Origin of the sequence: Azospira sp. I13, assembly GCF_003112695.1 — a bacterium.
Taxonomy (GTDB): domain Bacteria; phylum Pseudomonadota; class Gammaproteobacteria; order Burkholderiales; family Rhodocyclaceae; genus Azospira.
On record NZ_BFBP01000006.1, the window covers coordinates 54,828 to 101,573 of the forward strand.

A 46,746-nucleotide genomic window follows, 5' to 3' on the forward strand; every position below is an offset into this window, starting at 1 on the left:
ATTCGATGAGTTGCTGGCCCAGCAGCTTTCCCTGCGTCGCGCCTATCTGGCCCGGCGGGAACAGGGGGCGCCGCGCCTCAAAGCCTCCGGCGACCTGGCCCAACGCCTGCTGCAACAACTTTCCTTCCAGCTCACCGGCGCCCAGCAGCGGGTATGGCAGGAGATTGCCCGGGACCTGGGCGAGGCCCATCCCATGCAGCGCCTGTTGCAGGGGGACGTGGGCAGCGGCAAGACCATCGTCGCTGCCCTGGCCGCTTGTCAGGCCATCGAGTGCGGCTGGCAGGCGGCCTTCATGGCACCGACGGAAATCCTTGCCGAGCAGCACTACAAGAAGCTTTCGGCCTGGCTGGAGCCCTTGGGGGTTTCCGTGGCCTGGCTCTCCGGCAGCCTCAAGTCGGCGAAGAAGAAGGCCGCCCAGGCCGAAGCTGCCGCCGGGGCCCAGCTGGTGGTAGGGACCCATGCCCTGATCCAGGAAGATGTGGATTTTCTACGCCTGGGCCTGGCCATCGTGGACGAGCAGCACCGCTTCGGCGTGGCCCAGCGCCTGGAACTGCGCAAGAAGGGCAAAGCCGGCATCCCGCACCAGTTGATGATGTCTGCTACGCCCATTCCCCGCACCCTGGCCATGAGCTACTACGCCGACCTGGATGTCTCGGTGATCGATGAACTGCCGCCGGGGCGTACCCCCATCCGCACCAAGCTGGTCTCTGATGCACGCCGCGACGAGGTGGTCGGGGCAGTGCGCCACGCCGTGGAAAGCGGGCGCCAGGCTTACTGGGTCTGTCCCCTCATCGAGGAGAGTGAGAAGCTGGACCTGCAGGCCGCCATCGACACCCACGCCATCCTGGCCGAGGAGCTGGAAGGACTGTCGGTAGGCCTGGTGCATGGACGCCTCAAGCCCGACGAGAAGGCCGCCACCATGGCCGCCTTCGCCGCCGGGGAGATTCACGTGCTGGTGGCCACCACGGTGATCGAAGTGGGGGTGGATGTGCCCAACGCCAGCCTCATGGTCATCGAGCACGCCGAGCGCTTCGGCCTGGCCCAGCTGCACCAGCTGCGCGGCCGTGTCGGGCGGGGTGCCCACGAATCGGCCTGCGTCCTGCTCTATGCCACGCCCCTCTCCCAGACCGGGCGGGCCCGGCTGAAGATCATCTACGAGAACACCGACGGCTTTGAAATTGCCCGCCAGGACCTGCAACTGCGGGGCCCGGGGGAATTCGTTGGCGCCCGCCAGAGCGGAGTGCCCCTGCTGCGCTATGCCGATCTGGAAATGGACGGGGAACTGGTGGACCTGGCCCGGGACCAGGCCGAACGCCTACTGCGGGAGCGGCCAGCGGAGGCGGAACGACACCTGCAACGCTGGCTGGGCAGCAAGGAAGAACTGCTGAAAGCCTGAGACCGCCTGCGAGAAAGGGCCGACGGGGCTGGCAGAGGACAAAAAACAGGGATAGGCAAAACAACACGCGGCAACCGCGCCGAGATGGGCGGATGGGTGCACTACTGCAGGAAAAGCGGAGAAAAACAGGCCGCCGCCGGCGGGAAAGGCCGGCGGGGTGGAGTCAGTGCCTCAACAGCCGACCTTGCGCTTGGGCAGGTCGGGGGTGAACACGTTGGTCCAGGTGTCCTGCCAGAACTTGGCGGCATTCTGGGCGGCGGTCAGGCCGAACAGGGCCATGCGACCCTGGTGGCGCCACACCCAGCTGACCTGGGAGGTGCTATTGCTGTAGGGCTGGCGCACGGTGCTGCCGGCGCGGGCCTCCACCAGATCGAGAAAGCGCTCGATGCTGTGGCGGTGGAATTCAGCAGTCTTCGGGGAACCCTCGGTGTAGCCACAGGCGCTCTTCGCTTCTTCAACGGCACGTTCCCACAGCTTAAGGGCCATGGTGTCGGTAATGCCGGCCTTGCGGGCAATCCAGGGCAGAATCTTCGGGCTGTTCATACTGTTTCCTTTCATACTTGGCGGTAACCAATGTCAGTGCGCCTTTGGCCTTGTGGGCACGGCGACTCGTTTTTGCTGCATTGCAATATGGATTATATCCTGACTGCCGGAATGAACACCTAGGGGTTTCACGTACCGGCTTATAACTATGATGCTGCTACGCAACAAAAGTTCGCGGCTGGTAGCAGGGCTATAATCCGCCCCTGGCCTCTTATCGGCCGCCCCGCCCCAACCTTTACGGTCTTCCGCCCGCCCCTGCCATGTCCGACCTGCTCGCCAATCTCAATCCCGAACAACTCCAGGCCGTCACCCTGCCGGCCCAGCACGGCCTCATCCTGGCCGGCGCCGGTTCGGGCAAGACCCGGGTGCTGACCACCCGCATCGCCTGGCTCGTATCCACCGGCCAGGTAGGGCCCCACGGTATTCTGGCGGTGACCTTCACCAACAAGGCGGCCAAGGAAATGCTGGCCCGGCTCTCGGCCATGCTGCCCATCAACACCCGGGGCATGTGGATCGGCACCTTCCACGGCCTGTGCAACCGGCTACTGCGGGCCCACCACAAGGAAGCGGGCCTGCCCACCCTGTTCCAGATCCTGGATAGTGCCGACCAGCTCTCCGCCATCAAGCGCCTGCTGAAGAACCTCAATGTGGACGACGAGAAGTTCCCGCCCCGGGAGTTGATGCACTTCATCAACGCCCATAAGGATCAAGGCGTACGCCCCACCCAGGCCGAGGTCTGGGACGACTACACCCGCCGCCGCGTCGAGCTGTGGGCCGAATACGAAGCCCAGTGCCAGCGCGAAGGGGTGGTGGATTTTGCCGAGCTGCTGTTGCGCTCCTACGAGCTGCTTTGCCGTAACGAGCCCCTGCGCCGCCACTACCAGGAACGCTTCCGCCACATCCTGGTGGACGAGTTCCAGGACACCAACCGCCTGCAATACGCCTGGCTGAAGCTGCTGGCGGCCCACGACGGCACGCCCGGCGCCCCCCAGGGGGCTGCGGTCTTCGCCGTGGGCGACGATGACCAGTCGATCTACGCCTTCCGCGGCGCCGAGGTAGGCAACATGCGGGATTTCGAGCGGGAATTCCAGGTACAGAACGTCATCCGCCTGGAGCAGAACTACCGCTCCCACGGCAACATCCTCAATGCCGCCAACGCCCTCATCAAGAACAACCAGGGTCGCCTGGGCAAGAATCTGTGGACCGACCAGGGTGCCGGCGAGCCGATCCGCCTGTTCGAGGGCTTTTCCGATCTGGACGAAGCCCGCTGGATCGTGGACGAGGCCCGGGAGCTGATCCGGGACGGCATTTCCCGCAACCAGATCGCCTTCCTCTACCGCTCCAACGCCCAGTCCCGGGTGCTGGAGCACGAACTGTTCACCAAGGGCGTTCCCTACAAGGTGTACGGCGGCCTGCGCTTCTTCGAGCGGCAGGAAATCAAGCACGCCCTGGCCTACCTGCGCCTGCTGGCCAATCCGGACGACGACACCGCCTTCCTGCGGGTGGTGAACTTTCCCACCCGGGGCATCGGCGCCCGCAGCCTGGAAAACCTGCAAGAGGCGGCCCACCGTTCCAATTCCCCCCTCTACAACGCCGCCGCCAGCCTCACCGGCAAGGCCGGCACCAGCGTCGGCGCTTTTATCCGCCTGATCGAAGACCTGCGCCGGGAGACGGAAAACCTGCCCCTGCCCGAGGTGGTGGAGCACGTCATCGAAAAGAGCGGCCTGCGCCAGCATTACCTGGGCGAAAAGGAAGGCCAGGAGCGGCTGGAGAACCTGGACGAACTGATCAACGCCGCCGCCTCCTTCATCTCCGAGGACGGTGCCCTGCCTGCCCCTGATCCGGCAGCGCCGGACTTGCCGCCGCCTTCCCACCTGGCCTCCTTTCTCGCCCACGCCTCCCTGGAGGCCGGCGACCACCAGGCCGGTGAAGGCCAGGAGGCGGTGCAGCTGATGACGGTGCACGCCGCCAAGGGCCTGGAATTCGACGTGGTCTTCATCTCCGGCCTGGAGCAGGGTCTCTTCCCCCACGAAAACTCCGTCATGGAGAAATCCGGCGAAGAGGAAGAGCGGCGCCTGATGTATGTGGCCATCACCCGGGCCCGCCAGCGGCTCTATCTCTCCCACGCCCAGACCCGCATGCTGCACGGCCAGACCCGTTACTGCGTGGCCTCCGCCTTCCTCGACGAACTGCCCCAGGAGCTGCTGCTCAAGCTCAACGTCCGGGCCAAGAGTTACGACAGCGGCAGCAGCTACAGCGCCCCCCGAGCCGCCACACCGGCATCTGCCTACGAGGCTCCGTCCACCGGTGGCCTGCGCGTGGGGCAAAGCGTCAGCCACGCCAAGTTTGGCCAGGGGGTCATCGTCTCGGCCGAAGGCCGGGGTGCCGATGCCCGAGTACAGGTCAATTTCGGTGCCGCCGGAATGAAGTGGCTGTCCCTGGAATTCGCCAAGCTCACCCCGCTGTAACAAGGTGTTTCCGCCCTTCCTTCCGGGCGGAAAAACCGTTAGCCTGCTAGGCTTTTCCGCCGCCCTGCGCCGGGGCGGGGGCCCATCTGCCAGGGAGCACCTTTCGTGAAGTCCAAGCCCATCGCCATCGCCCTGGGAGCCGTCCTGCTGGGCGGCGCCCTGGTCTACAGCCTCCTGCCGCGCAAGGATGCCGGCGACGGCAAGGGCGCCAAGCCGGTGCCGGTGAAGGTGGCCCAGGCGGTCAGCGCCGACATGCCGGTGACCCTGTCGGTCATCGGCCGGGCCGAAGCCTATGAATCCGTAACCCTCAAGGCCCGGGTGGACGCCCAGGTGCTGGCCGTGCCGTTTGTCGAAGGCCAGCGGGTGAAGAAGGGTGAAGTGCTGGTGCGCCTGGACCCGGCCACCTTCGCCGCCCAGTTGCGCCAGGCGGAAGCCGCCCAGGCCCGGGATCAGGCCCAACTGGCCAAGGCCCGCCTGGATGTGCAGCGTTACCAGGAGCTGCGCACCAAGGGTTTCATTTCCGAAGAAAAGCTCAACGAGGTGAAGGCCAATGCCGACGCCCTCGCCGCCACCGTGCAGGCCGGCGGCGCGGCCGCCGAACTGGCCCGCCTGCAGCATTCCTTCACCACCGTCACCGCCCCCTTCGCCGGCGTAGTGGGGGCCAAGCAGGTGCACCCCGGCGCCCTGGTGAAAAACAACGACACGGTGCTGGCGGTGGTGAACCGGGTGCGTCCCCTGCACATCACCTTCACCGTCCCCGAAAAATACCTGCCGCGCCTCAAGGAATCCCTGGCCGGCGCCGGCCTCCAGGCCGAAATCACGGTACCCGGCAGCAACGCCCCGGCGATGCAGGGGCCGGTACGCTTTGTAGACAATGCGGTGGATGCTTCCACTGGCACCATCCAGCTCAAGGCTGTGCTGGAAAATGAACAGGAAGCCCTGACCCCGGGCCAATTCGTCAATGTCAGCCTGGTGCTGCAAACCCTGGCCGGCGCCGTGGTGGTGCCGGCGGAAGCCATTCAGCAGGGCCAGGAGGGCAGCTTCATCTACGTCGTCCAGGCGGACAAGAGCGTGCAGCCCAAGGCCGTCACGGTAGCGGCCAGCCAGGGCCGCCGAGTGGCGGTGAGCGGCGGCGTTGCCGCCGGCGACACGGTGGTCACCGACGGCCAGCTGCGCCTCACCCCCGGGACCAAGATCGAAGCCGCGGCCGAAGCAACGACGCCGGCCCCCGCAGCCGCCCCGACTGCCGCCAAGGGCTGACGCCATGCAACTGCCCGAGCTTTGTATCCGCCGGCCGGTGATGACCACCCTGCTGATGGTGGCCTTCCTGCTGTTCGGCATCATGGCCTACCGGGGCCTGCCGGTCTCCGAACTGCCCAATGTGGATTTCCCCACCATTTCCGTATCAGCCTCCCTCCCCGGGGCGGCGCCGGAAACCATGGCGGCCGCCGTGGCCACGCCCCTGGAGGGCCAGTTCTCGACCATCGCCGGTCTGGACTCGATGACCTCCACCAGCGCCCAGGGGGCCAGCACCATCACCCTGCAGTTCTCCCTGGATCGGGACATCGACGCCGCCGCCCAGGACGTGCAATCCGCCATTGCCGCCGCCCAGCGCAAGCTGCCGGCGGACATGCCGACGCCGCCCTCCTTCCGCAAGGTGAACCCGGCGGATTCCCCCATCTTCTACATCGCCCTGCATTCGCCGACCCTGCCCCTGTCCACGGTCAACGAATACGCCGAGACCCAGCTGGCCCAGCGTCTCTCCACCATCGCCGGAGTGGCCCAGGTGCAGGTCTATGGCTCCCAGAAGTACGCCGTGCGCATCCAGGCCGACCCGGACCAGCTGGCCTCCCGCGGCATCGGCCTGGACGAGTTGCAGGCAGCCATCAAGGGCGCCAACGTCAACCAGCCCACGGGCACCATGGATGGCCCGCGCCAAAGCTTCGCCATCAAGGCCAACGGCCAGCTGGAGAATGCCCTGGCCTACCGCCCCATCACCGTGGCCTACCGGGACGGCCGGCCGGTGCGCCTGGATGAAGTGGCCACCGCCATCGACTCGGTGGAAAACAACAAGATCGCCAGCTGGTATGTGGACAAGCGGGCCATGGTGCTGGCCATCCAGCGCCAGCCCGGAGCCAACACGGTGGCCACGGTGGATGCCATCAAGAAGGTGCTGCCGGCCTTCCAGGCCAAGCTGCCGGCGGCCATCCACATGGACATCATGTATGACCGCAGCGTCTCCATCCGGGAATCCATCGAGGACGTGCAATTCACCCTGATCCTCTCCGGCGTGCTGGTGATCCTGGTGATCCTGCTTTTCCTGCGCAACCTGTCGGCCACGGTGATTCCCAGCCTGGCCCTGCCCATTTCCGTGGTCGGCACCTTTGCCGTCATGTACGTGCTGGGCTACAGCCTGGACAACCTTTCCCTGCTGGCCCTGACCCTCTCCGTGGGCTTCGTCGTGGACGACGCCATCGTCATGCTGGAGAACATCGTGCGTCACGTGGAGGCCGGGGAGCCGCCCTTCCAGGCCGCCATCAAGGGGGCGCGGGAGATCGGCTTCACCATCATCTCCATGACCATCTCCCTGATCGCCGTGTTCATTCCGGTGCTCTTCATGGGGGGCATCGTCGGCCGCCTGCTGCATGAGTTCGCCGTTACCATCTGCGCCGCCATCCTGGTCTCCGGCATCGTCTCCCTGACCCTGACGCCGATGCTGTGCAGCCGCTACGTGCGCCACAGCGAACCCAACGAGCACAACCGCATCTATCAGGCCTTTGAGCGTTTCTTCGACAACCTGCTGGCAGGCTACCGGCGCTCCCTGGAATGGGCCATGGCCCGGCCCCGGGCCATCCTGGCCAGTTTCTTCGCCACCCTGGCCGCTACCGTGGGCCTGTTCATGGTGGTGCCCAAGGACTTCTTGCCCAGCTCCGACACCGGCCAGATCATCGCCTTCACCGAAGGCGCCCAGGACGCCTCCTTCGCCGCCATGGTGCAGCACCAGCGGCAGGTGGCGGAAATCGTGCAGGCCAATCCCAACATCAAGGGTTTCATGTCCTCCGTCGGCGCCGGCGGCGCCCGGCCCACGGCCAACACCGGCACCCTCTTCATCCACCTCAAGCCCCGGGAAGAGCGGGATGCCAGCCCCGACCAGATCATCCAGCAACTACGGCCCCAGCTGGCCAAGGTGCCGGGCATCAAGGTCTATCTGCAAAACCCGCCGGCCATCCGCATCGGCGGCCAGGTGACGGCGGCCCAGTACCAATACACTCTGCAGGATTCGGATCTCAACGAACTGTACGACTGGACCAACGTGCTGCTGGGCAAGATCCGCCAGCTGCCCGGCTTCGTGGATGTCACCAGCAACCTCAACAACCTCAGCCCGACCCTGACCCTGGAAGTGGACCGGGACAAACTGGGCACCCTGGGACTCACCTTCGGCCAGGTGGAGGATGCCCTGCAGAGCGCCTTCAGCTCCCGGCAGATTTCCACCATCTACGGCTCCACCGCCCAGTATCAGGTAATCCTTGAACTGCAACCCCAGTACCAGGCCGATCCAGGGGCCCTGGCCCGGGTCTACGTGCGGGCCACCGGCGGCAAGCTGGTACCCCTGGATACGGTGGTCAAGGTCGCCCGCAAGACCCAGGTGCTGACGGTGAACCACCAGGGTCAGCTGCCCTCGGTGACCATCTCCTTCAACCTGCAGCCCGGCGTTTCCCTCGGCGACGCGGTGGACCGGGTGAAGGCCCTGGAACGGGAAATGAACCTGCCCGTCTCCCTCACCACCAGCCTGCAGGGCACGGCCCAGGCCTTCCAGTCCTCGTTGCAGGGCCTCGGCATCCTGCTGCTGATCGCCGTGCTGGTGGTGTATCTGGTGCTGGGCATTCTCTACGAGAGCTTCATCCACCCCCTGACCATTCTCTCCGGCCTGCCTTCGGCGGGCCTGGGGGCGCTACTGACCCTGTGGCTGTTCAAGGTAGACCTGAGCCTCTATGCCTTCGTCGGCATCATCATGCTGGTGGGCATCGTCAAGAAAAACGCCATTATGATGATTGACTTTGCCCTGGAGAAGCAGCGGGGCGAGGGCGTGGCGGCCCGGGAGGCCATCTTCCAGGCCTGCCTGATCCGTTTCCGGCCCATCATGATGACTACCCTGGCCGCCCTGGTGGGCACCCTGCCCATCGCCCTGGGCATTGGCGCCGGCGCCGAGGTGCGGCGCCCCCTGGGCCTGGCGGTGGTGGGGGGGCTGATGCTGTCCCAGATCCTCACCCTCTACCTGACCCCGGTGGTCTATCTCTACCTCAACCGTTTCACCCGGGAAGAGCGCCTGCCCGACGAGGAAAGCGCCGTATCGGGCACCGGGCACTGATTCCGGGGGAGCGCCCTGGCGCGCCCTCGGACAACGCCGGCAACGCAGGCAACGCAGGCAGCGGGCCGGAATGGCTCAGGTCAGGGCTCAGGTCAGCGGCGGCTCAGCGATCCAGCAGACCGTTGAAAAAGTAATGCTCCACCCGGGCCGTCATCAGGGCCACGATGGCGCCTTCGTCCAGACGGTTGAAGCGTTCCAGCAGGGGCGGGGCCACGGTGGCAAAGGTGGCGGCGAGGGTCGGATCGAAATGGCTGCCGGCATCCTTGGCGATGATGGCCAGGGCCTTTTCCAGGGGCATGGGCTCCTTGTAGGGCCGCCGCGAGGTCAGGGCATCGAAGACGTCGGCCAGGGCGAAGATGCGGGCATTGAGGGGAATTGCCTCCCCCTTGAGGCCTTGCAGATAGCCGCTGCCGTCGTATTTCTCATGATGAAATTCCACCACCTCCCGGGCCGCCTGCAGCCAGCGTGACGGTGCAATGATCTCCACCCCCAGGGCGACGTGGGTGCGCATCACTGCGAACTCTTCCGCCGTCAGGCCGGCGGGCTTGAGCAGAATGGTGTCACTGATGCCGATCTTGCCCACGTCGTGGAGGAAGGCGCCGATGATCAGGGCCCGCATGGCGTCGCCCTTCACCCCCACCGCCTCGCCCAGGGCGCAGGCGTAGAGGGTGACCCGGTAGTTGTGGATGTTGGTATCCGAATCCCGCTGGGCGATGGCGGCACCGAGCACCGAGGCCATGTCCAGGTTACCCCGCAGGATGTCCCGGGAATGGCGCAGCACGTTGCGATGCAAGGAAAGGATCACCGGGTAGAGCACCACGGTGGTGATCAGCACCGCCGCCAGCACCACGCCCAGGATCAGGTAGAGGTCCTGCCGCAGCCGGGCCTCTTCTTCCGGCGACACGAGGAACACCCCCTCGAAGAAACCGGAGACACGCCGCTCCCGGTCCAGGATGGGTACCAGCACCTGCACGACCGTATTGCCCAGGACCCGGTATTTTTCGTAATGATGGCGGCCATCCCGGGGGAACACGTGGATGGAGCCCTGGAGACTGGCCTCAATATCCTCATGGGCCGGATTCACCGCCTCCACCACCTTGCGTTGCTGCCGGTCATACAGTTCGATGACCACGAAATGATCCCGCACGAAGCCGAGGGCCCGTTGCCGCAGATAATCGAGCTGCTGGGCCGACATTTCCGCCGCTTCCAGCTCGCCGGCCTGGAACTTCGCCGATTCGGCCTGGGCCAAAGCCACAACGGCATCATCGATGCGTTCCGTCGCCACGTACCAGGTCCCACCGCCCAGCAGCAGGGAAACCAGGGCCCAGGCCAGCAGCAGCCGGCGAATGACGATGCGATGAATGTTGTCCATCCGCATATTCTAATGCCGTTCGCGCCGTACGGTCGGAACGGTATAGTAATGCTCCCCCCCGCACCGAGAACAACAAGGAGACAAGCCGTGACTACTGCCACCCATGCCATCCGTTTCCACCAGACCGGCGGCCCCGACGTGCTGCAATGGGAAAGCGTGGAAGTCGGCGCCCCCGGCCCCGGCGAAGCCCGCATCAGCCATGCGGCCGTGGGCCTCAATTTCATCGACACCTACCATCGCACCGGCCTCTACCCGGTGCCCCTGCCTTCCGGCATCGGCCTGGAAGGCGCCGGCACGGTGGAAGCCGTCGGCCCCGGCGTCACCCATGTGGCCCCCGGCGACCGGGTCGCCTACGCCGGCGGCCCCCTCGGTGCCTATAGCCAGGAGCGCCTGATTCCGGCGGACCGGCTGATCCGCCTACCGGACAACATCGACTTCACCACCGGGGCCGCCATGATGCTGCAGGGACTCACCGCCGCCTACCTGCTGCGCCGCACCTTCCCGGTGAAGGCCGGCGACACGGTACTGATCCACGCCGCCGCCGGCGGGGTCGGCCTGATCGCCTGCCAGTGGGCCAAGGCCCTGGGGGCCACGGTGATCGGCACCGTCTCCACCGAGGCCAAGGCGGAACTGGCCCGGGCCCACGGCTGCGACCATCCCATCCTCTACACCCGGGAGAACTTTGCCCAGCGGGTACGGGAAATCACGGGCGGCGAAGGAGTGGCCGTGGCCTACGACGGCATCGGCAAGGACACCTTCGCCGGTTCCCTGGACAGCCTGCGCCCCCTGGGCATGATGGTGAGCTTCGGCAACGCCTCCGGCCCCGTGGGCCTGATCGACCCCCTGCAGCTGTCCCAAAAGGGCTCCCTCTTCTTCACCCGCCCCACCCTGGCGCATTACACCGCCCGGCGGGCCGACCTCGAGGCCCTGGCTGGCGAACTTCTGACCATGGTGGGGAGCGGCAAGGTGCGCATCAACGTCAACCAGACCTTCGCCCTGCAGGATGCGGCCGCTGCCCATCGGGCCCTGGAGAGCCGCAAGACCACCGGCTCCACGGTCCTGGTGCCCTGACGAGGAGTGCATATGGGAGAAAAAGTCCGCGCCAGCCTCGTTTCCCTGCGAGATCTGCTGGCCACCGCCTGGCCCATCGTGCTGGTGGTGACCATTGGTTTCATCATCGCCGTGCAGTTCATCAAGCCGGCACCGCCCCGTCATGTGGTCATGTCCACCGGCGCCGACAGCGGCGCCTACTACGCCTTCGGCAAGAAGTACGCGGAGATTCTGGCCCGCAGCGGCATCACCCTGGAGGTACGCACCTCCGCCGGCTCGGCCGAAAACCTGCAACGCTTGCTGGACAAGGACAGCGACGTGGAAATCGCCCTCGTCCAGGGGGGCGTGGAGCCTCCCCGCCCGGCAACGGCAGAAGGGGAGGCGGTACCGGAAGCCCTACCCCTGGAGGCCCTTGGCAGCATGTACTACGAGCCAGTCTGGGTCTTCTATCGTGGCAGCCAGGATCTGGAGCGCCTGCACCAGCTAGCCGGCAAGCGCATCGCCGTGGGGGCCGAAGGCAGCGGTATCCGCGGCCTGGCCCTGCAACTGCTGGCGGCCAATGAAATTGCCTTGGACAGCCCGCTGATCCACTCCCTGGGCGGCCTCAAGGCGGCCGAGGCGCTGCAGCAGGGGCGCATCGATGCGGCCTTCGTCATTGCCGCCCCGGAAGCGCCGGTGGTGCAGGTGCTGCTGCGCTCCCCCGGCATCAAGGTCATGAACTTCGCCCAGGCCGAGGCCTATACCCGGCGCTTCCCCTACCTGTCGAAGATCGTTCTGCCCGAAGGCGCAGTGGACCTGGTGCGCAACTTTCCGCCCCACGACACCACCCTGCTGGCGGCCACGGCCAATCTGGTGGTCCATGACAGCCTGCACCCGGCCATTCAGTCCCTGCTGCTGCAGGCCGCCGGGGAAGTGCATGGCAAGGCGGGCTTCTTCCAGCGGCGTGGCGATTTCCCGGCGGTGAAGGACCAGAGCTTCCCGGTGGCGGATACGGCGGAGCGGCATTACAAGTCGGGCCCGCCTTTCCTGCAACGCTACCTGCCGTTCTGGGCCGCCATTCTGGTGGACCGCCTGGTGGTGCTGCTGTTGCCAGTCTTCGCCCTGCTCCTGCCCCTGCTCAAGGTGGCGCCTTCCCTCTACAGCTGGCGGGTGCGCTCGAAGATTTTCCGCTGCTACGGCGATCTGAAATTTCTGGAAAACGAGATCAAGGAAGACTACGATCCCGGCCGCAAGCTGGAGTACCTGGACCGCCTGGATCGCATTGAGGAAGCCGCCTACCGGCGCAACATTCCCCTGGCCTACTCGGACCTGCTGTACACCCTGCGTGAACATATCGAGCTGGTGCGCCACACCCTGGACCGGCTCGGCCACCCGGATCGCAGCCCCACCGTAGAGGAAACGTCGTAGATGAAGGCTTACCTGATCGCCAACCCCAAGGGCGGGGCCGGCAAGAGCACCTTGGCCACCAACCTGGCCGGCTACCTGGCCCAGGCCGGCAAGCCGGTGATGCTGGGTGACCTGGACCGCCAGCAGTCGGCCCGGGAATGGCTGGCCTTGCGCCCGGGCTTCCTGCCCGCCATCCGTAGCTGGGAGCTGAAGCACGACGAGCCCGCCCGCCCCCCCAAGGGCACCACTCATGCGGTGCTGGATTCCCCAGCCGGCTTCCACGGCAAGGTGCTGGACCGCAGCCTGAAGCAGGTCAGCCACGTACTGGTGCCGGTGCAACCTTCCCTCTTCGACATCCTGGCCACCCGCCATTTCCTCGATACCCTGCTGGCGGAAAAAGCGATACGCAAGGGCGACCTGAAGCTGGCGGTGGTGGGCATGCGGGTGGATCCCCGCACCCGGGCGGCGGGGGAACTGGAACGCTTTTTCTCCGCCTACGACCTGCCGGTGCTGGCCTTCCTGCGCAACACCCAGCTTTACGTCCAGGCGGCCGCCCAGGGCGCCACCCTGTTCGACTTTCCCCCCGGCCGGGTGGAGAAGGACCGGGAGCAATGGCAGGGCATCATCGACTGGATTGACGCCTGACCCCTCCCGGCTTGGGCGTTGAGTGCAGCCTCTGCACCGACGCTCGCCAGAAAGAAAAAAGCCGCCAGATTCTGGCGGCTTTTTTTGGTGCCCGGCAGACCGGCTTACTTGTGGCTCTGCAGGAAGCGGTCCATGGTGGTGTCGGCCACGCTGAACCAGGCGTTCTGGGTCTTGCGGTACTTGTCGTATTCGACCCAGATTTTCTTGAAGGCCGGATTCTTCGCCGCCTCTTCCGCATACAGCTCCATGGAAGCCTTGTAGGCCGCCTCCATCACCGCATCCGGGTATTTCTGCAGCTTGACGCCTTGGGAGAGCAGACGGGAAAGGGCGGGCGGGTTCTTGTGGTCGTACTCGGCCAGCATGGTGATATTGGCCTCGTAGGCAGCGGCCTGGAAGGCTTCCTGGTATTCCTTCGGCAGCTTGTCCCATTCCTTCTTGTTCACGAAGAAATGGATGGTGGGACCCGGTTCCCACCAGCCCGGGTAGTAGTAATGCTTGGCCACCTTGAAGAAGCCCAGCTTCTCGTCGTCATAGGGGCCGACGAACTCGGCGGCATCGATGGTGCCCTTTTCCAGGGCCGGGTAGATGTCGCCGCCGGCGATCTGCTGGGGCACAGCCCCCAGGCGCTCGAAGACTGCACCGCCGAGGCCGGCGATACGCATCTTGAGACCCTTCACATCCTCCAGGGTCTTGATCTCCTTGCGGAACCAGCCACCCATCTGGGCCCCGGTGTTGCCGCCGGCGAAAGAAACGACGTTGTAGTTGGCGTAGAACTCGTCCAGCAGCTTCTGGCCTCCGCCGTAATAGAGCCAGGCATTCATCTGGCGCGGGTTCATGCCGAAGGGAATGGAGGTGCCGAAACCGAAGGTCTTGTCCTTGCCGACGTAGTAGTAGGAGCAGGTATGGCAGATTTCCACGGTGCCCTGCTGCACGGCATCCAGGGCCTGCAGGCCGGGAACGATCTCGCCGCCGGCGAAAACGCGGATGTCGAACTTGCCGCCGGTGATGGCACGCAGGCGGTTGGCCATGACTTCAGCGCCGCCGTAGATGGTGTCCAGGCTCTTCGGGAAGCTGGAGGTCAGGCGCCACTTGATGGTGGGCTGGGATTGGGCAATGGCAGGCGCTGCCACGGTGGTGGCCACACCGGCACCGGCAGCGAGGCCGGCATTTTTGAGGAATTTGCGACGGTCCATGTATTTGTCTCCTTGTTGTTACCGAACGGAACGGTGCCCGGGCAACCTTACGGCGCAGCAGCCGGGCTTATCGAGTGCAGCATGGGGTACCAAGAAAAAAGCCCCAACCGTCGTCAGAGGGCTGGGGCTTTTCGAATCTGAATCGCGAGAACCTTACTTGTGGCTCTGCAGGAAGCGGTCCATAGTGGTGTCGGCCACGCTGAACCAGGCATTCTGCGTCTTCCGGTACTTGTCGACTTCCGTGTAGATCTTCTTGAAAGCCGGGTTCTTGGCAGACTCTTCCGCGTACAGCTCCATGGAGGCCTTGTAGGCGGCGGCCATGATTTCGTCGGAGTACTTCTGCAGCTTGACGCCCTGGGAGAGCAGGCGGGAAAGGGCGGTCGGGTTCTTGTGGTCGTACTCGGCCAGCATGGTGACGTTGGCTTCGTAGGCAGCGGCCTGGAAGGCTTCCTGGTATTCCTTCGGCAGCTTGTCCCATTCCTTCTTGTTCACATAGAAGGAGAAGGCAGGACCCGGCTCCCACCAGCCCGGATAGTAGTAGTTCTTGGCGACCTTGAAGAAGCCCAGCTTCTCATCGTCGTAGGGACCGATCCATTCGGCGGCGTCGATGGTGCCCTTTTCCAGGGCCGGGTAGATGTCGCCACCAGCGATCTGCTGGGGCACGGCCCCCAGGCGCTCGAAGACGTTACCGCCGAGGCCGGCGATACGCATCTTGATGCCCTTGATGTCGGCCACGGTCTTCACTTCCTTGCGGAACCAGCCACCCATCTGGGTGCCGCTGTTGCCGCCCATGAAGGAGACGATGTTGTAGTTGGAATAGAACTCGTCCAGCAGCTTCTGGCCGCCGCCGTAGTACACCCAGGCGTTCATCTGGCGGGCGTTCATGCCGAAGGGAATGGCACAGCCCAGGGCAAAGGTCTTGTCCTTGCCGACGTAGTAGTAGGGGGCGGTGTGGCAGCACTCGACGGTGCCTTGCTGCACGGCGTCCATAGCCTGCAGGCCGGGGACGATTTCACCGCCGGCGAAAACGCGAATGTCGAACTTGCCGTTGGTGATGGCACGCACCCGGTTGGCCAGCACTTCGGCGCCACCGTAGATGGTGTCCAGGCTCTTCGGGAAGCTGGAGGTCAGGCGCCACTTGATGGTGGGCTGGGTCTGGGCGATCGCGGGGGCGGATACGGTGGTGGCAGCAGCGCCGGCGGCGATGCCGACACCTGCTTTTTTAAGAAAGGAACGACGTTCCATTTTGTCTCCTCCAGGGATTGTTCGGTGTGTTGCAGCCGAAGCATTATAGCGACGGCCCGAAGCCGTCCGGCAATAGGGATTACCCTAACCCGGACGGGCTGGAGGAGCTTGTGGGAAGCGGCTTTCGGCCGGGTACTCAGGCCCCAGCGACGGTCATGCGGCGGACCAGTACCGAGCCGGATTGCTTCGAACCGCGGACGGCCACGTCGTTGCCCACGGCCTCGATGCCGAGGAACATGTCCTTAAGGTTGCCGGCGATGGTAATTTCCTCCACCGGGTAGGCGATCTGGCCGTTCTCAATCCAGTAGCCGGCGGCCCCGCGGGAATAGTCGCCATTGACGTAATTGACGCCCTGGCCCAGCAGTTCAGTGACCAGCAGGCCCCGCTTGACCCCACGAATGAGCCCCGTCAGGTCTTCCCGACCCGGTTGCAGGATCAGGTTGTGGCTGCCGCCGGCATTCCCGGTAGTGGTCATGCCCAGCTTGCGGGCGGTGTAGACGCTGAGGAAGTAGCCGTTGAGCACGCCGTCGGTCACCACTTCCCGGGCCTTGGTGGCCACGCCGTCGTTGTCGAAGGGGCCGGAAGCCAGGCCCTTGGGCAGGTCGGGACGCTCGCTGATGCTGATGCCGGGGGCGAAAATGCGCTGGCCCAGGCTGTTTACGAGAAAGCTGGCCTTGCGGTAAAGCGCACCGCCGCTGGCGGCATAGACGAAGTGGCCGAGCAGGCCGCAGGCGATGGGGGCCTCAAAGATCACCGGCACTTCGCAGGTCTTCACCTTGCGGCCACCAAGACGGGCCAGGGCGCGGCGGGCGGCGTAGTCGCCGATGCTTTCGGGAGCGGGAAAATCGGCCGGATCGCGGTGGGTGGAATACCAGTCGTCCCGCTGCATCTCCGCATTACGCCCCTTCTTGCCGGTAATCACGGAACAGGCGATGTAGTGGCGGGAGCTGGGGTAGCCACCAGAGAAACCCAGGCTGTTGGCGGTGGCGAACTGGCCTTCCTGCAGGGAGACGGTGGCGCCTTCGGAGTTCTTCACCAGGGGGCTGACGGCAAAGGCCGCATCCTCGCAACGGCGGGCGATATCGATGGCGCCTTCCACATCCAGCTGCCAGGGGTAGTACAGCTGGGGGTCCTGCCATTTCTTGGCCAACAGGGATTTTTCCGGCAGGCCGGCACAGGGGTCTTCGGCGGTGTAGCGGGCGATGGCCAGGGCAGCATCCACCGTCTGCTTCAGGGCCTGACGGGAAAAGTCGCTGGTGGAGGCATAGCCCTTGCGCTGCCCCAGGTAGACGGTGACGCCAATGCCCTTGTCCCGGTTGTATTCGATGGTCTCCACCTCGCCCTGACGGACGCTCACCGACTGGCCGAAGCCCTCGGAGACATCCACTTCGGCGGCAGAAGCCCCGCCCTTGGTGGCCAGCGCCACGGTATCCCGGGCCAATTGCAGCAGGTCACCCTGGGGCAGGGAAAAGCGATCGGAGGAAGCCGCAACGGCGGCGGCGGAGGAGGAAGTTGCTTTCTTGGCCATGAACAGCGGGGGAGCAGGGTAAAATCGCTATGATAGCAGCCCGCTCCACCCCCACCCCGGAAACACAAGGAATCATGGAAGAACTGGAACCCCTCGACGACGATCAATACGTCAGCAAGACCAAGCGCAAGCAGGCCATGCAGGCCATGCAGGACCTGGGGCAGGAATTGGTGGAGCTGCCGCCGGACCGCCTGAAGCGCCTGCTGGAGAAAGTGGAACTCTCCGAGACCCTGGCCAATGCCCTGCGGGAATATCAGCGCCTGCCCAAGCGGGAGGCCCAGCGCCGCCAGCTGCAATACATCGGCAAGCTGATGCGGGATGTGGATCCCGAACCGATCCAGGCGGCACTGGACGTAGTGAATGGTGCCTCTGCCGCCGAGAATGCGAAGCTGCACCGCCGCGAACGTCTGCGCACCCTGCTGCTGGAAAACGAAGCCCTGGCCCTAGCCGACATCGCCGCCCAGTGGCCCCAGGCGGATCTGACCCACCTGCGCCAGCTGCGTCGCAGCGCCCTCAAGGAGCAGGAGCAGAACAAGCCGCCGAAGAGCTTCCGCGCCATTTTCCAGCTGCTCAAGGAACTCGAGGACGGCACCGCCGCCCCAGGGGAGGAAGCGTGAGCGCAGCGGACCAGCGCCAAGCGCCCCGCCTGCGAGTCGGCCTGGTCTCCATCAGTGACCGCGCCGCCACCGGAGTTTACGAAGACAAGGGCCTGCCGGCCCTGCGGGAATGGCTGAACAGCGCCCTGGTGGATGCCTGGGAAGAAGAAACCCGGCTGATCCCTGACGAACAGGCCACCATTGAAGCCACCCTCATGGAGCTGGTGGATGAGGAAGGTTGCCATCTGGTGCTGACCACCGGCGGCACCGGCCCGGCCCCCCGGGACGTAACGCCGGAGGCCACCCTGGCGGTGGCGGACAAGGTGATGCCCGGTTTCGGCGAGCAGATGCGCCAGATCGGCCTACAGTTCGTGCCCACCGCCATTCTCTCGCGCCAGGTGGGGGTCATCCGCAAGCAGGCCCTGATTCTCAACCTGCCGGGCCAGCCCAAGTCCATCAAGGAAACCCTCGAAGGGGTGAAAGATGGTGAAGGCAAGGTACTGGTGCCCGGCATCTTCGCTGCCGTGCCCTATTGCCTGGACCTCATCGGCGGGCCCTATGTGGAAACCCGGGAGGCGGTCGTCGCCGCATTCCGCCCCAAATCGGCCCGGCGACCAGCGGCCGCCTGAGCCACTCCCCAAGCGGAGCCAGGCCCCCGCATCAGGAAGCTTGCCCGCTTGCCGGGCAGGCTTTTCAGCCTTCGCTACGCAGTTCCCGGTAGCGGGCGATTTCGTAGTCGCTCCCGCTTTCCTGCAAGTCCATGGGCGTCAGCAGCAGATGCTGGCCATCCACCACACACTCCAGGTTTTCCTTGGGATCGAAGGTGGCGGGCGGCACCACCACCCGTACCTCCCCTTCCTCCATGCCGTCCCGCAGCAACATGCCACTGACTTTTTCGGCCAGGGAATAGGAAGAAGCGCCCCGGGGCCGCAGCTCTACCGCGATGGCCTGACGCGCCAGGGTCTGAATGCCGACAGCAGCCTCGGTGTCCGAATCCCGTCCGTAACGCCTTACCACGCCAAGCAGCCAGTTGTTACCGCCCTCCGGCTGCATGGCCAGCAGGGCGCCGATGCGCAGCCAGTCGCCGCGCAGATTCGGCACATGGGCACCAAAGCCGCCCAGGCTGACGTTTTCGGCAATCCAGCTCTCCGTAGCCCCCTCCGGCTCCTGGCCGCCGGTGAACACCCGGAAGGCATTGTCGAAGCCATTGACCACGGTCAGCAGGGATTTCACTCGGTGCCGCTGATGCTCCCGCAAAGGCGGATTGGGCGCCCAGTACATGGCCAGATGCTGCAACACCGGCAACAGCACCCGGGCCGAATACTGGCCGCCCAGGTTGAGGTCGGCCGGCAAGCTGCCCCGCTCAACGCTGCGGATCAGCTCGTCCAGCGTCTGCTGCGCCGCCCCCGGTGCGAAAAAGCGCAGATGGGGACTGGCCTGGGGCTCCCGGGCCAGGCGCACCGGCGGCGACGGCTGGGTGGGGTCGATCCAGTACACGCTCTGGGGCGTGGCCTGGGGTGTGAACAGGAACTGGGACAGGCAATAGACGATGACCCGTTCCGCTAGCTCGATCTCCAGGGGCAGCAGGCTGTCCATGGAGGAGGCGTGGAACATGAGAATCTTGGTGTATTCCTGGGTCGCGGTCGTGGGATTGGCATGGCCGGGATAGAGCAGCAGGGACTTGCCTGCCACACCTTCGGCCTCGGCCAGCAGATAGGCCGTGCCCAGGCGCTGCCAGAGGCCGCCATCCACCGGGCCGTAATGGTATTCCCGCCACTTCAGCTGGGTGCCGAAGGCCAGGATGAGACGGCAGAAGATCAGCGGCAGGTGGGGCTTGAGGGCATCCGCCCCCTTGTCCTTGCGGCGATAGGATTCGATGCAGAGGCCGTAGAGACGGGAAAGCAGGTCCCAGAAGCTGGCGTTCACCATCCACAGGCGCTTTTCTTCGGTCTTCGACAGACGGGGCGAGTGGAGGTAATCCCGGGCCAGGCGGCGCAGATGAGGCTGGGCAGCCTCCTCCAGCTGGCGCACGGTCTGAAAGAGATGCTCGGGCTTGAAGCCTTCCGGCACCTGCAGGGATTCCAGCCAGCCGAGCACCTCGTCCACCGCCTTGTAGGCGTTGTCCAGCGGCAGCTCGGCAATGGCCCGACGCAACTCCTTGGCGTCCGCCAGGGGGTGATCAGGTTTGGCAGAAAACAGATCGAGGATCACGGCGACATTCCTAGACAACGCTCCGGTCAGCCTCCCAGGCCCCGGGATGTTTTTTGAGTATAGAACCGGATTTCGCCGAATGCGCCGGAAAACCCGGGCTACAGCCGAAAAAACGGCAAACGGAACCAAGCATACGTCATTAGCCCCACTCTTCCCAAGGCCATTCGCGCCGTTCATGGCCGACCGACAAGCGGCTGCTTTACAATGCCACCGGTTATCGCCTTCGCTTTAGGGTCACCGCCATGCAGCAGTATCACGATCTCATGCGCCACGTGCTGGAACACGGCCACGTCAAAACCGACCGTACCGGTACCGGCACCCGCTCCGTCTTTGGCTGGCAGATGCGCTTCAATCTGGCCGACGGTTTTCCCGTCATGACGACCAAGAAGCTGCATCTGCGCTCCATCATTCACGAACTGCTATGGTTCCTGCAGGGCGACACCAATATCCGTTATCTCAAGGACAACGGCGTCTCCATCTGGGACGAGTGGGCCGATGCCAACGGCGACCTGGGGCCGGTCTACGGCAAGCAGTGGCGCCGCTGGCAAACGCCCGATGGCCGGGTGATCGACCAGGTGGGGCAGCTGGTGGAAAACCTGAAGAAAAATCCGGATTCCCGCCGCCATGTGGTTTCCGCCTGGAACCCCGGCGATGTGGATTCCATGGCGCTACCGCCCTGCCACTGCCTGTTCCAGTTCTACGTGGCCGACGGCAAATTATCCTGCCAGCTCTACCAGCGCAGTGCCGACATCTTCCTCGGCGTGCCTTTCAATATTGCCTCTTACGCCCTGCTCACCCACATGGTGGCCCAGGTCTGCGGCTACGGCGTCGGCGACTTCGTGCATACCCTGGGCGATGCCCACCTCTACAGCAACCATCTGGAGCAGGCCCGCCTGCAACTGACCCGGGATTTCCGGCCACTGCCGCGCCTGGAGCTCAATCCCGAGGTGAAGGACTTGTTCGCCTTCCGCTTCGAGGACATCGCCCTGGAAGGCTACGACCCCCACCCCTCCATCGCAGCCCCCATCGCCATCTGAACGACCGCATCCGCCTTCTATGACCCTGGACATTACCCACAGCGACGCCTGGCAGGCCCTGCTGGCCCACCGCCAGGCCATCGGCAGCAAGCACTTGCGGGAACTCTTCGCCCTCGAGCCCCAGCGCTTTGAGCACCTCTCCTGCCGTCTGGGGGATTTTCTCGCCGACTTTTCCAAGCAGCGCATTGCGACCGAGACCCTGCCCTTGCTGACGGCCCTGGCCCGGGCCGCTGATGTGGAAGGCTGGCGGGACCGCATGTTCGCCGGCGAAACGATCAATGTCAGCGAGAACCGGGCCGTGCTGCACCCGGCCCTGCGCTTCATGGGCACCGGCCCCTTCCCCGGGCCGGAACGGGATGTGATGCCCGATGTCCGCGCAGTACGGGCCCAGATGCGGCAGTTTTCGGAGCGGGTCCGCAGCGGCCTGTGGCGCGGCTACTCCGGCGAAGCCATTCGCCATGTGGTGAACCTGGGCATCGGCGGCTCCGACCTGGGGCCGAAGATGGCGGCCCGGGCCCTGTCGGCCTACGACCACCCGGCCCTGCATGTGCACTTCGTCTCCAACCTGGATGGCGCCCAGCTGGCGCCCCTGCTGGAGACGCTGGACCCGCGCAGCACCCTCTTCATCATCGCCAGCAAGACCTTCACCACCCAGGAAACCCTGCGCAACGCCCAGACCGCGCGGGACTGGCTGCTGGCCGCTGCAGGCCCGGAAAACGAAGCTGCCGCCCTGGCCCGCCATTTCGTCGCGGTCACCGCTGCCCCGGCAGAAGCCGGCCTGTTCGGGCTATCCCACGACAACATCTTCACCATGTGGGATTGGGTGGGCGGCCGCTATTCCCTGTGGTCTGCTGTGGGCCTGGCCCTGGCCCTGGCCATCGGCATGACCCAGTTCGAGCGGTTGCTCTCCGGCGCCCAGGCCCTCGACAAGCACTTCCAGGAAGCGCCCCTGGAGCGCAACCTACCGGTGCTGATGGCCCTCATCGGCATATGGAACACCAACTTCCTCGGCGCCTCCACCCTGGCCATCCTGCCCTACAACGAATCCCTGCGTTCCCTGCCCGGCTACCTGCAGCAGCTGGAAATGGAGAGCAACGGCAAGATGGTCAATCGCAATGGCCAGCCCCTCTCCTGCCAGCCCAATCCCATCGTCTGGGGCGAGATCGGCATCAACGGCCAGCACGCCTTCTTCCAGCTGCTGCACCAGGGCGGCTGGCTGATCCCCAGCGACTTCATCGTCGCCGCCACCAGCGACTACCCCCTGCCCGGCCACAACGGCCCCCTGCTGGCCAATTGCCTGGCCCAGAGCGCCGCCCTGGCCTTTGGCCGCACCGAAGCCGAGGCCCGGGCCGAGCTGGAGCTGGAAGGCCGCAGCGCCGCCGAAATTCAGGAGGTCCTGCCCTACAAGGTGTTCGCCGGCAACCAGCCCGCCACCACCCTGCTGCTGCCCCGCCTGGACCCTTACCACCTGGGCCTGCTCATCGCCCTCTACGAACACAAGGTTTTCGTTCAGGGCGTCATCTGGGGCATCAACTCCTTCGATCAGTGGGGGGTGGAGCTGGGCAAAAAGCTCGCCGGCCGCCTGCTGCCCGCCCTGGAAGGAACGCCCGACGACGGGCTGGACGATTCCACCCGGGGCCTCATCGCCTACTGCCGCCGCCATGGACAACTCTAAGACCGCTCCCACCGCTCAGATCGCAGGCCAGATCGTCGCCCTGATTGCCGCCGTCGGCCGCAACGGCGAAATCGGCCGGGACAACGCCCTGCTCTGGCGCCTGCCGGAAGACATGGCCTATTTCAAGCAAACCACTCTGGGCCGCCCGGTGATCATGGGTCGCAAGACCTGGGAATCCCTGCCGGAGCGCTTTCGCCCCCTGCCCGGCCGACTGAATGTCGTGGTCAGCCGCAATCGGGACTATGCCGCCCCCGGCGCCACCCTCTGCCACTCACTGGAAGAGGCTCTGGCGGCCGCTGGCAGCGGCGAAGTGTTCGTCATGGGCGGTGCAGAGCTTTACACCCTGGCCCTGCCCCAGGCCCACCGTCTCTACCTGACCCGGGTCGAGGACGCGCCGGCTGCCGATGCTTTTTTCCCCACCGTGCCCGCCGGGGAGTGGCAGGAAACCCGGCGCCAGGCGGGCACCGGCAGCGAACCGACCTATGCTTTCACGCTGCTGGAACGCCGTCCGTCCGCTACCGTCCGCTAAGTACTTCGCCTGGCATTGACTCCCGCCAGAATCGCGCGCCAGCGAGTAAGCGAATCAGTGCCAACCCCACCGGGGTTTCGGCAAAGGAAAAGGGGCCTGACGGCCCCTTTTTTACTGAATGGCGTCCGCCTCAGCGCACGCAATCCACGTAGTACCCCACCTTGCCATTTCGCTCTTCCTTCACCAGCCCGTGGATGTCGGTCTCGAAGCCGGGGAATTTCTCGTTGAAGTCCCGGGCGAATTGCAGGTACTGCATGATGGTCTTGTTGAAGCGCTCGCCGGGGATCAGCAGGGGGATGCCCGGGGGGTAAGGCGTCAGCAGCACGGAAGTAACCCGGCCTTCCAGTTCGTCGATGAGCACCCGGTCGATTTCCCGGTGGGCCATCTTGGCGAAGGCATCGGCGGGCTTCATAGCCGGGACCATGTCGGAGAGGTACATCTCGGTGGTGAGGCGGGCCACATCGTTGGCGCGGTAGACGGCGTGGATTTCCTTGCACAGGTCACGCAGGCCGACGCGCTCGTAGCGCGGGTGCTTGGCGACGAAGGCGGGCAGGACCTTCCACAGGGGCTGGTTCTTGTCGTAGTCGTCCTTGAACTGCTGCAGCTCGGTCACCATGCTGTTCCAGCGGCCCTTGGTGATGCCGATGGTGAACATGATGAAGAAGGAATAGAGACCGCACTTCTCCACGATCACGCCGTGTTCGGCCAGGTACTTGGTGACGATGGCGGCGGGAATGCCCCGCTCGGCGAACTCGCCGTCCACGTCCAGGCCCGGGGTGATGATGGTGGCCTTGATCGGGTCCAGCATGTTGAAGCCGTCGGCCAGGTTGCCGAAGCCGTGCCAGCGGTCGCCGGGCTTGAGCATCCAGGCGTCCCGCTCCTCGATGCCTTCCTCGGAGAGGTCGTCCGGGCCCCATACCTTGAACCACCAGCCGGAGCCCCACTCCTCGTCCACCTTGCGCATGGCGCGGCGGAAGTCCAGGGCCTCGGCGATGGATTCCTCCACCAGGGCGGTGCCGCCCGGCTCTTCCATCATGGCAGCGGCCACGTCGCAGGAGGCGATGATGGCGTACTGGGGGCTGGTGGAGGTGTGCATGAGGTAGGCCTCATTGAACACGTCCCGGTCCAGGTGGCTGTTCTCCGCATCCTGCACCAGGATCTGGGAGGCCTGGGAAAGGCCGGCCAGGAGCTTGTGGGTGGACTGGGTGGAGAAGACCATGGACTCCTTGCAGCGGGGCCGGTCGGCGCCGATGGCGTGGTAATCGCCGTAGAAGTCGTGGAAGGCGGCGTGGGGCAGCCAGGCTTCGTCGAAGTGCAGGGTGTCGATCTTGCCGTCCAGCTCTTCCTTGATGGCTTCCACGTTGTAGAGGATGCCGTCGTAGGTGGACTGGGTGATGGTCAGCACCCGGGGTTTGGCGTTCTTGTCCGTGGCGAAGGGGTTGGCGGCGATCTTCTTCTGGATGTTTTCCCAGGCGAACTCGCTCTTCGGAATGGGGCCGATGATGCCGAAGTTGTTGCGGGTCGGCATGAGGAAGACCGGGATGGCGCCGGTCATCATGATGGCGTGCAGGATGGACTTGTGGCAGTTGCGGTCCACCACCACGATGTCGCCGGGGGCCACGGTGGAGTGCCAGACGATCTTGTTGGAGGTGGAGGTGCCGTTGGTGACGAAGTACAGGTGGTCGCAGTTGAAAATGCGTGCCGCATTGCGCTCGGAGGCCGCCACCGGGCCGGTGTGGTCCAGCAGCTGGCCCAGTTCCTCCACGGCGTTGCAGACGTCGGCGCGCAGCATGTTCTCGCCGAAGAACTGGTGGAACATCTGGCCCACCGGGCTCTTCAGGAAGGCGACGCCGCCGGAGTGGCCGGGACAGTGCCAGGAATAGGAACCGTCCGAGGCGTAGTGGGTGAGGGCCCGGAAGAAGGGCGGCGGCAGGGATTCCAGGTAGGCCTTGGCTTCCCGCACCACGTTGCGGGCGATGAATTCCGGCGTGTCTTCATACATGTGGATGAAGCCATGCAGTTCCCGCAGCACGTCGTTGGGGATGTGGCGGGAAGTGCGGGTTTCGCCGTGCAGGAAGATGGGAATCTCGCTGTTGCGCAGGCGGATTTCACTGACGAAGGCGCGCAGGCCGGCGATGGCCTTGGCGGAAGCCTCGGGGGAGGAGAACTCCTCGTCGTCGATGGACAGAATGAAGGTGGACGCCCGGCTCTGCTGCTGGGCAAAGGAGGTCAAGTCGCCGTAGCTGGTCACCCCCAGCACTTCCAGGCCCTCGGCCTGGATGGCCTCCGCCAGCGCCCGGATGCCCAGGCCCGAGGCATTCTCGGAGCGGAAGTCTTCGTCGATGATGATGATGGGGAAGTGAAAGCGCATGGCAGAACCCTCAGGGAATAGCCGGGTGGTAAATGACATGACGGCCGGACGACAAAGGATGGAAAGACATCGATTGTGGTCCGGCCGGATGAAGAGCGGATGAAAGCGGTGGCGACCGACGCGGCAGCGTCAGATCTTGGGCAGGGTGACGCCCACCTGGCCCTGGTACTTGCCCCCCCGGTCCTTGTAGGAAGTCTCGCAGACCTCGTCAGACTCGAAGAACAGCACTTGGGCACAACCCTCGCCAGCGTAAATCTTGGCAGGCAAGGGCGTGGTGTTGGAAAACTCCAGGGTCACATAGCCTTCCCATTCGGGCTCGAAGGGAGTGACGTTCACGATGATGCCGCAACGGGCATAGGTACTCTTGCCCAGGCAGACGGTGAGTACGCTGCGGGGAATGCGGAAATACTCGACGGTGCGGGCCAGGGCGAAGGAATTGGGCGGAATGACACAATAGCCCTTGCCGGAGACTTCAACGAACGACTGGGGGTCGAAGTTCTTCGGATCGACGATGGTCGAGTTGATGTTGGTGAACACCCGAAACTCGTCGGCACAGCGGATATCGTAGCCGTAGCTGGAGGTGCCGTAGGAAACGATCTTCTGGCCATTCACTTCGCGCACGAGCTCCGGCGCGAACGGTTCGATCATGCCGTGCTGCTCCGCCATACGGCGGATCCACTTATCGGATTTGATGGCCATGTGTGCCTACCCAAGCGCCAGAAAAATTAAAGGGCCTCATTTTACTGGCACTTAGGCTGAGGGAATAGGAAAAATCGTCCTGTTACGCATTTTCCTTGTCTGCCGACAATGGCTGGGCTATGGAGGAGGGAGGCGGAACGGCATCCACCGCTGCCAGCCCCTCAGATGCCACCGCAGGAATCAGGCCGTTGATATCTCCTCCCTTCAGGCCGATTTCACCCAGTAAGGCATCCACAAGGGGTTGCTGGGCCCGGTAACGCAGCATGGCATTGGCCGCCTGGTCAGCCAGGTTGCCATTACCTCCGGGTTCGCCGGGAGCGCTGCGGGAACTACCGGTCAAGCCATCAACCTGGATAATCTTGATGCCCTCAATAGCCTCCATCGGTTTGACGGTCTCGGCAATGATTTCCGGCAAGCGTTCAATCAGCGCCAGCTTGATCTGCAGTTGAATCTGCGCATCCCGCAAAGTATTGACGGCCTCGTTGATCAGCTGCTTACCCTGGGCCTCCACTTGATAGGCCAAACGTTGGGCTTCTGCCTTGATACGAATGGCTTCGGCATGATTTTCCGCCGCGGCTTTCTCTGCTTCGGCAGCAACCGTTACGCCAATAGCCTGTTGCTCGGCATGACGCTGAGCTTCAACCAATGCCACCTGCTTTTCCCGTTCGGCGGTTGCCACTTCCCGCGCCGTTGTCACCAACTCTTCCGCGCGAGCCGCCTGGGCCCGGGCCTCATTGGCCAGACGCTCAGCTTCAGACTGAGCCCGGGATTTTTCGGCCACCGAAATCTGTTTGTCCTGCTCCGCCAAGGTCGTGGTCCGCTCCTGGGAAATCTTGGCTACCTGCAGCTCTCGTTCAGCCTCGATCTGGCGCTGACGCACCGCCCGGTCCTTTTCCACTTCGGATTCTTTCACCTGACGTTCAGCAGTGATCCTGGACTGGTCAACTTCCTGTTGCGAGATGATCTTCGCCTGCTCCGCCTCTCTCTGTTTGGCCGCCTGCTGCTGGGTCACCAGCGCTGATTGCTCGGCCCGCTGGGTTTCTATCTGTCGCTGCTGGTCGAGGCGGAGAAACTCTTGCTGTCGATCGATCTCCAGCTTGCCTTGTTCCGCCTCCAGATTTTTTTGCCGAACCTGGACTTCCGTGTCCTGCTCAATAGCGTTGCGCTCCTTGCGCCGCCGTTCGGTTTCTTCAGTCAGTTTGGTCAGACCCTCTGCGTCAAAGGCGTTGTTCGGGTTGAAAAACTCCTTGGATGTCTGGTCCAAGCTGGTCAGGGATACGGACTCCAGTTCCAAGCCGTTTTTCAGCAAGTCCTCCGATACAGCATTCTGCACACCCTGCACGAAAACCTGGCGGGCATCCTGCAACTGCTGCATGGTCATGGTAGCCGCTGTTGCGCGCAGGGCATCGACAAACTTGTCTTCCACCAGTTCTTTCAACAGAGCAGGCTCCAGTGTCCGGTTACCGAGGGTCTGGGCTGCATTGGCAATGGATTCAGCGCTCGGCTGAACCCGCACGTAGAAGGCTGCCATGACATCCACCCGCATACGGTCCTTGGCAATCAGGCTATCAACCTTGGCTCGGCTGACTTCCAGGCGCAAGGTATTCATGTTGACCCGGCAAATATCGTGCAAGACCGGCAGTACTAGCGCGCCACCGTCCATCACCACCTTCTGCCCCCCCATGCCGGTGCGGACAAAGGCCGTTTCCTTGGTTGAGCGCGTATACAGCCGAGATAGAACCAGGCCAATCGCCATGATGACAACCAAAAGCAGGCCTGCCAGGAACAGCGGTTCCGATACATTGTTTGACAGCATTTGTTTTGTTCTCCCTGAAGCTGATGCGAAATGTGGCCAAAGAAGGGTTAGGGCTGAAGCAGGCCCCGGTGAGGATTGGGGATGGCGCGATAGCGGGCGCCGAGACGGCGAACCAGCAGAACCTCGGCACCATCCTCCAGAACCTCCGTACCGTCATCGGGCTCTGCCATGACGTAATGGGAGCGCCCATGTTCATCCCGCACCCGGATCTGTGCGGCCACACCAGGACGTGCAGGAGCCCCCACCACAATGCCGGCCCGGCCAACCAGGGCATCCAGGGAGACAGCCGCGGTCTCGTCCCGGGGCAGAATGCGCTCTAGCAACATGCCCCCACCTCTCAACATCGGCACTGCGAAAAACAATGCCGGAACGCTGGCAATAACTGCTGGCAGGGGGGTGCCCAAGAGGCGCGAGGCGATCGATTGAATGAACAGCCCGGTCAGGCCAAAGGCGGTAAGGAATATCAATAGCAACATCAGCAGGGGGACCCGGCCAACGTGCAGCCAACCAAGGAAATCTCCATCGCTCGGCTGCAAATCCAGAATGCCATCCACCGCGCCGGACAGTCCCGTTCCGCTCAACAGGAAAGCAATCCCTTCCAAGATACTCAGGCCGAGCATCACCAGCAGCGATACGGAAAAGGGCAGGCTATGTTCCGCAAAAAAGATGTCCATAACTGATCCAAAGGCCTAATCCGGCTCCCCCCTGGCTTTTAGTACGGCCAGTCGCTCATCGATGCGATGCTGCCGAGCCAGGTCGGCTAGTTCTTTGAGTTTTCCCGCAGTCTGGCTATCCACCCCAGCCCCCAGCCCCGGGATGCCGCTTTGCCGGGCAAGGATTCTGTCGAAACTGGCACCGGCACGGTCCACCTTGCTTGTCAGCGGGGAGGCGCCTTGGGCGGCAAGCACCGGGTTACTCCGGGACGCGAGGAATTGTTGCAGGGCATCTTCCATTTCCCGGTGCTTGGCACGTAGGGCGGCCACATAGCCTTCCAGTTCCTTTTCCTCGCCAGCGATATTGGCAATGGCTTTTTCCAGAACCGGAATCTGAGCTTCGATATCCAGTTGGCGGGCGATGGCAGCCTTCGCCAGATCGTCACGCCCCTGACCTACGGCAAAATCCACTTCTGACGCGAACTGCTCGTGCCGGCGATTCTGCTCCGCCAGGTTGGTAATCGCCAGGTGCTTGTTAGCAGCAGCCCTACCCAGGGAAACGCCCAGCTCGTCAATGGCGCTTTCCACTTCCCGAATGGCCTGTCCCATGCCGGCTTCGGGATTTGCATTCTCCAGACTATCAAGTAAGGAATGAACGTTACCCGCCACAATCCGGGCAACTCGGGTACCAATGCTGTCAGCCATGGTGCAACTCCTCCTTGTTTCCCGATTTCCGGGCGGTAGCGATGATTTCGGCAAGCTCCAGAATACGAGGCAGATAACGATTTATGACGTTTGGATCATAGCATGGAGCCTGATTGCTGACCCCAAGGCGCAATACCCCTTCGAGGAGCTGAAAGCATGACTTGGCCAGCGAGTTCTCCCGTCGGATCAAATCTTGGCTGTTGTCTCCAGCCAGACAAAGAGCCAATACCAAGGGTAGCCAATCACCGAGCAGCGCCAGTAACTCCGAATGTTCGCCTGCCAGCAACTCCTCTCGTCGTACGTGACTATTAAAGGGGGCCACCAAATCCCGGGCCCAAGCCAGGCATGTTTCCAGGTCAGCGGTACCGGCTTCTTGTCGCCTGGCTTCGGCAATGAGGTGACGTATCTTGTCTGAGGGCGTCACGGCACCCTTGACCTGCAGGGAAGCGAGCCATTCGATATCCGATACCGGGAAGCGGACGCCAACCGTTTCCATTCTTTCTTTAGCGGGCTGAATCATAAAAACCTCAATTCGCTAGCATGTGCTAACCAATGTAAACATGCAAACGTATTGTGTCAACGTCATATTTCAGCAACGCCGTCAGGCCAAATCATGGCAATAAAAAAACCGACCCATCAGGGTCGGTTTTTTTATATTTACCCGGGGCCGAACAAACTATTCGGCCAGACTGGGGTTCACGTGTTCTGTACCACGATGTTGGGGAACTTGCTGGTCAGGTCCTTGGCCTTGTCGGCAATCTTCACCGCCACCCGGCGGGCGATGGCCCGGTAGATTTCAGCAGGACGGGAATCGGGGGCGCCGACCACGGTGGGCTTGCCGGTGTCGGCCATTTCACGGATGGCCAGTTCCAGGGGCAGGGCGCCGAGGAATTCCACATCGTAGTCCTTGCACATCTGTTCGCCGCCGCCGTGGCCGAAGATGTGTTCTTCATGGCCGCACTTGGAACAGATGTGGATGGACATGTTCTCGACGATGCCGAGGATGGGAATGCCCACCTTCTCGAACATCTTCAGGCCCTTGCGGGCGTCGATGAGGGCGATGTCCTGGGGCGTGGTGACCACCACGGCGCCAGTCACCGGCACCTTCTGGGAGAGGGTCAGCTGGGTGTCGCCAGTGCCCGGGGGCATGTCGATCACCAGATAGTCCACATCGCGCCAGTTGGTATCCCGCAGCAGCTGTTCCAATGCCTGGGTCACCATGGGGCCGCGCCAGACCATGGGGGTTTCCACGTCTTCCAGCAGGAAGCCGATGGACATGGCCTGAATGCCGTGGGCTTCCAGGGGCTCCAGGCTCTGGCCGTCCTTGGATTCGGGCTGCTTGCCGGCCAGACCCAGCATCTGGGGCTGGGAGGGGCCGTAGATGTCGGCGTCCAGCAGGCCGACGGTAGCGCCTTCCTGGGCCAAAGCCAGGGCCAGGTTCACGGCGGTGGTGCTCTTGCCGACGCCGCCCTTGCCGGAGGCCACGGCGATGATGTTCTTGACACCCGGCAGCAGCTTCACGCCCCGCTGCACGGTGTGGGAGACGATCTTCACATAGACGTTGGCCGACACGTTACCCACACCGGGCAGGGCCTTGACGGCCTCAATCACCCGGTTGCGGATGGTGTCGATCTGGGTCTTGGCCGGGTAGCCCAGCTCGATGTCGAGGGATACGTTGCCTCCGTCCACCTTGATGTTGCGGGCGGCCTTGGAGGTAACGAAGTCCTTCTGGGTATTGGGGTCGATCAGAGACTGCAGGGCAGTCTGAACGTCGGCGACGCTGAGGCTCATGGAACGATGCTCCTGGGTGGATGCCTGGGATAGTTGAGTATTTTTATCAAGTATAAACAATTTTTCCCCGCCGCCCAACGCACCCCTTTGCATAGGCATCACAAAAGCCGGCCATAATGCCGTTTTCATTGCTCCTTCCCGGACACGCCATGCCTCTTATCCTGGCCGATATCCACGACGCCATCGGCACCCTTACCCTCAACTACAGCCTCAAGCGCAACGCCCTCAGCGCCCCGCTGGTCAGGGAACTGGAAGACGCCCTGGGTCGCTTCGAATCCGCCGGTGTACGCACGGTGGTCCTGCGGGCAGAACCCGGCGCCCGGGTCTGGTCCGCCGGCCACAGCGTCGATGAACTGCCGGATGGCCGGGACCCCCTGGGCTGGCGCGACCCGCTGCGCTCCCTGATCCGCAGCATCGAGGCCTTCCCGGCACCGGTCATTGCCCTGGTGGAAGGCGGCGTCTGGGGCGGCGCCTGCGAGCTGGTTTTTGCCTGCGACGTGGTGGTGGCCAGCCCGGCTGCCACCTTCGCCGCCACCCCGGCGAAGATGGGCGTGCCCTACAACGCTTCGGGGCTACTCACCTTCTTCAATGCGGCCCATCTGCACATCGCCAAGGAGATGCTATTCACCGCCAGCCCGGTCAGCGCCGAGCGTCTGGAGCGCCTGGGCATCGTGAATCATGTGGTGGCCGCCAGCGAGATCGACAGCTTCGTTGACGGCATGGCCCGCCGTATCGCCGCCAACGCTCCCCTCGCCATCGCCGTGATGAAGGAGGAACTGCGCATCCTGGCCGGGGCCCATAGCCTCTCGCCCCAGGATTTCGAGCGCATCCAGGGCTTGCGCCGCATTGTTTACACCAGTGAGGACTATCAGGAAGGCGTGCGGGCCTTCAAGGAAAGGCGCAGCCCGGTCTTTCGCGGCCAGTAGGCCCAGCCCCGGGGTGGCCCGGCGTTTGTTAAACTTGCGCCTTTGCTCCATCCACATTCCGGGCCTCCCATGAAGCGCAAGATTCTCGTCACCTCCGCACTCCCCTACGCCAACGGCGCCATCCACCTGGGCCACCTGGTGGAGTACATCCAGACTGACATCTGGGTGCGCTTCCAGAAAATGCGGGGCCACGACTGCTGGTACGTCTGCGCCGACGACACCCACGGCACCCCCATCATGCTGCGGGCCCAAAATGAAGGCATCACCCCGGAAGCCCTGATCGAGCGGGTCTACGGCGAGCATACGCGGGACTTCGCCGGCTTCTTGGTGGGTTTTGACAACTACTATTCCACCAACACCCCGGAAACCCGCCGCTGCGCCGAAGATATCTACGGCAAGCTGAAGGCCGCCGGCCTGATCGAAGTGCGCTCCATCGAGCAGTTCTACGACCCGGTCAAGTCCATGTTCCTGCCGGACCGCTTCATCAAGGGCGAGTGCCCCAAGTGCAGCGCCAAGGACCAGTACGGCGACAACTGCGAGGTGTGCGGCGCCGCCTACACCCCCAACGAGCTGAAGAACCCCTATTCCGCTGTCTCCGGCGCCAAACCGGAAATGCGTTCGTCCGACCATTATTTCTTCAAGCTCTCCGATCCCCGCTGCCAGGACTTCCTGCGTCGCTGGACCCGCCAGGAAGGCCGCCTGCAGACCGAGGCCGCCAACAAGATGCAGGAGTGGCTCGGCGCCGAGGGTGAAAACAAGCTCACCGACTGGGATATTTCCCGGGACGCCCCCTATTTCGGCTTCGAGATCCCCGATGCCCCGGGCAAATATTTCTACGTCTGGCTTGACGCCCCCATCGGCTACATGGGCTCCTTCGCCAACCTCTGCGAGAAGCGGGGCCTGGATTTCAATGAATACTGGGCCAAGGATTCCCAGGCCGAGCTGTACCACTTCATCGGCAAGGACATCCTCTACTTCCATGCCCTGTTCTGGCCCGCCGAGCTGGAGCAGGCGGGTTTCCGCACCCCCACCAAGGTTTTTGCCCACGGCTTCCTCACCGTGGATGGCCAAAAGATGTCCAAGTCCCGCGGCACCTTCATCACCGCTGAGAGCTACCTGCAACAGGGCCTCAACCCGGAATGGCTGCGCTACTACTTTGCCGCCAAGCTGACCAACACTCTGGAAGACATCGACCTTTCCCTGCCGGACTTCACCGCCCGGGTGAATTCCGACCTGGTGGGCAAGTACGTGAACATCGCCAGCCGGGCCGCCGGCTTCATCGCCAAGCGTTTCAACGGCCAACTGGCCGTGGCTGACGAAACCCTGGCGCCCTACGCCGCCATCCGGGAAGCCGCACCGCGCATCGCCGACTACTACGAGAACCGGGAATTCGGCCGCGCCCTGCGGGAAATCATGGCCCTGGCCGATGGCGTGAACCAGTATGTGGACACGGTGAAGCCCTGGGAACTGGCCAAACAGGAAGGCCAGGACGCCGCCCTGCACGCCGCCTGCACCAACGCGCTGAACCTCTTCCGCCTGCTCACCGTGCTGCTCAAGCCAGTACTGCCTGTGCTGGCCGACAAGGTCGCCGCCTTCCTCAACGTCGCCCCCTTCGCCTGGGACGACGTCAATGCCGTGCTGGCCGCCGGCCACGCCATCCAGCCCTATGAGCACCTCATGACCCGTATCGACCCCAAGCTGGTGGAGGCTCTGGTAGAAGCCAACAAGGCTTCCCTGGCACCTGCCGCTACTGCTGCCCCGGCCAAGGCCGCGGAGAAGGGCGCCGAGCATTCCCAGCAGCGCCACGCCGAAAAGCAGCAGAAGGAAGCCCAGGTGGCCCAGGCCGCCGCCGAAGCCGGCCCCCATATTTCCATCGACGATTTCATGAAAGTGGACCTGCGCATCGCCAAGATCGTGGACGCCAGCCACGTGGAAGGCGCCGACAAGCTGATCCGCCTGCAACTCGACATCGGCGAAGAGAAGCCGCGCCAGGTCTTCGCCGGCATCAAGTCCGCTTACGATCCGGCAACCCTGGTAGGCCGCCTGACGGTGATGGTGGCCAACCTGGCACCGCGCAAAATGAAGTTCGGCATGTCCGAAGGCATGGTACTGGCCGCCTCCGATCCGGAAGGCAAGACCGGCGGCCTCTACATCCTGTCGCCCGATTCCGGCGCCCAGCCCGGGATGCGGGTAAAATAACCGGACGATCTAAAGCCGCCGATATTAGTGACTGTAAGTTCTGTGTCAGCCCCACGCCCTAGTCTAGCGCCATGATCCTGCCCCAAGGCAAACGCCGCTTTTCCCTGACCCTGCCGATCCTCGGCTACGCCCTCCTGGACGTGGCCGGGATGGTGGCGTTCGCGGTGGGCCTGGCCTACCTCGCGGGTAAGGAACCCCTGTTTTTCCGCAACTTCCCCACGACTACCGGGGAAGCACTCCTCAGTACTATCGCCGGTCTGGGTCTCATGCTCTGGGCTGCCGCCCGGATTCTGCGCGAGACCCTGAATCAGGTTCCCACACAAGACAGCACAGAACAGCAATGAGCGCCTTCCGACCGAAGCTCCTGGACTGCCTGCCTGATTACGACCGGGCCCAGTTCGGGCGCGACGTGTCGGCCGGTCTCACCGTGGGCGTACTCGCCCTGCCTCTGGCCATGGCCTTTGCCATCGCTTCCGGCGTGGACCCGGCAGCGGGTATCTGGACGGCCATCGTCGCCGGTTTCCTCATCTCCGCCCTGGGCGGCTCCCGGGTACAGATCGGCGGCCCCACCGGCGCCTTCATCGTCATCGTCTACGGCATCGTCGCCCAGTACGGCCTGGCCAACCTGCTCATCGCCACCATGCTGGCGGGGCTGATTCTCATCGGCATGGGTCTGGCCCGGCTGGGTGCCCTGATCCGTTTCATTCCGGTCACGGTAGTGATCGGCTTCACCAACGGCATTGCCGTGCTCATCTTCATCAGCCAGATCAAGGAATTCCTGGGCCTGGACATGGAGGCTCTGCCGGCCGAGTTCTTCGCCAAGATGAAGGTGCTGGCCGCCAACCTGCCCCATACGGACCTGCCCACCCTGGCCCTGGCCTCCGCCTCCCTGGTGTTGCTGGTGGTCTGGAACAAGCGCATCGCCGGTAAGGTGCCGCTGCTGGGCAAGCTGCCCGGCCCCCTGGCAGTGCTCATCGCCGGCACCGCCGCCCAGTCCCTGCTGGCATTCCCGGTGGAAACCATTGGCAGCCGCTTCGGCGGTATTCCCCAGTCCCTGCCCGCATTTGCCCTGCCGGAACTGAGCCTATCCACCCTGCGCAACCTGATTTCCCCGGCCATCACCATTGCCCTGCTGGGCGCCATCGAATCCCTGCTCTCGGCCCGGGTGGCCGACAGCCAGATCGATGACCGGCACGACCCCAACCAGGAACTCATCGCCCAGGGCATCGCCAACGTGGCGGCCCCCCTGGTCGGCGGTTTTGCCGCCACCGGCGCCATTGCCCGCACCAGCACCAACGTGCGGGCCGGCGGCCGTACCCCGGTGGCCGGCATCATCCACTCCCTGACCCTGCTGGCGGTGGTGCTGGTAGCCGCACCGCTGGCCAGCGACGTGCCCCTGGCCACCCTCTCGGCCATCCTCATGATCGTCGCCTGGAACATGGGGGAATGGCATGAGTTCAAGGAGCTCTCCCGCTATTCCATGAATTACCGGGTGATCCTGCTTTCCACCTTCATCATCACGGTGGTCTTCGACCTCACCCTGGCGGTGGAGATCGGCATGGTGCTGGCGTCCCTCTTCTTCATCTACCGCATGTCCGAGCTGACCAAGGTGGAGCGCCTGCCCCAACCGGACTGGGCCACCGGGCAGCCCCTGGTGGCCTACAGCCTTTACGGATCCCTCTTCTTCGGCGCCGTCGGCAAGCTGCAAACCTTGCTGGAGCAGAATGCCCAGGGCACGCGGGTGCTGATTCTCGACATGCACCAGGTCATCAACCTGGACACCACCGGCCTGGACACCCTGGAAGCCCTGGCCCGAATGCTGGCCAAGCGGGATAGCCACTTGATCCTGGCCGGACTCAACCCCCAGCCCGGCTCCCTGGTGTTCCGCTCCGGCTTTGCCGAAGACCTAGGCGACGACAACGTGGTGGCCAACCTGGAAGAGGCCTGGCAGCGGGCAACCATTCTCCTGCCGCCGAAAAGCGAGCCGCAGGCGGCCCAGCCATGACCGAACGGGCAGTGCTACTGCACATCCACGGCCGTGTTCAGGGAGTGGGCTTCCGCTGGAGCTTGCGCCGGGAGGCCGAGCGTCTGGGCGCCAACGGCTGGGTACGCAACCGCCTGGACGGCTCGGTGGAAGCCCTGGCCTGGGGACCGACGGAGGCCGTAACGGCCCTGGAGGCCTGGTGCCACGACGGGCCGCCGGGCGCCCACGTGATCCGGGTGGAGGCGACGGAATGCCCCCTGGCACCTGAATTCCAAATAGGTTTTGAACAGCACCCGACCCTCTGACACAATGCCGGCATGGACAACCTCCTGCACGGCGCCGCCCCCCTCGAACTCTATGTCTGGCTGGAGCCGGAGGAGTCCCTGCCAGGCTGGGACTTCCAGACGGGCGGCCCCCATGCCGAGCCGCGCACCGTCTTCCCCTCCGGCACCAATCCCCAGCTGGTGCACAACTATTTCGCCGAATACAACCTGGAATTTTTCCGCCAGCGCAGTTTCGAGCGTTATCCCTCCCGGCTCCACGCCCAGTTTCTCTTCGCCACCCGCACGGATGCGGAAAACTACCGCCAGAAGCACCCGGGGCGGGTCTTCGGCAAGCAGCTGACCCGGGTAACCACCCGCGGGCCTTATACCTGCTCCTATCACGACGCCAACTGGATCGACTACCTGCACCTGCCCCACAGCCTGGACCTGGACACCCTGGGCGCCATCTCCAAGGCCTACTGGGCCGGCACCCTGGTGGAAGAGGCCGGCCTGACCTTCATGGATCAGCCCTGGCAGGAGCCGCCGGTGATCGAAGCCCTCTTCCAGGGTCACCTGGTACCGGAGCCCGCACCGGCCCGGGCCATCGGCCTGTTGCCAGGCTTTGAAACCGCCCTGCTGCGAAATTGACAGCCGCCGGACCCTCGGTTAGATTTCAAAAGCTGTCATAAAGGGACGCTGTGCCGCGCCTGGCGCAGGATTTGCCCCGAATTCACCTCAAGTACATATTCCAATTCAGTCCCCCATTCCCCCCTTCATCAGGAGAAAAACATGGCCGTTCTCGTCGGTAAGCAAGCCCCCGATTTCAAAGCCCTGGCTGTTTATGGCAACAACGAAATCAAGGAGATGACCTTCTCCGAGCACATCAAGGGCAAGTACGCGGTTCTCTTCTTCTACCCCCTGGACTTCACCTTCGTCTGCCCCTCCGAACTGATCGCCTTCGATCACCGTCTGGAAGAGTTCAAGAAGCGCGGCGTCGAAGTGGTCGGCTGTTCCATCGACTCCCAGTTCACCCACCTGGCCTGGAAGAACACTCCCGTGGAAAAGGGCGGCATCGGCCAGGTCGGCTACCCCCTGGTGGCCGACATCAAGCACAGCATCTGCCAGGCCTATGATGTGGAAGCTGCCCCCGGCGTCGCCTTCCGCGGCTCCTTCCTGATCGACAAGAGCGGCGCCGTGCGCCACCAGGTGGTCAACGACCTGCCCCTGGGCCGCAACATCGACGAAATGCTGCGCATGGTGGATGCCCTGCAATTCACCGAAGAGCATGGCGAGGTTTGCCCGGCTGGCTGGAACAAGGGCAAGAAGGGCATGACCGCCAGCCCCGACGGCGTTGCCAAGTACCTGGCCGAGAACGCCAAGGAACTGTAAGCCGCCCTCCGGCAAGCCCGCCGGAAGACAGCGCAAAAGCCACCCTACCGGGTGGCTTTTTTATTGCATCAAGCCGCCCGCCCCACCACCACTCCTGCCCACATCCTCCACCCCACTCCGCCGACAGAGCCACTCCCGACCTGCCTTGGCGGACTGCGCACCATCCCGGTGCGACACTGTGTCACATTCCCGCGACGCCGCCGGCACGCCAGAATCCATCCCCTAAAACGTCATCACAATAACCTGCTTAGGGGAGCAACCATGCCGTTCACACCCAGCCGGCTCAGCCTGGCCGTCCTTCTTGCCTTCTCCGGTGCCGCCTTGGCCCAGGAGGCCACCACCCTGGATTCCGTCGTGGTCACCGCGCCCCGCATGGAAGAGCCGCTGAAGGTGGTCACCGACCCGAAGGCACCGCGCCAGCCCCTGCCGGCCCACGACGGGGCCGACTTCCTCAAGGCCATCCCGGGCTTCTCCGTCATCCGCAAGGGCGGCACGGATGGCGACCCGGTGCTGCGGGGTTTCTCCGGCTCCCGCCTGGGCATTCTCCTGGACGGCCAGGAAATCTACGGCGGCTGCGGCGGCCGCATGGACCCGCCCACGGCCTATGTCTACCCGGATTCCTATGACCGGGTGACCGTGCTGAAAGGCCCCCAGAGCGTGCTTTACGGCGCCGGCCAATCCGCCGGGGTGGTGCTCTTCGAAAAGGACATCAAGCGCTTCCGCGAACCCGGCGTGAAGGGTAGCGGCAGCCTCACCGTGGGCAGCTTCGGCCGCAACGACCAGGCCGCCGACGTGCGTGCCGGCAACGGCCAGTACTATGTCCAGGCCGGCGCCACCCGGGCCGATGCCAACGACTACAAGGACGGCAACGGCAAGACCATTCATTCCCGCTACACCCGCTGGAGCACCAACGCTGCCATCGGCTTCACGCCGGATGACAACACCCGGCTGGAGCTCTCCCTCGCCCGTAGCGACGGCGAAGCCGCCTACGCCGACCGCACTATGGACGGCAGCAAGTTTGCCCGGGAAAACATCGCCCTCAAGTTCGAGAAGCGCAAGCTCTCCGCCCTGGTGGACAAGGTGGAGGCCCTGGCCTACTACAACTATGTTGACCACGTGATGGACAACTACAGCCTGCGCACCAAGCCGGCCGGCGCTTCCTACATGGTCAGCAACCCGGACCGCAAGACCACCGGTGCCCGGGCCTCGGTGACCCTCAATGCCGGCGAGATGACCAAGGTCACCCTGGGCATGGATACCAAGGAGGACACCCACCGCTTCCGTTCCGGCATGTCCATGATGAGCGGCGGGCTGGCGGAGGCATCCACCTGGAACAAGGCCTGGGCCGAAGACATGGTCTTCCAGCAGCGCGGCCTGTTCGGCGAAGCCACCCACCATCTGAATCAGGACAACCGAGTCATCGGTGGCCTGCGCGTGGATTGGCATGAGGTGCAGGACAAGCGGGCCACCAGCACCACCCGCAATGCCACGGACAAGGAAACCCTGAGCAGCGGCTTCCTGCGCTACGAGAGCGACTTCATTCCCGGCGCAGGCACCTGGTATGCCGGCCTGGGCCACTCCGAGCGCACTGCCGACTTCTGGGAACGGGGCAAGGGCAATCCCCTTGCGCCGGCTAGCAGCGGCTTCCTCAGCAGCGCTCCGGAAAAGACCACCCAGCTGGACGTGGGCGCCAACTATCGCCAGGGCCCCTGGAGCAGCGGACTCTCCGGCTTCTACAGCAAGGTCAAGGATTACCTGCTGGTCCGCTGGGACAACGGCGGCAACCCGGCCGTCACCCGCAACGTGGATGCCACTGTCTATGGCGGCGAAGCCGATCTGGCCTATCAGTTCACTCAGACCTGGAAGGGCTACGGTGCCCTGGCCTATGTGCACGGCACCAATGATACGGACGGCAAGCCCCTGGCCCAGCAACCGCCCCTGGAACTGCGCATGGGTGTCAATTACGACAACCGCACCTGGTCCTTCGGCGCCCTGGCCCGCATGGTGGCCTCCCAGGACCGCTACGACGTAGGTTCCGGCAACATCGTGACCAACGGCAAGGATCTGGGCCGCACCGGCGGTTTCACCGTGTTCTCGGTCAACGCCGGCTATCGCCCGAGCAAAAGCACCCTGCTGACCGCCGGCATCGACAACCTGTTCGACAAGGCCTACGCCGAACACCTTTCCAAGTCCGGCGCCACCATCCCGGGTTATCTGGCTTTCAGCCCCAACACCCGGATCAACGAACCGGGCCGCACCCTCTGGCTGAAGGCCCAGATCGCCCTCGACTGATGTTTCTGTAGTACCTCTCGAAATTTAAAAGCCCGCCAATGGCGGGCTTCTTTTTTGCGGCGGCGACTGCAGTACGGGATCAGGCCCGCAGCCACTCCGCCGCATCCAGAGCGAAATAGGTGAGGATGCCGTCGGCCCCGGCCCGCTTGAAGGAGAGCAGGGCCTCCAGCACACAGGCTTCCTCGGCCAGCCAGCCGTTCTGGATGGCGGCCTTGAGCATGGCGTATTCGCCGCTCACCTGATAAGCGTAGGTAGGCACGCCGAACTGTTCCTTCACCCGGCGCACGATGTCCAGATAGGGCATGCCCGGCTTCACCATCACCATGTCGGCGCCTTCTTCCAGATCCTGGGCCACTTCCCGCAGGGCCTCGTCCGTATTGGCCGGGTCCATCTGGTAGGTGTACTTGTTGCCCTTGCCCAGGTTGCCGGCGGAACCAACGGCGTCCCGGAAGGGGCCGTAGAAGGCCGAAGCGTACTTGGCGGAATAAGCGAGGATACGGGTATAGATCAGCTTCTCCGCTTCCAGGGCCTGGCGGATGCTGCCGATGCGGCCATCCATCATGTCGGAAGGGGCCACCACGTCGGCACCGGCCTGGGCGTGGCAGACGGCCTGCTTGATCAGCACTTCCACGGTCTCGTCATTGAGCACGTAGCCACTGGCATCGATCAAACCATCCTGGCCGTGGATGGTGTAGGGGTCCAAGGCCACATCGGTGATGACGCCCAGTTCCGGGAATTCCTTCTTCAGGGCCTGCACCACGGTGGGCACCAGGCCGTCCGGATTGTAGGCCTCGGCCGCATCCAGGCTCTTCTTGCTGCCGTCCACCACCGGGAACAGGGCCAGGGCGGGCACGCCCAGCTTAACGGCCCGCTCGGCGGTCTTCAGCAGCAGGTCCAGGCTCTGGCGGGAAACCCCGGGCATCGAGGCCACGGCTTCGGTGCGATTACTGCCTTCGAGGACGAAGACGGGATAGATCAGGTCGTCCGGCGTCAGCACGGATTCGCGCATCAGGCGGCGGGAAAAGTCATCGCGGCGCATGCGCCGCATGCGGGTGGCAGAAAACTGGCCGGAAATGGTTTGCTTGGTCATGGCAGGCAAAAATGGAACCCTGAAAAAATTTTCAAAAAAAATGCCCTGACAGGGAACTTCTCCCCGGGGAGCCTGCTCTGAGTACGCAGATGGCTCACACCGTCTCCCGCTTTACCTCCCTGAGCGGGTGCCTTAATCAAGTTAAGGCATTTTGGCCCCCGGTTACCCCTTTACCGGGGGCTTTTTTATTTCTGCTCCGGGCTCTTGGCAGCCTTGGGCTTGGCCTTGCCACCGGCCAGCACGGCCTTCTTGTTGCCCGGTGCGTGAGTGCGATTCTGCTTGGCGCCGGCAGCGCTCTTGGCCGAACGGATCGGCCGGGGCGCCGGCGCCGGGCGCGGTGGCGGCACTTCCATGCCCATCCAGCCGGCAATCACCTTCTCAGCCTCTTCCACCCCGGTCTTCTTCAGGCTGGAGAACAGTTGCACGGTGCAACGTTCGCCCAGCGCGGCCAGGGCTGCCTTGACCTGGCGCAAAACCAGCACCTGCTCCTGGCGGGTCAGCTTGTCGGCTTTGGACAACAGGATGTGAATGGGCTTGCCGGTCAGGGCAAACCAGTCGATCAGCCCCTGATCCAGCTCGGTCAGGGGGTGGCGGCTATCCATGATCAGGACAACGCCGGCCAGGGGTACCCGCTCCTGCAGGTAGGGGCCGAGCAGGCCTTCCCACTGGGAACGGATTTCTTCCGGCGCCTTGGCGTAGCCATAGCCCGGCAGATCCACCAGGTATTTGCCCTCTTCCAGCTTGAAGTAGTTGAGGTGCTGGGTACGGCCGGGAGTTTTGGAAACGAAAGCCAGCCGGGTATGGTTGGCCAGGGTATTGATGGCGGACGATTTGCCGGCATTGGAACGACCGGCGAAAGCAACTTCGGCCAGGGCATCCGCAGGCACATCCCGCAGGTGGGCGACGGTGGTCAGGAAAACCGCCTTTTGAAACAGGGCCATGGTGGGCCTTCTCCTTTTTCCGCTCCTCGCGTCGGAGCGCCAAAGTGATATAGAATAGCAGGGTTTCGGGTTTCGCTTTCAGGGCTGCTTTGGGAAACTTCTGCGCCTGTCGGCAAAACCGGCCGCACCCAATACCGGACCGCCCCAGGGAAGGTCCTCCACGGCGCCGCTGCGGCGGGTTGCCGCTCTCACCGGATTTTTGGATCGATACAAGGAGTTTGGACATGATTCGCACCACGGCTCTGGCGCTTCTGCTCGCCGCCAGCTTCACCGCCCACGCCAACCCGGAAGCTGCTGCCAAACCGGATCCCGCCAAGGGCAAGCCCATTGCCGAAGGCGTCTGCGGCGCCTGTCACGGCACCGACGGCAACAGCCTGGCTGCTGCCAACCCGAACCTGGCCGGCCAGGTGCCCGAATACATCGCCAAGCAGATTTCCAACTTCAAGCCTGGCGCCGACGGCAAGCCCGCCCTGCGTAACAACGCCATCATGTCCGGCATGGCCGCCACCCTGGCCACCGAAGAAGATGTAAAGAACGTCGCCGCCTACTTCGCCGAGCAGAAGCTCAAGCCCCAGGAAGCCAAGGACGAGAAGCTGGTCGCCCAAGGCCAGAAGCTGTGGCGCGCCGGCGACGTGAAGAAGGGCATTCCTGCCTGTGCCGGTTGCCATGGCGCCGCCGGTGCTGGTCTGCCCGCCCAGTTCCCCCGTCTGGCCGGTCAATGGGCCGAGTACACCGAGAACCAGTTGAAGCAGTTCCGCTCCGGCGAACGCGGCAACGATCCGGAAAAGATGATGCGCACCATCGCGGCCAAGATGAGCGACCAGGAAATCAAGGCTGTGGCCGAGTACGCCGCCGGCCTGCGCTAAGCGACACGAAGGGCCGTCTGCGGACGGCCGCCGAAGAAAGGGTGGTCAAGCCAAGCTTGCCACCCTTTTTCTTTGCCAGCGCAGCCCTTTCCGACATGGCCCAGGGCTTCCGCCAAGCCCTCGCCCGGACCACCCCCCCCTCACGCCATCTCGCCCCACTCTCCACGCCCTCCGGGCCGGCTGGAAATTTTCCGCCCCAGGCGGAACACCGCCAGCCCGGCGCTGCCAAAGCCCCTACGAAGGCAACGGCAGCCAACCTCCCGTGGGCCGCCGCACCTCCTCCGGCAAGGAGAACATCATGAACAAGACGACGAGCCGCCCACCGCTAGCCCTGGCCCTTGGCCTGCTACTACTGACCACTGCCTGCGGTGGCATGTATGCCTCCCACCACGAGCCGGCTGCCCGACACGGCGGCATGTGGTCCGGCGCCAACGGTATGACGCTCTACACTTTTGACCGGGATACGGCCCACAGCGGCAAGAGTGCCTGCAACGGCCCCTGTGCCACCAACTGGCCTCCCTTCCTGGCCGGCGAGATGGCCCAGCCCCAGGGCGAGTGGAGCATCGTGCATCGGGAGGATGGCCGCCGCCAATGGGCCTTCCAGGGCAAGCCCTTGTACTATTGGGCGAAGGACCAGAAACCCGGCGACAGCACCGGCGACGGCGTGAATAACGTCTGGCACGTGGCCCGCTGAACGAATCGACCGAGACCCCGATGCTGATTCGCCCACCTGCCGACATTCTCCCTTCCGAAATCACCTCCCAGGCGCTGTTCCTGCAACGGCGGCGCCTGCTCCAAAGCCTGGGGGCCGGCGCTGCCCTGGCCGGCCTGGGGCAGGATTTGTGGGCGGCCCCGGAAGGCCGCCCGACCTTGGGCCCGCTCAGCGCCAGCCCCTACAGCAGCCAGGAGAAAACAACGCCCCTGGCCTCGGTCACCTCCTACAACAACTTCTACGAATTCGGCAGTGCCAAGGAAGACCCGGCCCGCCAGGCCCCGGGTCGTCTCAAGACCCACCCCTGGAGTGTGGCGGTGGAGGGGGAGGTGAAACATCCCCGCGTCTACGACATCGACAGCCTGCTCAAGCTCGCTCCCCTGGAAGAACGTATCTACCGGCTGCGCTGTGTCGAAGGCTGGAGCATGGTCATCCCCTGGGTCGGCTTCCCCCTGGCGGAGCTGATCCGCCGGGTGGAACCCACGGGCAACGCCAAGTACGTGGAATTCGTCACCCTTGCCGATCCCGCGCAAATGCCCGGCGTGCGCTCGCCCCTGCTGGAATGGCCCTATGTGGAAGGCCTGCGCCTTGATGAAGCGCGGCACCCCCTGACCCTGCTGGCGGTGGGGCTCTATGGTGAAGTGCTGCCCGCCCAGAACGGCGCGCCGATCCGCCTGGTGGTGCCCTGGAAATATGGATTCAAGAGCGCCAAGTCCATCGTCCGCATCCGCTTCGTCGCCGAACAGCCCCGCACCACCTGGGTGAAGGCCGGCCCCAGCGAATACGGCTTCTACTCCAACGTCAATCCGGCGGTGGACCACCCCCGATGGAGCCAGGCCACGGAGCGCCGTATCGGCGAATTCCGCAAGCGCCCAACCCTACCCTTCAACGGCTATGCGGAACAGGTGGCGGACCTTTATCGCGGCATGGATCTGCGCCGCTTCTTCTGAGTCCTACCTGCACCCCGCCAGCACCCAATACAACCTGTCACTGCACCCCATGAACACCACTCCCCATCCGCCGCCCTTGAATCCACTCCGTCTCGTCCTGTTGCTGCTTTCCCTGCTCCCTGCCGCCTACTATGCCTGGGGGCTGGCCGCTGACACCCTGGGCGCCAACCCCATCGAGGCCCTGAGCCGGGGGCTGGGCATCTGGACGCTCAACTTCCTGCTCCTCACCCTCTGCATCACGCCATTACGCAAGCTCTCCGGCTGGCACTGGCTGCTGCGCCTGCGACGCCAGTTGGGCCTCACCGCCTTCGCCTACGGCGTGCTGCACTTCCTCGCCTATGTCTGGCTGGACCAGTTCTGGGACCTGGACGCCATCGCCCGGGACATTCTCAAGCGCCCCTTCATCACCCTGGGCTTCGCCGCCTTCGTGCTGCTCTGGCCCCTGGCCCTCACCTCCAACCAGCGGGCGATCCGCCACCTGGGCGGCAAGCGCTGGCAAGAACTGCATCGCATGGTCTACGCCATCGCCATCCTCGGCGTCGCCCACTACCTCTGGCTGGTCAAGCGCGTCGCCCTGCTCGACCCGATCCTCTACGCCATCGCCCTGGCCGTCCTCCTGGGCTGGCGCATTCAGGCCCGGCTACGGCTGGCCGGCCCCTGGCCGGTCCGTAGCGCACCGCCTGTCGTCCAGCCTGTCGTCTTCATGCCCAAGCGACCCCAAGGCAAGCTACCGCTCCCCCCTGGTCACTAAAGCGCCAGGGCGCCACCCTCAGCGTGGCAGCGCGATGAAGTCCCGGCCCACCGCCAGATAGGGAATAAAGCTCATGGGTGCCTGGGCGAACTGGGGAATGGCCGGCACCACCGGCAGTTGGGGCAGGCGGCTGTCCTTGTCCTCCTCCCGGGTAACCCGGTGCAACTGCCCGCCCCCGGGTACCGCGGTATTGCTGGCGGTGGCCACCGCAGGCGGATTGCGCAGGGTCAGACTGCCATCGACATAAGCGATGTCGTAGTTGTCGCTGGCGAACCCGCCCGGGGTCAGCAGATAGCTGCCGGCCTTGCGGGCTCCCTGGCTGGAGCCGCCGTAGCTCAGGCTGCCGGACAGATCGCTCGCATCATCCCCATTGAGGAAACCGGCAAAGCTCACCCCCATGCCCCCCTGCCAGGGGCGGGAACCGACCCAGCCCCGACCGTCCAGGGCCGTGACCGTCAGGGGCGCCTTGGTGATGGAGAGGGTCCCATCCTGGTAAGTGATGGCGTAGTTGTCCGCCTTGCCCTGGGCAAAGGCCACACTGGAGGGCGTCAGGGCGAATTGCCGGCCGGCCCCGGCCGTGACCTCGGCTGCGGAAGACAAATGCGCCTCGCCGAGGCTGTCCCCCTGGGCCAGGGAACCCCCGGCTACCACCACCTGACCGGCCAGCGGATTGGCTGCCCCATAGCTCCGGCTCCTATCCGCCGCCTTCACCACCAGGGAGCGGGGCGTGATGCTCAACTGGCCGCCGTGATAGGTCATNGGCATAGGTGCCCACATCCACCGCCCCCTGGGCATTGCCGCTATAACTGGGCTGGCCGCTCAGCACGCTGCTGTTCTCGCCATTGACGAAACCGGCGAACTGCAAGGCCGAAAGCCCGCCCGGGCCGCTCCAGACCTGGCCATCGTAGACCTTGCTGGCATTGGCGGCAGTGACGGTCAGCGGTGCCTTGGCCACATTCAGGGCACCATCGACATAGGTAATGGCGTAGTTGCTGGAGGTTAGACCGCTTGGGGCGATGGCGTAGCTGCCGGCGTTGATGGCACCGAAGGCGCTGCCGCCGTAGGTGACAGCACCGCCGAGGACGCTGGCGTTCTCGCCGAGGAC

Annotated in this window: 41 protein-coding genes (1 of these 41 cut by a window edge); 24 read left to right on the forward strand and 17 right to left on the reverse strand. The window is 64.2% G+C overall.

Annotated elements, in window-relative coordinates; genetic code table 11:
• Nucleotides 1-1,396, forward strand: partial view of an ATP-dependent DNA helicase RecG gene (recG, locus tag AZSI13_RS06595; RefSeq protein WP_109040392.1) — the 3' portion only. 704 nt of this gene lie to the left of the window's left edge; only the last 1,396 of its 2,100 coding nucleotides appear in the window; the start codon falls outside the window, past its left edge; the stop codon is at nucleotides 1,394-1,396.
• A gap of 171 nt (nucleotides 1,397-1,567) precedes the next feature.
• Here the strand turns inward: recG and AZSI13_RS06600 are convergent, their stop codons facing one another.
• On the reverse strand, nucleotides 1,568-1,939 hold the full coding sequence (locus AZSI13_RS06600) for a hypothetical protein (RefSeq protein ID WP_109040393.1): 372 nt from the start codon (nucleotides 1,937-1,939) through the stop codon (nucleotides 1,568-1,570).
• Between the two features lie 260 nt (nucleotides 1,940-2,199).
• On the opposite strand from AZSI13_RS06600, the gene AZSI13_RS06605 reads away from it, so the two are divergent.
• From AZSI13_RS06605 to AZSI13_RS06615, 3 genes are all read left to right on the forward strand, one after another.
• Complete coding sequence (locus AZSI13_RS06605; RefSeq protein ID WP_109040394.1) at nucleotides 2,200-4,407, forward strand: UvrD-helicase domain-containing protein; 2,208 nt, start codon at nucleotides 2,200-2,202, stop codon at nucleotides 4,405-4,407.
• 105 nt (nucleotides 4,408-4,512) lie between these two features.
• Entirely contained in the window at nucleotides 4,513-5,667 is a 1,155-nt protein-coding gene (locus AZSI13_RS06610; protein WP_109040395.1) for an efflux RND transporter periplasmic adaptor subunit, read from the forward strand.
• 4 nt (nucleotides 5,668-5,671) lie between these two features.
• Nucleotides 5,672-8,776 carry an efflux RND transporter permease subunit gene (locus AZSI13_RS06615; protein WP_109040396.1) on the forward strand — a complete coding sequence of 1,035 codons (3,105 nt, stop codon included), beginning with the start codon at nucleotides 5,672-5,674 and terminating at the stop codon, nucleotides 8,774-8,776.
• A 103-nt stretch (nucleotides 8,777-8,879) separates the two neighbouring features.
• On the opposite strand, the gene AZSI13_RS06620 is transcribed toward AZSI13_RS06615, so the two are convergent.
• On the reverse strand, nucleotides 8,880-10,148 hold the full coding sequence (locus AZSI13_RS06620; protein WP_109040397.1) for an HD-GYP domain-containing protein: 1,269 nt from the start codon (nucleotides 10,146-10,148) through the stop codon (nucleotides 8,880-8,882).
• Nucleotides 10,149-10,235: 87 nt separating this feature from the next.
• Here AZSI13_RS06620 and AZSI13_RS06625 point away from each other — a divergent pair, with 87 nt between their 5' ends.
• From AZSI13_RS06625 to AZSI13_RS06635, 3 genes are read left to right on the forward strand one after another with little or no spacing between them, the layout of a single operon-like run.
• Nucleotides 10,236-11,219, forward strand: a complete 984-nt coding sequence (locus tag AZSI13_RS06625) for a quinone oxidoreductase (RefSeq protein ID WP_235609697.1) — start codon at nucleotides 10,236-10,238, stop codon at nucleotides 11,217-11,219.
• A gap of 12 nt (nucleotides 11,220-11,231) precedes the next feature.
• On the forward strand, nucleotides 11,232-12,605 hold the full coding sequence (locus AZSI13_RS06630) for a TAXI family TRAP transporter solute-binding subunit (protein WP_109040399.1): 1,374 nt from the start codon (nucleotides 11,232-11,234) through the stop codon (nucleotides 12,603-12,605).
• Complete coding sequence (locus AZSI13_RS06635) at nucleotides 12,606-13,229, forward strand: ParA family protein (protein ID WP_109040400.1); 624 nt, start codon at nucleotides 12,606-12,608, stop codon at nucleotides 13,227-13,229.
• Nucleotides 13,230-13,333: 104 nt separating this feature from the next.
• Here AZSI13_RS06635 and AZSI13_RS06640 read toward each other — a convergent pair whose 3' ends face one another.
• The 3 genes from AZSI13_RS06640 to pmbA form a co-directional block, all read right to left on the reverse strand.
• The gene (locus AZSI13_RS06640) at nucleotides 13,334-14,422 is read right to left on the reverse strand and encodes a TRAP transporter substrate-binding protein (RefSeq protein WP_109040401.1); all 1,089 of its coding nucleotides are present in this window, start codon (nucleotides 14,420-14,422) and stop codon (nucleotides 13,334-13,336) included.
• A 153-nt stretch (nucleotides 14,423-14,575) separates the two neighbouring features.
• A complete protein-coding gene (locus AZSI13_RS06645; RefSeq protein ID WP_109040402.1) occupies nucleotides 14,576-15,667 on the reverse strand; it encodes a TRAP transporter substrate-binding protein in 1,092 nt (363 codons plus the stop codon).
• 136 nt (nucleotides 15,668-15,803) lie between these two features.
• Nucleotides 15,804-17,195: a metalloprotease PmbA gene (pmbA, locus tag AZSI13_RS06650; RefSeq protein ID WP_109040403.1), complete on the reverse strand. Its 1,392-nt coding sequence runs from the start codon at nucleotides 17,193-17,195 to the stop codon at nucleotides 15,804-15,806.
• Nucleotides 17,196-17,269: 74 nt separating this feature from the next.
• Between pmbA and yjgA the strand changes: the two genes are divergently transcribed.
• On the forward strand, nucleotides 17,270-17,812 hold the full coding sequence (gene yjgA / locus AZSI13_RS06655; protein WP_109040404.1) for a ribosome biogenesis factor YjgA: 543 nt from the start codon (nucleotides 17,270-17,272) through the stop codon (nucleotides 17,810-17,812).
• Complete coding sequence (gene mog / locus AZSI13_RS06660; protein ID WP_235609698.1) at nucleotides 17,809-18,420, forward strand: molybdopterin adenylyltransferase; 612 nt, start codon at nucleotides 17,809-17,811, stop codon at nucleotides 18,418-18,420. The genes yjgA and mog overlap by 4 nt, the downstream gene beginning before the upstream one ends.
• 64 nt (nucleotides 18,421-18,484) lie before the next feature.
• Here the strand turns inward: mog and AZSI13_RS06665 are convergent, their stop codons facing one another.
• Nucleotides 18,485-20,002: a hypothetical protein gene (locus AZSI13_RS06665; protein WP_109040405.1), complete on the reverse strand. Its 1,518-nt coding sequence runs from the start codon at nucleotides 20,000-20,002 to the stop codon at nucleotides 18,485-18,487.
• Nucleotides 20,003-20,244: 242 nt separating this feature from the next.
• Here AZSI13_RS06665 and AZSI13_RS06670 point away from each other — a divergent pair, with 242 nt between their 5' ends.
• Genes AZSI13_RS06670 through AZSI13_RS06680 form a run of 3 tightly spaced genes read left to right on the forward strand, consistent with a single transcriptional unit; the run spans nucleotide 20,245 to nucleotide 23,243 of the window.
• On the forward strand, nucleotides 20,245-21,039 hold the full coding sequence (locus tag AZSI13_RS06670; protein ID WP_109040406.1) for a thymidylate synthase: 795 nt from the start codon (nucleotides 20,245-20,247) through the stop codon (nucleotides 21,037-21,039).
• 19 nt (nucleotides 21,040-21,058) lie between these two features.
• Nucleotides 21,059-22,714, forward strand: a complete 1,656-nt coding sequence (gene pgi / locus AZSI13_RS06675; RefSeq protein ID WP_109040407.1) for a glucose-6-phosphate isomerase — start codon at nucleotides 21,059-21,061, stop codon at nucleotides 22,712-22,714.
• Nucleotides 22,701-23,243, forward strand: a complete 543-nt coding sequence (locus AZSI13_RS06680) for a dihydrofolate reductase (protein WP_109040408.1) — start codon at nucleotides 22,701-22,703, stop codon at nucleotides 23,241-23,243. Before pgi ends, AZSI13_RS06680 begins: the two co-directional genes overlap by 14 nt.
• A 130-nt stretch (nucleotides 23,244-23,373) precedes the next feature.
• Here AZSI13_RS06680 and AZSI13_RS06685 read toward each other — a convergent pair whose 3' ends face one another.
• The 7 genes from AZSI13_RS06685 to apbC all read right to left on the reverse strand — a co-directional run bounded on the left by AZSI13_RS06685 (nucleotide 23,374) and on the right by apbC (nucleotide 31,278).
• Nucleotides 23,374-25,614, reverse strand: coding sequence for an arginine/lysine/ornithine decarboxylase (locus AZSI13_RS06685; RefSeq protein WP_109040409.1), 2,241 nt, complete (start codon nucleotides 25,612-25,614; stop codon nucleotides 23,374-23,376).
• Nucleotides 25,615-25,743: 129 nt separating this feature from the next.
• Nucleotides 25,744-26,313: a dCTP deaminase gene (gene dcd / locus AZSI13_RS06690; RefSeq protein WP_109040410.1), complete on the reverse strand. Its 570-nt coding sequence runs from the start codon at nucleotides 26,311-26,313 to the stop codon at nucleotides 25,744-25,746.
• Between the two features lie 82 nt (nucleotides 26,314-26,395).
• Entirely contained in the window at nucleotides 26,396-28,129 is a 1,734-nt protein-coding gene (locus AZSI13_RS06695; RefSeq protein ID WP_109040411.1) for a flotillin family protein, read from the reverse strand.
• Between the two features lie 47 nt (nucleotides 28,130-28,176).
• Entirely contained in the window at nucleotides 28,177-28,803 is a 627-nt protein-coding gene (locus AZSI13_RS06700; protein WP_109040412.1) for a YqiJ family protein, read from the reverse strand.
• A gap of 15 nt (nucleotides 28,804-28,818) precedes the next feature.
• Complete coding sequence (locus AZSI13_RS06705; protein ID WP_109040413.1) at nucleotides 28,819-29,487, reverse strand: PspA/IM30 family protein; 669 nt, start codon at nucleotides 29,485-29,487, stop codon at nucleotides 28,819-28,821.
• Entirely contained in the window at nucleotides 29,480-30,007 is a 528-nt protein-coding gene (locus tag AZSI13_RS06710) for a hypothetical protein (protein ID WP_109040414.1), read from the reverse strand. The genes AZSI13_RS06705 and AZSI13_RS06710 overlap by 8 nt, the downstream gene beginning before the upstream one ends.
• 176 nt (nucleotides 30,008-30,183) lie before the next feature.
• On the reverse strand, nucleotides 30,184-31,278 hold the full coding sequence (apbC, locus tag AZSI13_RS06715; RefSeq protein ID WP_109040415.1) for an iron-sulfur cluster carrier protein ApbC: 1,095 nt from the start codon (nucleotides 31,276-31,278) through the stop codon (nucleotides 30,184-30,186).
• 149 nt (nucleotides 31,279-31,427) lie between these two features.
• Between apbC and scpB the strand changes: the two genes are divergently transcribed.
• From scpB to AZSI13_RS06755, 8 genes are all read left to right on the forward strand, one after another.
• Nucleotides 31,428-32,204 carry a methylmalonyl-CoA decarboxylase gene (gene scpB / locus AZSI13_RS06720; RefSeq protein ID WP_109040416.1) on the forward strand — a complete coding sequence of 259 codons (777 nt, stop codon included), beginning with the start codon at nucleotides 31,428-31,430 and terminating at the stop codon, nucleotides 32,202-32,204.
• A gap of 69 nt (nucleotides 32,205-32,273) precedes the next feature.
• Nucleotides 32,274-34,403, forward strand: coding sequence for a methionine--tRNA ligase (metG, locus tag AZSI13_RS06725; protein ID WP_109040417.1), 2,130 nt, complete (start codon nucleotides 32,274-32,276; stop codon nucleotides 34,401-34,403).
• 71 nt (nucleotides 34,404-34,474) lie between these two features.
• The gene (locus tag AZSI13_RS06730) at nucleotides 34,475-34,747 is read left to right on the forward strand and encodes a hypothetical protein (protein WP_109040418.1); all 273 of its coding nucleotides are present in this window, start codon (nucleotides 34,475-34,477) and stop codon (nucleotides 34,745-34,747) included.
• Nucleotides 34,744-36,408 (forward strand): SulP family inorganic anion transporter, encoded by a 1,665-nt coding sequence (locus tag AZSI13_RS06735; protein WP_109040419.1) that lies wholly within the window; start codon nucleotides 34,744-34,746, stop codon nucleotides 36,406-36,408. Before AZSI13_RS06730 ends, AZSI13_RS06735 begins: the two co-directional genes overlap by 4 nt.
• Nucleotides 36,405-36,692 carry an acylphosphatase gene (locus AZSI13_RS06740; protein ID WP_109040420.1) on the forward strand — a complete coding sequence of 96 codons (288 nt, stop codon included), beginning with the start codon at nucleotides 36,405-36,407 and terminating at the stop codon, nucleotides 36,690-36,692. The genes AZSI13_RS06735 and AZSI13_RS06740 overlap by 4 nt, the downstream gene beginning before the upstream one ends.
• A gap of 12 nt (nucleotides 36,693-36,704) precedes the next feature.
• Complete coding sequence (locus AZSI13_RS06745; protein WP_109040421.1) at nucleotides 36,705-37,298, forward strand: hypothetical protein; 594 nt, start codon at nucleotides 36,705-36,707, stop codon at nucleotides 37,296-37,298.
• 141 nt (nucleotides 37,299-37,439) lie between these two features.
• On the forward strand, nucleotides 37,440-38,039 hold the full coding sequence (locus AZSI13_RS06750; protein WP_109040422.1) for a peroxiredoxin: 600 nt from the start codon (nucleotides 37,440-37,442) through the stop codon (nucleotides 38,037-38,039).
• Between the two features lie 261 nt (nucleotides 38,040-38,300).
• Nucleotides 38,301-40,331 (forward strand): TonB-dependent copper receptor, encoded by a 2,031-nt coding sequence (locus tag AZSI13_RS06755; RefSeq protein WP_109040423.1) that lies wholly within the window; start codon nucleotides 38,301-38,303, stop codon nucleotides 40,329-40,331.
• A 79-nt stretch (nucleotides 40,332-40,410) separates the two neighbouring features.
• Here the strand turns inward: AZSI13_RS06755 and hemB are convergent, their stop codons facing one another.
• Both hemB and yihA read right to left on the reverse strand, forming a co-directional pair.
• Complete coding sequence (gene hemB / locus AZSI13_RS06760; RefSeq protein ID WP_201262325.1) at nucleotides 40,411-41,421, reverse strand: porphobilinogen synthase; 1,011 nt, start codon at nucleotides 41,419-41,421, stop codon at nucleotides 40,411-40,413.
• 185 nt (nucleotides 41,422-41,606) lie between these two features.
• The gene (yihA, locus tag AZSI13_RS06765) at nucleotides 41,607-42,362 is read right to left on the reverse strand and encodes a ribosome biogenesis GTP-binding protein YihA/YsxC (RefSeq protein WP_109040424.1); all 756 of its coding nucleotides are present in this window, start codon (nucleotides 42,360-42,362) and stop codon (nucleotides 41,607-41,609) included.
• Nucleotides 42,363-42,586: 224 nt separating this feature from the next.
• On the opposite strand from yihA, the gene AZSI13_RS06770 reads away from it, so the two are divergent.
• From AZSI13_RS06770 to AZSI13_RS06785, 4 genes are all read left to right on the forward strand, one after another.
• On the forward strand, nucleotides 42,587-43,228 hold the full coding sequence (locus tag AZSI13_RS06770) for a cytochrome c (protein ID WP_109040425.1): 642 nt from the start codon (nucleotides 42,587-42,589) through the stop codon (nucleotides 43,226-43,228).
• A 298-nt stretch (nucleotides 43,229-43,526) separates the two neighbouring features.
• Nucleotides 43,527-43,922 carry a hypothetical protein gene (locus AZSI13_RS06775; protein WP_201262326.1) on the forward strand — a complete coding sequence of 132 codons (396 nt, stop codon included), beginning with the start codon at nucleotides 43,527-43,529 and terminating at the stop codon, nucleotides 43,920-43,922.
• 20 nt (nucleotides 43,923-43,942) lie between these two features.
• Nucleotides 43,943-44,890 carry a protein-methionine-sulfoxide reductase catalytic subunit MsrP gene (gene msrP / locus AZSI13_RS06780; protein WP_109040426.1) on the forward strand — a complete coding sequence of 316 codons (948 nt, stop codon included), beginning with the start codon at nucleotides 43,943-43,945 and terminating at the stop codon, nucleotides 44,888-44,890.
• Between the two features lie 49 nt (nucleotides 44,891-44,939).
• Entirely contained in the window at nucleotides 44,940-45,641 is a 702-nt protein-coding gene (locus tag AZSI13_RS06785) for a sulfite oxidase heme-binding subunit YedZ (RefSeq protein WP_109040427.1), read from the forward strand.
• Between the two features lie 18 nt (nucleotides 45,642-45,659).
• Here the strand turns inward: AZSI13_RS06785 and AZSI13_RS06790 are convergent, their stop codons facing one another.
• Together AZSI13_RS06790 and AZSI13_RS06795 are read right to left on the reverse strand one after the other, a co-directional pair.
• On the reverse strand, nucleotides 45,660-46,400 hold the full coding sequence (locus AZSI13_RS06790) for an MBG domain-containing protein (RefSeq protein ID WP_165833373.1): 741 nt from the start codon (nucleotides 46,398-46,400) through the stop codon (nucleotides 45,660-45,662).
• On the reverse strand, nucleotides 46,336-46,746 hold a 411-nt coding region (locus AZSI13_RS06795), incomplete at its 5' end, for an MBG domain-containing protein (RefSeq protein WP_235609699.1). The genes AZSI13_RS06795 and AZSI13_RS06790, both read right to left, overlap by 65 nt.

Excerpts from the sequence above, each read along its gene's own strand:
- dcd (WP_109040410.1), bottom strand. The coding sequence starts at position 26,313 with ATGGCCATCAAATCCGATAAGTGGATCCGCCGTATGGCGGAGCAGCAC.
- AZSI13_RS06745 (WP_109040421.1), top strand. The coding sequence starts at position 36,705 with ATGGACAACCTCCTGCACGGCGCCGCCCCCCTCGAACTCTATGTCTGG.
- AZSI13_RS06785 (WP_109040427.1), top strand. The coding sequence starts at position 44,940 with ATGAACACCACTCCCCATCCGCCGCCCTTGAATCCACTCCGTCTCGTC.
- AZSI13_RS06775 (WP_201262326.1), top strand. The coding sequence starts at position 43,527 with ATGAACAAGACGACGAGCCGCCCACCGCTAGCCCTGGCCCTTGGCCTG.
- AZSI13_RS06700 (WP_109040412.1), bottom strand. The coding sequence starts at position 28,803 with ATGGACATCTTTTTTGCGGAACATAGCCTGCCCTTTTCCGTATCGCTG.
- AZSI13_RS06670 (WP_109040406.1), top strand. The coding sequence starts at position 20,245 with ATGCAGCAGTATCACGATCTCATGCGCCACGTGCTGGAACACGGCCAC.
- AZSI13_RS06750 (WP_109040422.1), top strand. The coding sequence starts at position 37,440 with ATGGCCGTTCTCGTCGGTAAGCAAGCCCCCGATTTCAAAGCCCTGGCT.
- AZSI13_RS06685 (WP_109040409.1), bottom strand. The coding sequence starts at position 25,614 with ATGCGCTTTCACTTCCCCATCATCATCATCGACGAAGACTTCCGCTCC.
- AZSI13_RS06770 (WP_109040425.1), top strand. The coding sequence starts at position 42,587 with ATGATTCGCACCACGGCTCTGGCGCTTCTGCTCGCCGCCAGCTTCACC.
- AZSI13_RS06790 (WP_165833373.1), bottom strand. The coding sequence starts at position 46,400 with ATGACCTATCACGGCGGCCAGTTGAGCATCACGCCCCGCTCCCTGGTG.
- metG (WP_109040417.1), top strand. The coding sequence starts at position 32,274 with ATGAAGCGCAAGATTCTCGTCACCTCCGCACTCCCCTACGCCAACGGC.
- AZSI13_RS06680 (WP_109040408.1), top strand. The coding sequence starts at position 22,701 with ATGGACAACTCTAAGACCGCTCCCACCGCTCAGATCGCAGGCCAGATC.
- AZSI13_RS06620 (WP_109040397.1), bottom strand. The coding sequence starts at position 10,148 with ATGGACAACATTCATCGCATCGTCATTCGCCGGCTGCTGCTGGCCTGG.
- AZSI13_RS06695 (WP_109040411.1), bottom strand. The coding sequence starts at position 28,129 with ATGCTGTCAAACAATGTATCGGAACCGCTGTTCCTGGCAGGCCTGCTT.
- AZSI13_RS06645 (WP_109040402.1), bottom strand. The coding sequence starts at position 15,667 with ATGGAACGTCGTTCCTTTCTTAAAAAAGCAGGTGTCGGCATCGCCGCC.
- hemB (WP_201262325.1), bottom strand. The coding sequence starts at position 41,421 with ATGACCAAGCAAACCATTTCCGGCCAGTTTTCTGCCACCCGCATGCGG.
- AZSI13_RS06635 (WP_109040400.1), top strand. The coding sequence starts at position 12,606 with ATGAAGGCTTACCTGATCGCCAACCCCAAGGGCGGGGCCGGCAAGAGC.
- AZSI13_RS06740 (WP_109040420.1), top strand. The coding sequence starts at position 36,405 with ATGACCGAACGGGCAGTGCTACTGCACATCCACGGCCGTGTTCAGGGA.
- AZSI13_RS06735 (WP_109040419.1), top strand. The coding sequence starts at position 34,744 with ATGAGCGCCTTCCGACCGAAGCTCCTGGACTGCCTGCCTGATTACGAC.
- AZSI13_RS06600 (WP_109040393.1), bottom strand. The coding sequence starts at position 1,939 with ATGAACAGCCCGAAGATTCTGCCCTGGATTGCCCGCAAGGCCGGCATT.
- scpB (WP_109040416.1), top strand. The coding sequence starts at position 31,428 with ATGCCTCTTATCCTGGCCGATATCCACGACGCCATCGGCACCCTTACC.
- AZSI13_RS06710 (WP_109040414.1), bottom strand. The coding sequence starts at position 30,007 with ATGATTCAGCCCGCTAAAGAAAGAATGGAAACGGTTGGCGTCCGCTTC.
- msrP (WP_109040426.1), top strand. The coding sequence starts at position 43,943 with ATGCTGATTCGCCCACCTGCCGACATTCTCCCTTCCGAAATCACCTCC.
- yjgA (WP_109040404.1), top strand. The coding sequence starts at position 17,270 with ATGGAAGAACTGGAACCCCTCGACGACGATCAATACGTCAGCAAGACC.
- AZSI13_RS06705 (WP_109040413.1), bottom strand. The coding sequence starts at position 29,487 with ATGGCTGACAGCATTGGTACCCGAGTTGCCCGGATTGTGGCGGGTAAC.
- apbC (WP_109040415.1), bottom strand. The coding sequence starts at position 31,278 with ATGAGCCTCAGCGTCGCCGACGTTCAGACTGCCCTGCAGTCTCTGATC.
- AZSI13_RS06755 (WP_109040423.1), top strand. The coding sequence starts at position 38,301 with ATGCCGTTCACACCCAGCCGGCTCAGCCTGGCCGTCCTTCTTGCCTTC.
- AZSI13_RS06640 (WP_109040401.1), bottom strand. The coding sequence starts at position 14,422 with ATGGACCGTCGCAAATTCCTCAAAAATGCCGGCCTCGCTGCCGGTGCC.
- AZSI13_RS06605 (WP_109040394.1), top strand. The coding sequence starts at position 2,200 with ATGTCCGACCTGCTCGCCAATCTCAATCCCGAACAACTCCAGGCCGTC.
- AZSI13_RS06630 (WP_109040399.1), top strand. The coding sequence starts at position 11,232 with ATGGGAGAAAAAGTCCGCGCCAGCCTCGTTTCCCTGCGAGATCTGCTG.
- yihA (WP_109040424.1), bottom strand. The coding sequence starts at position 42,362 with ATGGCCCTGTTTCAAAAGGCGGTTTTCCTGACCACCGTCGCCCACCTG.
- AZSI13_RS06730 (WP_109040418.1), top strand. The coding sequence starts at position 34,475 with ATGATCCTGCCCCAAGGCAAACGCCGCTTTTCCCTGACCCTGCCGATC.
- pgi (WP_109040407.1), top strand. The coding sequence starts at position 21,059 with ATGACCCTGGACATTACCCACAGCGACGCCTGGCAGGCCCTGCTGGCC.
- AZSI13_RS06615 (WP_109040396.1), top strand. The coding sequence starts at position 5,672 with ATGCAACTGCCCGAGCTTTGTATCCGCCGGCCGGTGATGACCACCCTG.
- pmbA (WP_109040403.1), bottom strand. The coding sequence starts at position 17,195 with ATGGCCAAGAAAGCAACTTCCTCCTCCGCCGCCGCCGTTGCGGCTTCC.